Annotated in this window: 35 protein-coding genes; 27 read left to right on the plus strand and 8 right to left on the minus strand. The window is 35.9% G+C overall.

What is annotated here, in order from left to right; translation table 11 throughout:
* Positions 1–537 precede the first annotated feature (537 nt).
* From D0T85_RS17680 to D0T85_RS17690, 3 genes are all read left to right on the plus strand, one after another.
* Positions 538–1,632 (plus strand): Nif3-like dinuclear metal center hexameric protein, encoded by a 1,095-nt coding sequence (locus tag D0T85_RS17680; RefSeq protein ID WP_163214856.1) that lies wholly within the window; start codon positions 538–540, stop codon positions 1,630–1,632.
* 4 nt (positions 1,633–1,636) lie between these two features.
* The gene (locus tag D0T85_RS17685; RefSeq protein WP_163214857.1) at positions 1,637–2,437 is read left to right on the plus strand and encodes a zinc ribbon domain-containing protein; all 801 of its coding nucleotides are present in this window, start codon (positions 1,637–1,639) and stop codon (positions 2,435–2,437) included.
* 121 nt (positions 2,438–2,558) lie between these two features.
* Positions 2,559–3,125 (plus strand): hypothetical protein, encoded by a 567-nt coding sequence (locus tag D0T85_RS17690; RefSeq protein WP_163214858.1) that lies wholly within the window; start codon positions 2,559–2,561, stop codon positions 3,123–3,125.
* Between the two features lie 84 nt (positions 3,126–3,209).
* Here the strand turns inward: D0T85_RS17690 and D0T85_RS17695 are convergent, their stop codons facing one another.
* A complete protein-coding gene (locus D0T85_RS17695) occupies positions 3,210–7,589 on the minus strand; it encodes a translocation/assembly module TamB domain-containing protein (protein ID WP_163214888.1) in 4,380 nt (1,459 codons plus the stop codon).
* Positions 7,590–7,816: 227 nt separating this feature from the next.
* Here D0T85_RS17695 and tsaD point away from each other — a divergent pair, with 227 nt between their 5' ends.
* From tsaD to D0T85_RS17790, 19 genes are all read left to right on the plus strand, one after another.
* Positions 7,817–8,836 (plus strand): tRNA (adenosine(37)-N6)-threonylcarbamoyltransferase complex transferase subunit TsaD, encoded by a 1,020-nt coding sequence (gene tsaD / locus D0T85_RS17700; protein WP_163214859.1) that lies wholly within the window; start codon positions 7,817–7,819, stop codon positions 8,834–8,836.
* 5 nt (positions 8,837–8,841) lie between these two features.
* The gene (locus tag D0T85_RS17705; RefSeq protein ID WP_163214860.1) at positions 8,842–10,074 is read left to right on the plus strand and encodes a CinA family nicotinamide mononucleotide deamidase-related protein; all 1,233 of its coding nucleotides are present in this window, start codon (positions 8,842–8,844) and stop codon (positions 10,072–10,074) included.
* A gap of 122 nt (positions 10,075–10,196) precedes the next feature.
* Positions 10,197–10,457, plus strand: a complete 261-nt coding sequence (gene rpmB, locus D0T85_RS17710) for a 50S ribosomal protein L28 (RefSeq protein ID WP_163214861.1) — start codon at positions 10,197–10,199, stop codon at positions 10,455–10,457.
* Positions 10,458–10,478: 21 nt separating this feature from the next.
* Positions 10,479–10,667 carry a 50S ribosomal protein L33 gene (gene rpmG, locus D0T85_RS17715; RefSeq protein WP_008761579.1) on the plus strand — a complete coding sequence of 63 codons (189 nt, stop codon included), beginning with the start codon at positions 10,479–10,481 and terminating at the stop codon, positions 10,665–10,667.
* An 8-nt stretch (positions 10,668–10,675) separates the two neighbouring features.
* Positions 10,676–10,834 carry a DUF4295 domain-containing protein gene (locus tag D0T85_RS17720; protein ID WP_163176343.1) on the plus strand — a complete coding sequence of 53 codons (159 nt, stop codon included), beginning with the start codon at positions 10,676–10,678 and terminating at the stop codon, positions 10,832–10,834.
* 143 nt (positions 10,835–10,977) lie between these two features.
* Positions 10,978–11,937: a signal recognition particle-docking protein FtsY gene (gene ftsY, locus D0T85_RS17725; protein WP_163214862.1), complete on the plus strand. Its 960-nt coding sequence runs from the start codon at positions 10,978–10,980 to the stop codon at positions 11,935–11,937.
* Positions 11,934–13,229, plus strand: a complete 1,296-nt coding sequence (gene rimO / locus D0T85_RS17730) for a 30S ribosomal protein S12 methylthiotransferase RimO (RefSeq protein ID WP_163214863.1) — start codon at positions 11,934–11,936, stop codon at positions 13,227–13,229. Before ftsY ends, rimO begins: the two co-directional genes overlap by 4 nt.
* A gap of 64 nt (positions 13,230–13,293) precedes the next feature.
* On the plus strand, positions 13,294–13,566 hold the full coding sequence (locus D0T85_RS17735; protein ID WP_163214864.1) for an HU family DNA-binding protein: 273 nt from the start codon (positions 13,294–13,296) through the stop codon (positions 13,564–13,566).
* A gap of 8 nt (positions 13,567–13,574) precedes the next feature.
* The gene (locus D0T85_RS17740; protein ID WP_163214865.1) at positions 13,575–14,720 is read left to right on the plus strand and encodes an HU family DNA-binding protein; all 1,146 of its coding nucleotides are present in this window, start codon (positions 13,575–13,577) and stop codon (positions 14,718–14,720) included.
* Between the two features lie 210 nt (positions 14,721–14,930).
* Entirely contained in the window at positions 14,931–15,926 is a 996-nt protein-coding gene (locus D0T85_RS17745) for a MoxR family ATPase (RefSeq protein ID WP_163214866.1), read from the plus strand.
* An 89-nt stretch (positions 15,927–16,015) separates the two neighbouring features.
* Positions 16,016–16,885: a DUF58 domain-containing protein gene (locus D0T85_RS17750; RefSeq protein ID WP_163214867.1), complete on the plus strand. Its 870-nt coding sequence runs from the start codon at positions 16,016–16,018 to the stop codon at positions 16,883–16,885.
* An 8-nt stretch (positions 16,886–16,893) separates the two neighbouring features.
* A complete protein-coding gene (locus D0T85_RS17755) occupies positions 16,894–17,964 on the plus strand; it encodes a BatD family protein (protein WP_163214868.1) in 1,071 nt (356 codons plus the stop codon).
* A 68-nt stretch (positions 17,965–18,032) separates the two neighbouring features.
* Positions 18,033–19,016 (plus strand): VWA domain-containing protein, encoded by a 984-nt coding sequence (locus D0T85_RS17760; protein WP_163214869.1) that lies wholly within the window; start codon positions 18,033–18,035, stop codon positions 19,014–19,016.
* 11 nt (positions 19,017–19,027) lie between these two features.
* Positions 19,028–20,053 carry a VWA domain-containing protein gene (locus tag D0T85_RS17765; RefSeq protein ID WP_163214870.1) on the plus strand — a complete coding sequence of 342 codons (1,026 nt, stop codon included), beginning with the start codon at positions 19,028–19,030 and terminating at the stop codon, positions 20,051–20,053.
* Positions 20,054–20,057: 4 nt separating this feature from the next.
* The gene (locus D0T85_RS17770) at positions 20,058–20,813 is read left to right on the plus strand and encodes a tetratricopeptide repeat protein (RefSeq protein WP_163214871.1); all 756 of its coding nucleotides are present in this window, start codon (positions 20,058–20,060) and stop codon (positions 20,811–20,813) included.
* A gap of 27 nt (positions 20,814–20,840) precedes the next feature.
* Positions 20,841–22,694, plus strand: a complete 1,854-nt coding sequence (locus tag D0T85_RS17775) for a BatD family protein (RefSeq protein ID WP_163214872.1) — start codon at positions 20,841–20,843, stop codon at positions 22,692–22,694.
* A 13-nt stretch (positions 22,695–22,707) separates the two neighbouring features.
* Entirely contained in the window at positions 22,708–23,523 is an 816-nt protein-coding gene (locus D0T85_RS17780) for a tetratricopeptide repeat protein (protein ID WP_163214873.1), read from the plus strand.
* 112 nt (positions 23,524–23,635) lie between these two features.
* Positions 23,636–23,926: a DNA-binding protein gene (locus D0T85_RS17785; protein ID WP_163214874.1), complete on the plus strand. Its 291-nt coding sequence runs from the start codon at positions 23,636–23,638 to the stop codon at positions 23,924–23,926.
* An 84-nt stretch (positions 23,927–24,010) separates the two neighbouring features.
* Positions 24,011–25,141 carry a universal stress protein gene (locus D0T85_RS17790; RefSeq protein WP_163214875.1) on the plus strand — a complete coding sequence of 377 codons (1,131 nt, stop codon included), beginning with the start codon at positions 24,011–24,013 and terminating at the stop codon, positions 25,139–25,141.
* Positions 25,142–25,371: 230 nt separating this feature from the next.
* Here D0T85_RS17790 and D0T85_RS17795 read toward each other — a convergent pair whose 3' ends face one another.
* Together D0T85_RS17795 and gyrA are read right to left on the minus strand one after the other, a co-directional pair.
* The gene (locus tag D0T85_RS17795; RefSeq protein WP_163214876.1) at positions 25,372–26,589 is read right to left on the minus strand and encodes a tetratricopeptide repeat protein; all 1,218 of its coding nucleotides are present in this window, start codon (positions 26,587–26,589) and stop codon (positions 25,372–25,374) included.
* A 33-nt stretch (positions 26,590–26,622) separates the two neighbouring features.
* Positions 26,623–29,175 (minus strand): DNA gyrase subunit A, encoded by a 2,553-nt coding sequence (gene gyrA, locus D0T85_RS17800; RefSeq protein ID WP_163214877.1) that lies wholly within the window; start codon positions 29,173–29,175, stop codon positions 26,623–26,625.
* A gap of 508 nt (positions 29,176–29,683) precedes the next feature.
* Here gyrA and D0T85_RS17805 point away from each other — a divergent pair.
* The gene (locus D0T85_RS17805; RefSeq protein ID WP_163214878.1) at positions 29,684–32,206 is read left to right on the plus strand and encodes an ATP-dependent Clp protease ATP-binding subunit; all 2,523 of its coding nucleotides are present in this window, start codon (positions 29,684–29,686) and stop codon (positions 32,204–32,206) included.
* A 111-nt stretch (positions 32,207–32,317) separates the two neighbouring features.
* Positions 32,318–34,366 carry a molecular chaperone HtpG gene (gene htpG / locus D0T85_RS17810; protein ID WP_163214879.1) on the plus strand — a complete coding sequence of 683 codons (2,049 nt, stop codon included), beginning with the start codon at positions 32,318–32,320 and terminating at the stop codon, positions 34,364–34,366.
* A 61-nt stretch (positions 34,367–34,427) separates the two neighbouring features.
* On the opposite strand, the gene D0T85_RS17815 is transcribed toward htpG, so the two are convergent.
* The 5 genes from D0T85_RS17815 to D0T85_RS17835 form a co-directional block, all read right to left on the minus strand.
* Positions 34,428–35,339, minus strand: a complete 912-nt coding sequence (locus D0T85_RS17815) for a dihydroorotate dehydrogenase (RefSeq protein ID WP_163214880.1) — start codon at positions 35,337–35,339, stop codon at positions 34,428–34,430.
* Positions 35,327–36,103 carry a dihydroorotate dehydrogenase electron transfer subunit gene (locus D0T85_RS17820; RefSeq protein WP_163214881.1) on the minus strand — a complete coding sequence of 259 codons (777 nt, stop codon included), beginning with the start codon at positions 36,101–36,103 and terminating at the stop codon, positions 35,327–35,329. The genes D0T85_RS17815 and D0T85_RS17820 overlap by 13 nt, the downstream gene beginning before the upstream one ends.
* A 61-nt stretch (positions 36,104–36,164) precedes the next feature.
* Positions 36,165–36,617 (minus strand): helix-turn-helix domain-containing protein, encoded by a 453-nt coding sequence (locus D0T85_RS17825; RefSeq protein ID WP_163214882.1) that lies wholly within the window; start codon positions 36,615–36,617, stop codon positions 36,165–36,167.
* Positions 36,618–37,933: 1,316 nt separating this feature from the next.
* A complete protein-coding gene (gene holA, locus D0T85_RS17830; RefSeq protein WP_163214883.1) occupies positions 37,934–38,953 on the minus strand; it encodes a DNA polymerase III subunit delta in 1,020 nt (339 codons plus the stop codon).
* Positions 38,954–38,970: 17 nt separating this feature from the next.
* Positions 38,971–39,747 carry an AMP nucleosidase gene (locus D0T85_RS17835; protein ID WP_163214884.1) on the minus strand — a complete coding sequence of 259 codons (777 nt, stop codon included), beginning with the start codon at positions 39,745–39,747 and terminating at the stop codon, positions 38,971–38,973.
* A gap of 59 nt (positions 39,748–39,806) precedes the next feature.
* On the opposite strand from D0T85_RS17835, the gene D0T85_RS17840 reads away from it, so the two are divergent.
* From D0T85_RS17840 to D0T85_RS17850, 3 genes are all read left to right on the plus strand, one after another.
* The gene (locus D0T85_RS17840; protein WP_163214885.1) at positions 39,807–40,256 is read left to right on the plus strand and encodes a type I restriction enzyme HsdR N-terminal domain-containing protein; all 450 of its coding nucleotides are present in this window, start codon (positions 39,807–39,809) and stop codon (positions 40,254–40,256) included.
* Between the two features lie 33 nt (positions 40,257–40,289).
* The gene (locus tag D0T85_RS17845) at positions 40,290–41,627 is read left to right on the plus strand and encodes an MATE family efflux transporter (protein ID WP_163214886.1); all 1,338 of its coding nucleotides are present in this window, start codon (positions 40,290–40,292) and stop codon (positions 41,625–41,627) included.
* Positions 41,628–42,032: 405 nt separating this feature from the next.
* Positions 42,033–42,707, plus strand: coding sequence for an OmpA family protein (locus tag D0T85_RS17850; RefSeq protein ID WP_163214887.1), 675 nt, complete (start codon positions 42,033–42,035; stop codon positions 42,705–42,707).
* The last annotated feature ends 921 nt before the right edge of the window (positions 42,708–43,628 follow it).

Genomic DNA, 43,628 nt, shown 5'->3' on the forward strand with positions numbered 1-43,628 from the left:
TTCTTAAGAAATCCCTTTGAATTTTAAAAAATCAGTCATTCCTTGACCAAGAACAAACAAGAAATACAATATAGGCGACAAAGCGGAGACGCTTACCTTCAAATGGTACTTATGTTTTACTTTTTGGGGAACTGTCATAATGTATTATATTGAAACACAGGTAAATAAGTGCGTTATGATACTTATGATGGTTTTTGGGGCATAAACTTCCTGAGCTGAATTCAACTCGAAAAGCGAAATAAAGAATATGAATCCCCTATGGGGATTAAGAATTTTGTTATGATATTATTTCTATTGATATGAATGCCCTACGGGCAACTGCATACAATATGGGCTTGTGGCTAATGCCCAGAGGGCATTCATATCAATAGAAAAACAAAACACGCAAACACAAATCCCCATGGGGGATTCATAAAACACTCCCTTTAACTCCTTCCATTCTGGAATATAAATAATTCAGGCTAAAATTATAGAAGCATGAATAGTGCCATAATTCAAAATTATTTTGTATATTTGCCCCGAATTTCTCTTTTAAAAATGAAAATAAAGGAAGTAGTAAGCGCCCTTGAACGATTTGCGCCTCTGCCCTTGCAAGACGGATTTGATAATGCCGGATTGCAAATCGGATTAACAGATGCGGAAACAGCAGGGGCTTTGTTGTGTCTTGACGTTACCGAAGCAGTTCTGGATGAAGCAATTTCATTGGGTTGTAATCTTGTAATTTCGCATCATCCTTTAATATTTAAAGGATATAAATCCATTACCGGAAAGGATTATGTAGAAAGATGTATTCTTAAAGCCATTAAGAATGATATTGTTATATATTCAGCACACACCAATTTGGATAATGCTACCGGAGGTGTGAACTTTAAGATTGCCCATAAAATTGGTCTTAAAAATATCCAGTTCCTAAGCGAAAAGGAAAACTCTCTTTTAAAGCTTGTTACATTTGTACCGGTTTCTCATACCGAAAAGGTACGAGAAGCGATTTTTATGGCTGGATGTGGCTATATAGGTAATTACGACTCATGTAGTTACAATCTTAAGGGAACAGGAACATTCAGAGCATTAGAAGGAAGTAATCCTTTTGTTGGAAAACAAGGAGAGTTACATAAGGAAGAAGAAATCCGTATTGAAACGGTATTGCCAGCTTTCAAGAAAGGAGCTGTACTACGGGCGTTATTAGGGAGTCATCCATACGAAGAACCAGTTTTCGATTTTTATGAATTAAAGAATTCATGGTCGCAAGCCGGGTCGGGAGTAATAGGAGAACTTGAAACGCCTGAAACTGAAACAGAATTTTTAAAACGGATAAAGAAAACATTCGAAGTAGGCTGTATAAAGCATAATAAGATGTCGGGACGATTAATTCATAAAGTTGCTCTTTGTGGTGGATCGGGAGCATTTTTACTACCTGATGCAATAAGGAAAAAAGCTGATGTCTTTATTACTGGTGAAATGAAATACCATGATTACTTTGGGCACGAATCGGATTTGTTAATAGCCGAAATTGGTCATTACGAAAGCGAACAATACACCAAAGAAATTTTTGACGATATTCTGAAAGAAATGCTTCCTGATTTTAAGTTTTATCAAAGTAAAGTAAATACGAATCCTATTAAATATTTATAATAAAATGGCAAAAGAAACCAAAAACACAGAGTCTAAAGAACTAACTGTAGAGCAAAAACTTACAGCTTTGTTCCAGCTCCAAACTATGTTGTCGGATATCGATAAAATCAAAACATTGAGAGGAGAACTTCCGTTAGAGGTACAAGACCTGGAAGATGAAATAGAAGGTTTGAGTACACGTATTGATAAAATTAAAGCCGAAGTAGCCGAATTAAAATCGTCAATAGCTGCAAAGAAAATTGAAATTGAAACGGCAAAAGCTACAATTGCAAAATATCAAACTCAACAAGAGAATGTACGTAACAACCGTGAATATGATTTCCTAAGCAAGGAAATTGAATTCCAGAATTTGGAAGTAGAACTTTGCGAAAAACGTATCAAAGAATTTACTGCCGAAGAAAAAAACAAGTCGGAAGAAATTGTTACCAGTACTGCTGCTTTGGTTGAAAGACAGAAAGACCTTGATCAGAAGAGGGGAGAATTGGACGAAATTATTTCCGAAACAAAACAAGAAGAAGAAAAACTGAGAGAAAAGGCTAAAAACTTAGAAACAACTATAGAACCACGTTTATTACAATCATTTAAAAGAATCCGTAAAAATTCACGTAACGGATTAGGATTGGTTTATGTACAGCGTGATGCTTGTGGTGGTTGTTTTAATAAGATTCCACCACAGAGACAGTTAGACATACGTTCGCGTAAAAAAATCATTGTTTGTGAATATTGCGGACGTATTATGATTGACCCGGAATTGGCTGGTATCACTCCAGAGGTGAAACCAGAAAAACCAACAAGAGGAAAATAAACCTCATTTTCAATAAGCCACAGATTACCAGATTACACAGATTCTTAATTTTCAGATTACTGGTAGTTTGTTAATCTGTGGCAACACTAGACTTTTAACACATTTACCTTATATTCAAACTATGCAACGAAGTATCTTTTTAATTTTATTTATTAGCGTTTTTAATTCGTTATTTTCACAAGATCTGGGAACTTATCAAAAAGTAGAAGCTGGAATAAATGGCTTTGCAATATCTTTAGAAACACCTATTTCATCCAAAATGACCTTTGAGGGAGCCATTGGAGTGGGCCCAAGTTATGATTTGTACGATGGAGATGGTCTTCTCGACAATATGGATTGGCACTGGGCATTGCTGGAACCTAGCTTTCATGCGTCTGTATATGGAAAGTACTTTTATAATAGAGATAAAAGGGCTGCAAAGGGAAAATCTTTACTTCTTAATTCCGGCAATTTTTTTGGAGTTAAAGTGAAATATGTTTCTAAATCGTTGTCTGATCCACAATATTATTCGAATACTCTTCTTATTAATTTGAATTGGGGAGGACAGCGGAATATTGGCAAGCATTGGATGTATAGCTATTCTGTTGGATTGGGTTATGGTTATAATATGGACTATCCTTCTTACAGTTTGTTCTATCCTGCTTTTGACTTTAAGATAGCTTATGTTCTGCCCTTCTTTAGCAAATAAAAATCCCTTTGTCATCCCGAATGTAATGAGAGATCTGCTATGTTACAGATCCTTCGCTATGCTCAGGATGACTTATCACTTTCATTATTGATCCGAATTATCCATAGATTCTGTTTCACTAGCCTGTTCCGATTCTTTTGATTCTTCTGCTTTTTTCTTTTGCTTATTACGCCAGTTCAAAAACAAATCTCCCCATCTATCGAAGTCTTTTTTAAATAATATGCCAATTCCCTGTGTAGTGAGATTAGAGCGGGTAAAATACCGGTCGTTTGTTTGGTTATAAGCTTTTAATCGAAGATCGCCCGATGGAATCAATAGCCATTGCGCATCAAAGTCGCCAACAAAATTAGTTTCGCTTAATGGGTTTTCTCTATAACCAAAGTTACCATTAATAAGAAGTCGGTTGTTTAACAATTGAGCCGATAGAACTCCTTCTAGTTCAATATCAGTCCACCCACGTTCGCCAGTGCTTAAATTTGTTCCGAAGTTCCAGTTTTTGTTTTCCAGAAACTGAGATAATACATTATTAAGTTGTCCTGATAGGGTAGAGGATAATACGGAAGTCATTACATTAGAGTTTTGTGTAGAAGCAATATTGCTAGGAGTATAGAATTTACCTATTCCCAACAAATAAAGTATTTGCATATTAACTTCTTCATCTGTACTTACATAGTTGTGTACAAGTTCTTGAATCTCTTCGCGTTCATTGGGCAATTCAATCCCCAATTTTATAGTTGGTCGATACAGAACTCCGGTCAGATTCATCAAACAATTAACACGAACATTGTTTCGTTTAATCAGTTCTCCGGTTCCTCTTTCAGGAATCAAATCGGATAAAGATGCTGAGTTTACTGTATAAATGGCTTGAATGTCCATTGTAGCATCACCAGGGTTTCCATTAAAAATGATATTGCTTCCTTGGTTAATAATAAAATCTTTACGGATAACTTCCTGCAAGCTGAATTTATATACTCCCTGGCTGATATAATAATTGCCGAACATCCGGATATCCCCTTTATTATAATATTCTGCTCTTAAGTTACCCGATCCTTTTCCACTTATATAATCACCCGAAATAGGGTCCATTATAATACGTACATTGGCCTCGGGATTAGCATCAACAACAATATTCAGTTTAATATCCATTTCTCCTTTTTTTTCTTCACTTTTCTTTTTCTTTTGTTGTGCCAATTCAAAACCGGATAATTGTTTTTCGTAATCAATATTTCGCCCAGGAGTTTTATCTACAAATTTTATAAATTGATTGCTTACTGCCGAAGCCGATTCGGCCAGTGTATATACAAAAGTAGTATTTCTGTTGGTTGTTATACCAGCATCTACCGTTAACGCATCCATATTGCCTCTTAAAGTAGCATTTCCTGTTCCATAAATTTTTCCATAAAACGGCATGTCAGGAGTTTCATGTGTATTCATAACCAACATATTATTGGCGTTTACTTGAAAACGGTAATTCATGTTTTTGAAATTCTTATGCCTTAAATAACCATTAACACTTCCTTTGTGCCCTTCCAAGTCGGAAAACGATGCATTATTGAACGATATTTCTTCTTTCAACATTTGAATACTGTCGTTTAATGTAAAATAAGTATCTAAAACATCAACCTTAAATGTAGCATTGGCTTTTGCTTTTCCAACAATATTCAGAGACGAGAAACCACCGTATAAACGAACATTTCCACTGCCACGGCCATTTATATCAGGAGTTATTCCGTTCAGGTATTCTCTCATAAAAGCCAAATTGATATTCTTTGCATGTATGTCCAGATCGATTCCTGATTTGGGTTTCAAAGGAAAGATGTATCCACTCACTTTATTTTCTGCTATATCTTTCTCATTTATAACAGCATCGAGATAGATACCCATTTCATCGCCATCCCACCTGCCTGTGATGTCCATCTCGCCCAGATAAGTGTCATTAAAACAAAAGCGGCGAACGGATAAACTTGTATTCATTACAGGATTTTTTAATAAGCTATGTGCTGTTGCAGTACCCGAAGCCATTCCCTGGAAATCAATACTGCGCAGATTAAATATATCGAAAACATAACTAATATTAATATCCTGTAGCTTTACATTCAGCAAACTGTTCATGTCATCCGATGCATATCCATCAATCAATAAGAATTGGCCTTCTTTAGAAAAAAGGAAATTATCAACATGTATCTTTTTATCTTCCAAACTGATTTTTGACTGATGAACATTCCAGATGGTATCATTCAAAATGATTTCAGTTGGTTTAATATCTATTTGGGTGTTGAAAGAAGGTGCGTTTTCATTCAGTCTGTTAAATTTTGCAGTTGCTTCAAGATGACCACTATATGTTACTGCTGAATTGTTACCCCAATTAATACTGGCTGTTAATTTATCATCTTTTATTTCTGTGTCAAGAGCAATGCTAACCGATCCGTTTTTTCGATGACTTGTAACTCTTATCTCTCCATTTAATACATTAAGAGCATTGTCACATGAAATCAAGCCAGATTCCAAAAGATAGTTTCCATATTCTATTTGTGGAACATTGACATCTATTTTAAAACGATTTGCATAATCATTGTAGTACCCTTTAATCTCAGCATTACTATATATAGTTATGGGGATATTGAAAATTTCCCGTAAAACATCTACATTATATATATCTATATCGAAATTAAAGTCATTCTTGTTTTTAACAGTGTTTTTTTTAGGTGGAAATACTGATGGAAGATACTGACTAACCAGAGTCATGATGCTATTTGGTAAAGTAAGATATGAATATTTACCTTCGACCTTGACATCTAATATTTCGGAATGTAAAGTGAGTATATTTTTGTTGTTATAATTATTGGCACTCACATTTATGTTATCAATAAAATAGGAATTATTTGGTGAGGTATACGAAACGCTATCTACATTAATACTTCCTATCATTTCGTCAATATTACCCCCTGTGAAGTTTGCATTTATCTTTAAAGCAATTTCAGAATCTTGATAATTAGGAGTTATTTTTAAATTATGTGGCCGGAAATGATCAATATTAGCATAGAAGTTGAATACTGGTATTTTTTCATTCATATTTATGTGGCCATTTATAAATACGAAACCGTTTTCATCGTCCAGTTTAAAGGCTCCATCAAAACCGCCATTTTTATATTCACCATCCAGAACAATATTATTATACTCATAACCACTATACTCAACAGATTGTATATCTCCTTTTAATGCTAGATTAGGATAAGCATTGTGCGAAGAATTACTTTTAATATCCATTTTATAAGAAATTTCTCCCCACTTTTCGTTGTTGAGCCATTTCCCTAATTCAAATTTCTCACTAACTATAGTTCCTGAATAAGAAAATAAATTGTTTTGCTTGTCTGAAGTGAATTTAACATCTCCTTTTACAGATCCCAGATCGGTATTTAAAGTACCATAAGTAACCAAGTCGGTAAAATAGCCGGTAATTTCTCCATTAAAGGCTGTATTTCCTAATCTGCTGAATATTGGAGGTGTTTCAGAATAGTGCTTACTAAAATTTCTTACCAGAAAATCAATCCCTTCTCTGTTTGCTGATAAGTTAGATAGCTTACCATAAATAAATGCGTTTTCCGGATCGGACAAATCCTGAAAATCTACTTTACCACTAATCCGTAACTGATTACCCGATCTAACAAAGAGGCGTGGACATTTGAGTTGATTAACTGTACCATGAGCGTCTAGTTCCAGATGTAGCTTTTCTTTAAAATTATTAAATACTGGTACAAATGGAGCAATATCCTGTAAGGTTACATAAGAAGGTAGCATTCTGAAAGAAAAGTTCACATCAGTAACAAAATGGTTGAAAGAACCTAAGCTATCATAATCCATCCTGAGAGTGTCCATTTTTAGTAAAGTACCAGGTAAACCAACTTCAAAATTCTCAATAGTCATATTAGTTTCGCTACCTAGAACCTTCATACTTAGTTTGCGTAATTCTAATCCGGATTGTTCGTCAACACTGAAACGCTTTATCTGTGCATTTATGGTATCATTACGGAACGCCTTTAAAGAAATATTGCCAAGTATATTGTATAATTTGATGTGTTGAGGATTGAACTTCCCTGGAGTCTCCTTTATGGAATTAACGTCGTAAGCTAAACTACCACGTCGGATGATAAGAGAATTTATACGCAAATCAATATTGGGCGCTTTTTTTATTGAGTCGTTAGATGCAAAAGCATCTAGTATGAATTTAAAATTCAAATCAGCTTCGGAAGAAGCTTTGTTTAACTGAATGTTAAAGCCAAAAAGCTGTACGCTACTGATTGAAATCTTTTTCTGTAATAGAGGTAGTATCTCATATTTAGCTGATAAACGGCTAACTTTTAGCATTTCTTTTCCGGATTGATCTTCTACTAAAAGATCATCAATAATAATTCGATTTAATAAGCCTGCATTTATCCGGCTAATCTCTACCTTTGTATCAAGCATAGAGGAAAGTTCATTGGCCACCAAAACAGTTATCTTTTGTTGAATATAAGGAATATTCAACAAAACAAAGGCACTTATAAATAAGAAAAAGAAAGTGCCAAATACATAACCTAAAAATTTCCTTACCTTTTTAATCAATGATTGCGTTTTATTAGCGAACAAAAGTATAAAATATAACCGTATAAAACTATTTAATCATTACTTTTGCATCGTAAAATATCTAAAATATGAGTGTTATTATATTGGGAATTGAGTCATCGTGCGATGATACTTCAGCTGCTGTAATAAAGGATGGTGTATTATTATCGAATGTAATTGCCAATCAGGCTGTACACGAATCTTATGGTGGTGTTGTACCTGAATTGGCATCACGTGCACATCAACAAAACATATTACCTGTAGTACATGAAGCTTTGAAAAGGGCAGGAGTGAAAAAAGAGGAACTAAGTGCTATCGCTTTTACGCGTGGCCCCGGACTAATGGGATCTTTATTGGTAGGGGTTTCATTTGCAAAAGGATTTGCCCGCTCTCTGAATATCCCAATGATAGATGTAAATCATCTTGCTGCCCATGTTTTGGCACATTATATCAAAGAAGAAGGAGAGGAGAGTGTTCAACCCCAATATCCGTTTCTATGCCTTCTGGTTTCTGGTGGAAACTCACAAATTATCCTTGTAAAATCATATAAAGAAATGGAAGTACTTGGGCAAACTATTGATGATGCTGCCGGCGAAGCCATTGATAAATGTTCCAAGGTTATGGGGCTAGGCTATCCAGGGGGGCCGATTATTGATCGGTTGGCGCGGCAGGGAAATCCCAAGGCATATTCTTTTAATAAACCTCATATTCCCGGATTGGATTACAGTTTTAGCGGATTAAAAACATCTTTCTTATATTCTTTAAGAGATTGGATTAAAGATGATCCCGATTTCATCGAAAATCATAAAAATGATCTTGCAGCTTCATTAGAGGCTACAGTTGTTGACATATTGATGGATAAACTTCGCAAAGCTGCAAAACAATATAACATAAACCAGGTAGCTGTGGCAGGAGGAGTTTCTGCAAATACAGGATTAAGAAACGCCTTTCACGATCATGCTAAACGGTATGGCTGGAAAATATTTATTCCTAAATTTGGATATACTACAGATAATGCAGCTATGGTAGCTATAGTTGGATATTTAAAATTTCAGGATAAGGATTTTGCATCTATCGAATTGCCTCCTTATTCAAGAGTAACAATCTAAAGATTATGTTTGCTGAAATTATAACTATTGGCGATGAACTACTCATTGGGCAGGTCATTGATACCAATTCTGCATGGATTGGCAAAGAACTTAATAAAATAGGTATTGAGGTAATAAGGAAAATTGCTGTTCGCGATAGAAAAGAAGAAATTCTGGAGGCAGTGGACAATGCGATGAAAAGGTGTGATATTATTCTTGTAACTGGAGGGCTAGGCCCAACCAAAGATGATATAACCTTGGGAACGCTTGCCGAATACTTCAACAGCCAACTGGTTTTTAGTGAAGTAACATTTGAAAATATTCAGAGACTTCTTTCCGGAAGGGTACCTATGAACGAACTAAATAGAAATCAGGCATATGTACCCGAAAAAGCTGTAATCATACAGAATAGAGTTGGAACAGCTCCAATAACATGGTTTGAAGAAAATGGCAAAATACTAGTGTCAATGCCGGGAGTACCTCATGAAATGAGTACAGTGATGAGCGAACAAATTATTCCTCGGCTACAGCAAAAGGTTGGGAGTGATTACATATTGCATAGAACATATATGGTTCGGAATAACCCAGAATCTGTGTTGGCAGAAAAACTGGAAAATTGGGAAACTAATCTTCCGGAAAGCATCAAGCTGGCTTATCTGCCTAATTTAGGGATTATTCGTCTGCGACTTACTGCACGCGGAAAGAATCAGGAAGAATTAGTAGAACTACTTAATGCAGAAAGTACTAAGTTAAAAGATATTCTACAGGACAATCTGTCCGATGAAAACAACACCTCGCCAGAAGCTTTAGTATCTAACTTATTATTGGCTAAAAAACTAACAGTATCAAGTGCCGAAAGTTGTACCGGAGGAAGAATTGCTGCTCAATTAACTGCATTAGCTGGCAGTTCGGCCTATTTCAAAGGAAGTATTATAGCTTATGATAATGAAGTAAAAATGTCACTTTTGCATGTTTCTTCCCAAACACTGGCAAAACATGGAGCAGTAAGCGAAGAAACTGTTATAGAAATGGTAAAAGGAGCGATGAAATCATTGAATACCGACTGTGCTGTGGCAACATCGGGAATTGCAGGCCCTTCCGGTGGAACCGCAGAAAAACCTGTAGGCACAATTTGGATTGCTGCTGGATACAAAGACAAAGTTATTACTATGAAGCAGGAAGGCGATAGAGGGCGTACTGCAAACATGGAGAGGGCTGTAAATAATGCCTTATTATTACTTTATGATGTGGCAAAATAAAGAAAAATTGCTATTACACAGTGAATTAATGAATAAATTATTTGTTTTGTATCAATAAAAGTGCTTACTTTGCGCTCTGTTTGAAGAAAACATAGATTGAAACTATAAAAAACGAGATAGAAATGTCGAAGATTTGTCAAATTACAGGAAAAAAAGCCATGATTGGCAACAATGTTTCACACTCAAAGAGAAGAACTAAAAGAACTTTTGAGTTGAACTTGTTTAAGAAAAAATTCTACTATGTAGAACAAGATTGTTGGATCAGCCTTAGCATTTGTGCTTCTGGTCTGCGTACTATTAATAAAAAAGGTTTAGATGCTGCATTGAAAGATGCTGTAACTAAAGGCTTTTGTGATTGGAAAAGCATTAAAGTTATCGGCTAAGAAAGAGGAGAAATAAGAATTATGGCAAAGAAGGCTAAAGGCAACAGAGTACAAGTAATTCTGGAATGCACTGAACACAAAGAAAGTGGTATGCCGGGTACATCTCGTTACATCACTACAAAAAACAGAAAAAATACAACTGAAAGACTTGAGTTGAAAAAATACAACCCAATTCTGAAAAGAGTAACAGTACATAAAGAAATAAAATAAGATAGACCATGGCAAAGAAAACTGTAGCAAGCTTACAGGACGGCACTAAAGAAGGTCGTTCATATACAAAGGTTATCAAAATGGTTAAATCACCTAAAACAGGTGCTTATATTTTTGACGAACAAATGGTTCCTAACGATAAAGTTCAGGACTTTTTCAAGAAGTAATTATACTTACTATATAGATTAAATCCCCTCAGTGAATAAATTGAGGGGATTTTTTATGTAATAAATATGCTGGATATTTATTATAAACCTTAAAAATAATTATCTTTGTAAAATAATGTTTTTCACAATAACAACTAGGTATTATGGGATTTTTTAATTTCTTCTCTAAGGAAAAAAAGGAAACCTTAGATAAAGGTCTATCAAAAACAAAAGAGAGTGTTTTTGGTAAATTAGCCCGTGCTGTGGCTGGTAAGTCCAAAGTTGATGACGAAGTTCTTGATGACCTGGAGGAGATTCTGATAACTTCGGATGTAGGGGTTGAAACTACTCTTAATATCATTAAAAGAATAGAAAAAAGAGTTGCTTCGGATAAATACATTAATACACAGGAATTAAATACAATTCTTCGTGAGGAGATAGCTGCTTTATTAACCGAAAATCACTCGGATGATGTTGATGATTTCGATATACCATTAGAAAAGAAACCTTATGTAATTATGGTAGTAGGGGTTAATGGGGTTGGTAAAACTACAACAATAGGAAAGCTGGCTTATCAGTTTAAAAAAGCTGGGAAATCAGTGTATCTGGGCGCAGCCGATACTTTTCGTGCAGCAGCTGTTGAACAGTTGGTTATTTGGGGCGAGCGTGTAGGGGTGCCGGTAGTAAAGCAAAAAATGGGTGCAGATCCGGCTTCAGTTACCTTTGATACATTAAATTCGGCTGTAGCAAACAAAGCAGATGTGGTTATAATTGACACAGCTGGTAGGTTACATAACAAGGTTGGCTTAATGAATGAGTTGACCAAGATTAAAAATGTAATGAAAAAAGTTGTTCCGGATGCTCCCAATGAAGTGTTGCTTGTTTTAGATGGATCGACAGGACAAAATGCCTTCGAACAAGCCAAGCAATTTACGTTGGCAACAGAAGTTACTGCTCTGGCAATAACAAAACTCGATGGAACCGCTAAAGGAGGTGTTGTAATTGGAATCTCCGATCAGTTTAAAATACCTGTTAAATACATTGGTCTAGGTGAAGGTATGGAAGACTTGCAGGTTTTCCGTAAAAAAGAATTTGTAGAATCTTTGTTTGGAGAAAACGAATGAAGAAAACAATAGATATTATTACGCTTGGATGCTCTAAAAATCTTGTTGATTCAGAACAACTGATAAGACAACTAGAAGAAGTAGGCTACAATGTTACACACGATCCTGAAAGACCTCAGGGAGAAATTGCTGTAATTAATACTTGTGGATTCATTGGTGATGCAAAAGAAGAATCGATTAATATGATTCTTGAATTTGCACAGGCCAAAGAAGAAGGAGAGCTCGAACAACTATTTGTAATGGGCTGTTTATCCGAAAGATACCTAAAGGAATTGTCAATTGAGATTCCACAGGTAGACAAGTATTATGGAAAATTTAACTGGAAAGAATTACTCAATGATCTGGGAAAATCTTATCATCAGGAATTAGAACCGGAGCGTACATTAACTACCCCCAAACATTATGCTTATCTGAAAATATCAGAGGGGTGCGACAGAACATGTTCGTATTGTGCTATTCCCATAATAACCGGAAAGCATGTATCCCGGCCAATAGAGGAAATATTGGAAGAGGTTGAATATCTTGTGTCAACAGGCGTTAAAGAATTTCAAGTAATTGCACAAGAACTTACTTACTACGGAATTGATTTATATAAGAAACAAATGCTGCCTGAATTAGTTGAAAGAATAGCAGATATTTCTGGAGTGGAATGGATTAGATTACATTATGCTTATCCAGCCCATTTTCCAACTGACTTGTTCCGGGTAATGCGTGAAAAAAATAATGTATGTAAATACATGGACATAGCTTTGCAACATATCAGTGATAACATGTTGAGTATGATGCGTAGGCAAGTGACAAAAGTCGAGACATACAATTTGATAGAACAATTCCGAAAAGAAGTTCCCGGAATCCATTTACGTACAACTTTAATGGTTGGGCATCCAGGCGAAACAGAAAAGGATTTTGAAGAATTAAAAGAATTTGTACGCAAAGTCCGGTTCGAACGGATGGGTGCTTTTGCTTATTCTGAAGAAGAAGGAACATACTCTGCCCGAAAGTACAAAGACTCTATAACAGAAGATGTTAAACAGCAGCGGTTAGATGAATTAATGAGCATTCAGCAAGAAATTTCTACCGAACTTTGTGCTGCGAAAATAGGGCAGAAGTTGAAAGTAATAATTGATCGCATAGAAGGTGATTATTATATTGGAAGGTCTGAATTTGATTCTCCAGAAGTTGATCCTGAAATATTAATAAAACAAGATGAAAAGGAGTTGGAAATAGGTCAGTTCTATAAGATACAAGTGATAGGTTCGGATGAATTCGATCTTTATGGAACGGTTATTTGATGAAAAATTTGCATTTCTCCTTAATTATCACTAATATAGCAGCTTTCTACAAATATATATAACATTGAAAACGAAAGAATTTATATCAGAACTTGCTTCCCGGTTGAATAAATCACAGCAGGAAACGACACAAATGATTGAAGTTTTTGTTTCGGAGGTTGTTAAAGAGCTGGAGGACGGAAAATCAATAAACATCCAGGAATTTGGCACATTCGAAATTAAGAAGAAGGCTGAACGCATATCTGTGAATCCTACTACTCAACAACGTATGTTGGTACCGCCAAAACTAGTTTTAGCATTCAAGCCACATACAAAACTTAAAGAAAAGTTTAAATAAGAAACAAAATGGCAGAAGATAGGTTAAACAGCCAGAACCTGATTGATATTCTGGTCAGCAAACATGGTTTTAAGAAAGAGAATGCGGAAACCTTTCTCAAAGAATTCTTCCTTTTGATCGAAGAAGGACTTGAACAAGACAAAATTGTAAAGGTGAAAGGTTTAGGTACATTTAAACTTATTGACGTAAAAAGTCGTGAAAGTATCAATGTAAATACAGGTGAACGTTTTGAAATACAAGGACATACCAAAGTGTCTTTTACACCAGAAGCTTCTTTGCGTGATGCTGTTAATAAACCTTTTGCTCATTTTGAGACTATTATATTAAAAGATGGAGTTACATTTGGTGAGGATTTGGCAAATGAAGATGATGAACCGGAATTAAACAATGAAACTGATTCAGATGATATATCTCCTGTTATACCGGTAATAAATCAAAGCGATAACATACCTGAACTTGAACCTGTTATTGAATCGACAACAATTGAAACAGAAGATATAAAACCAATCGAAACAGAAGAAGTTGAAACTCCGTTGGTTTCGGACGAAACAGAAACTGTTGATGAAGAAATAAGCGAATCAGAAGAAAAAAAAGTAGTAGAAGAGGAAATTCCGGAAGAGACTTTCGTTTCTGCACAGCAGCCTAAAGATTCCAGTGTTAAAGCAGTTATTGCTGCTATTCTCATAACTTTGATAATTTGTGGTGCTGCAATTATTTTTATTTTCTTCCCAAACCTTATGGGAGATTTAATTAGTTCAAAGAAATTGCCAACAGAAACTGTTAGTACAGAAAAGGTACTTCCTATAGAAAATACAGATAGCATAATGGCTGCAAAGAATGCTGCAATTCAGGATTCCATTGTGCAGGCAAGCCAAAAGAAAACAACTTTGAATAAGCCTGAGAGAACAACTTCGTCGAATTTATCAAAAAATGTAATTCCAGTGAATCCGGATTCAACAAGTTATGATATTGTGGGTACAAAAACATCTCATAAAATACAATCAGGAGAAACATTAACGCGAATAGCACTTCGTTACTATGGAACAAAAGATCTATGGCCTTATTTGGTAAAGCATAACAAAAGTAAAATACCAAATCCGGATCGGGTTCCAGTAGGTACAACTATTCAGATACCTGAATTGAAAAAGAAATAAGCTAATGTGCCAATAGGGCAATATGCCAATGTGCCAATTACTGTGCAGACTTCCTATCCGCATGGTAATTGGCACATTGGCATTATGCTATTGGCACATTAGCAATTTAATCACTTTTTTAATAAAATTTAGTTGCTATGGTTAATTATAAACTGTAATTTTGGAATCATTTTTTATTTAAGGACATAAAACAATAAAACAATACTATTTATGGCTGAATCAATTGATATCCGCGAATTAAATGAGAGGATTGAAAAGCAGAGTGCTTTCGTCACCAACCTAACCAAGGGAATGGACCAAATAATAGTTGGACAGAAACATTTGGTTGAATCTCTTTTAATAGGACTTTTATCCGATGGACATGTTCTTTTGGAAGGTGTACCCGGTTTGGCGAAAACATTGGCGATAAAAACGTTAGCATCTCTTATTGATGCAAAATACAGTCGCATTCAGTTTACTCCGGACTTGCTTCCTGCCGACGTTATCGGTACAATGATTTACAGTCAGAAAGACGAAGAATTCCTAGTAAACAAAGGGCCTGTATTTGCCAACTTTGTGTTGGCCGATGAAATTAACCGTGCACCAGCAAAAGTGCAAAGTGCTTTACTGGAAGCTATGCAGGAGCGACAGGTAACTATCAGTAAACAAACATTTAAACTTCCTGACCCTTTCCTTGTATTGGCCACTCAAAATCCAATAGAACAGGAAGGAACCTATCCATTACCAGAGGCACAAGTAGACCGTTTCATGCTGAAAGTAGTTATTGACTATCCTAAACATGAAGAAGAAAAACTAATTATTCGCCAGAATATTTCCGGCGAGAAGTTCGAGGTAAAACCAATTTTAAAAGCACAGGAAATACTTGATGCCCGCAAGGTTGTACGTGAAGTATATCTGGATGAAAAGATAGAGCGTTACATTGTAGATATTGTTTTCGCAACCAGATACCCGGATAAATACGGTTTGAAGGAATTACAGGATATGATTGGCTTTGGTGGATCACCACGTGCTTCAATCAATCTTGCTTTGGCTGCCCGTGCTTATGCATTCATCAAACGGAGAGGTTATGTAATTCCAGAAGATGTGCGTGCTATTGCTCATGATGTACTTCGCCATCGTATTGGTTTGACTTATGAAGCAGAAGCTAGCAACATGAACTCTGATGAAATTGTAAGTAAGATCCTGAATAAGGTAGAAGTACCTTAATTAAGTTATGAGTTATGAGTTTTGAGTTATAGGTTGCATAGTGCATGGAATAACTCAAAACTTAAAACTCGAAACTCAAAACTTAAAATATGGAAACATCTGAAATATTAAAGAAAGTCCGCCAAATCGAGATAAAGACCAGAGGATTGTCCAATAACATCTTTGCCGGACAATACCATTCGGCCTTTAAAGGGCGTGGTATGGCTTTTTCCGAAGTCCGTGAATATCAGTTTGGTGATGATATCCGGGACATTGACTGGAACGTTACTGCTCGGTTCAACAAACCATATATTAAGGTTTTCGAAGAAGAACGGGAACTCACAGTGATGCTTATGGTTGATGTTTCAGGTAGTTTGGAGTTTGGTACAATTAAGCAATTCAAGAAAGATATGGTTACCGAGATAGCTGCAACACTTGCTTTTTCGGCCATACAGAATAATGATAAGATCGGGGTTATTTTCTTTTCAGACAGAATTGAAAAATTCATTCCTCCAAAGAAAGGTCGCAAACATATTCTGTATATTATCCGTGAGTTGATTGATTTTAAAGCAGAAAGTCGTCGGACAAATATTCGTTTGGGGATAGAATATCTGACAAATGTGATGAAGAGACGCTGTACTGCTTTTATTCTGTCTGATTTTATCGACCAGGAAAGTTTCAAAAATGCGCTGACTATTGCTAATAGGAAACATGATGTTGTAGCCATTCAGGTATACGATAAACGTGTTTCTGACTTACCAAATATTGGTCTGATGAAAATTAAGGATGCAGAAACCGGACACGAACAATGGATTGATACATCTTCAAAAGCTTTGCGAAACGCACATCATCAGTGGTGGAAGACCAAACAAGCCGAATTGAACGATACATTTACAAAAAGTAATGTTGATTCTGTATCTGTACGTACAGATCAGGATTATGTAAAAGCCTTACTTAATTTGTTTGCTAAACGAAATTAATAACAATAATGAATAAGAAAATATTTCTGCTACTACTTGCTGCGTGTGCCGTTTTAAATGCGGCAGCACAATCGGTAACAGTAGAAGCCAGGATTGATTCATTGCAAATACTAATAGGTGAACAAGCCAAGATCGAATTAGAAGTAGCTGTTGACAGTAAGCAAAAAGTTGTTTTTCCTCTTTTTACTGATACTATAGTAAAAGGAGTTGAGATAATTGAAGCATCTAAAATAGATACTCAATACATCAACAACAACCAACGGATGCTGTTAACACAGGAGTATATCATAACTTCTTTTGATTCAGCACTTTATTTTATCCCTCCTATGCCTATATTGGTGGATAATCAGGAATATAAATCAAATGCGTTGGCTTTGAAAGTATATACCGTACCTGTTGATGTATCCCAGCCGGATATGTTTGCAGGTCCGAAGGATATAATGAAAGTTCCATTTACATGGGAAGACTGGAAAGGTTTGATAGTTCTGACACTTCTGACAATTCCATTATTGATTTTATTGATTTATTTCATTATTCGAATCAGAGATAATAAGCCAATTATTCGTAAGGTTAAAATTGAACCTAAAATCCCTCCTCATATTCTTGCTATACAGGAAATAGAAAAGGTAAAAAGCGAAAAGGCAGCCCATAACCGTGATCCAAAAGAATATTATACCGAATTAACCGATATTATTCGTAATTACATTTATGGTCGTTTTGGTTTTAATGCCCTCGAAATGACATCTTCCGAAATCATTGAGAAGCTGTTGGATATCAATGAGAAAGAGGACATGAAAGAATTGAAAGAGCTTTTTCAAACAGCAGATCTGGTTAAGTTTGCCAAACATGATCCATTAATAAACGAAAAAGATGCTAATCTTATTAGCGCTATCGACTTTATCAATGAGACCAAATCAGGTGAGGAGGAATTTAAACCGCAACCAACCGAAATAACAATTATTGAGAAACGATCATTACGTTCCAAGATTTTATTGGGCTGTGGTATAGCAATATTATTTGCTACTATAATTGGAATTATAACCTATATATGCATTCAGTTGTATAATCTGCTTGCATAAATGTATATTAATTATGAATTACAATGTAACTTCAATCGTAAATTGTAAATCCGTAAATCGTAAATATTATGGTATTTGCTAACATTGAATATTTGTTTTTACTGCTTTTACTTATACCTTATATAGTATGGTATATTATGAGACGAAAGAAATATGAGGCAACCCTTCAAATTTCAGATGCTCGGGTATATGCCCATACTCCAAAAAGCTTTCGGATTTATCTACTACATGTTCCTTTCATTTTGAGATTGGGAGCATTAGTTATGATAATTCTGGTTCTTGCACGGCCACAAAGTACCAATAGCTGGCAGAACAGCGAGATTGAAGGTATTGATATTATGCTTGCCATTGACATATCGACCAGTATGTTGGCAGAAGATTTAAAACCCAACCGATTAGAGGCAGCAAAAGATGTTGCTGCAGAGTTTATTAATGGACGTCCGACTGATAACATAGGTATTACTCTTTTCGCTGGAGAAAGTTTTACTCAATGTCCTTTAACAACCGACCATGGAGTTTTGCTGAACTTTGTACACAATATCCAAACAGGTATTATTGAAGATGGCACTGCTGTAGGTATGGGGGTTGCTAATGCTGTAACACGTCTGAAAGACAGTATGGCTAAATCAAAGGTTATAATTCTTCTTACCGACGGTACAAACAACAGGGGAGATATATCGCCACTTACTGCTGCCGAAATAGCAAAAAGTTTTGGAATCCGTATTTATACTATTGGTGTAGGTACAAATGGTACAGCGCCTTATCCATACCCAACACCTATGGGAGTTCAATATACAAATATTCCAGTAGAAATAGATGAAAAGGCACTAACACAAATTGCTGGAATTACCGAAGGTGAATATTTCCGGGCTACCAGCAATTCCAAACTTAAAGAAGTATATCAAGAAATTGATAAACTTGAAAAAACAAAACTGAATGTAAAAGAATATAGCAAACGCCAAGAAGAATATCGTTTGTTTGCTTTAATAGCCTTTTTGTGCATATTATTAGAAGTATTATTACGTAATTCTATATTAAAGAAAATACCTTAATACATATTGAGATGTTTCGATTTGAAGAACCTGCATATTTGTATCTTTTATTTGTTTTGCCTTTTCTGGCAGCTTTTTATCTGTATTCAAATTACAGACGTAGAAAAGCACTCCGGAGTTTTGGAGATCCAGTGCTTATGGCTCCGCTTATGCCCAATGTTTCCAAATATCGCCCAGATGTAAAATTCTGGTTAATATTTGCTGCCATAGCTCTGTTCGCTGTTTTGTTAGCTCGTCCGCAATTCGGATCAAAAACGGAAACCGTTAAACGGAGTGGGGTAGAAGTTATCATTGCATTAGATATATCTAATTCAATGTTAGCACAAGATGCACAACCCAGCCGCTTAGACAGAGCCAAGAGATTAATATCCAGATTAGTAGATCAGTTGAATAATGATAAGATCGGATTAATAGTATTTGCTGGGGATGCTTTTACACAATTACCTATTACAAGTGATTATATTTCGGCTAAAATGTTCTTGGAATCCATCAATCCTTCGCTTATCTCTAAACAAGGTACTGCAATAGGTGCAGCTATTAATCTGGCAAACAGAAGTTTCACACCTCAGGAGGGAGTTGGCAGAACTATCATTGTAATTACTGATGGTGAAAATCATGAAGGAGGAACGATAGAAGCAGTAAAAGCCGCCCGTGAAAAAGGTATTCAGGTAAGTGTAGTAGGGGTAGGTACACCAGAAGGTGCTCCAATACCGATTGCCGGAACGAATGATTTTCAAAAAGACAATGAAGGCAATGTTGTTGTTACCCGCCTGAATGAAACAATGTGTCAGGAAATAGCCCAAGAAGGGCAAGGCGTATATGCTTTCCTTGACAACTCAAATTCAGCTCAACGGGCCATAACAGGTCAGATTGATAACCTCGCTAAATCGGATGTAGAAACTACAATATACACTGATTATAATGAACAGTTTCAGGCTGTTGCCTGGTTGATACTTTTATTATTACTGATTGAATTATTGATTTTAGAGTGCAAAAATCCACTCTTTAAGAATATTCGGTTATTTACTAATAAATAATTGTATGTTAAGGAAAAGATATATCATATTAACTTCGTTCCTTCTGGTATTTGCCGGATTGTCGGCTCAGAAAGCAGAACGTGACAATATTCGTAAGGGTAATCGTGCATATAGAGATAGCCTTTTTATCAATGCCGAGGTAAATTATAGAAAGGCTTTGGAAGAGAATCCAGGCTCAGCTGTATCAATGTATAATTTGGGAAATACTCTAATTAATCAACAGAAGTATCAGGAGGCCATGGAACAATATCAGATGGCTGCTAAGGTAGAAAAAGATAAAATGAAATTATCGCAAATCTATCATAATTCGGGTGTACTTTTGCAAGCCTCCAAAGATTATGCAAAGGCAATTGAAGCATATAAACAATCTTTGCGTAATAATCCAAAAGATGATGAAACCCGTTATAATCTTGCTTTATGCCAGAAACTACTTGAAGATCAAGAGCAAAAAGAAGATCAAAACGACGACAATCAGGAAAATCAAGATAATCAGGATCAACAAGATCAGCAAGAAAAACAAGATCAGGATAAGCAAGACCAACAAAATAAAGATCAACAAGATCAACAACAGCAAGACCAGCAACAACAGGATCAACAGCAGCAAGACTCTCAGCAGCAGGAACAAAAAGAAAACGAAATGTCAAAAGAGAATGCTGAACAGATGTTGAATTCAGTAATGCAGGATGAAAAAGATGTTCAAGAGAAAGTGCAAAAACAGCAACAGATTCTTCAAGGTGGTAAACTGGAAAAGAACTGGTAATAATTTGTTGAATAAAATATAACTGGAATGAGAAAAATTGTTTTCTTATTAATGGTAATTGCCGGGATATGCAATACCTATGCTGATAATATAACTTTTACAGCTAGTGCACCTGATGCAGTAGTTGTAGGAGATCAATTCAGACTTACTTATGTTGTTAATACACAGGATGTAAAAGACCTTAGGGTGTCTTCTTCCATGGATGGTTTTGATGTTTTAATGGGACCTAGCAGATCAATCCAAAGTAGCACCCAGATAATTAATGGTAAAGTATCATCAACTAATAGCATTACATATACTTATATTCTGAAGGCGAATAAAGAAGGAAATTATTCAATACCAGCAGCATCGATTGTTGCAGAAGGAAAACAGATTATTTCGAATGCTGTACAGATAAAGGTTTTACCTCCTGATCAACAAACATCTGCTAATTCAGGCAATAGTGGAAGAAGTAATTCAAATAGCAACAACAGCCGCCCATCAAGTTCTTCATCAGGAAATTCTGTATCTAATGATGATCTATTTATAACAGCTACAGCTAGTAAAACGAATGTATATGAACAGGAAGCATTTTTGCTAACTTTTAAAATATATACACTTGTTGATTTAAGAGGTTTTGATAATGTGAAACTACCTGATTTTAAGGGTTTCCACTCTCAGGAAATAGAACAAGCTAATAATCAAACCTGGAATCTGGAACATTATAAAGGAAGGAATTATCATACAACAGTTTATAGACAATTTGTATTATTTCCACAACAATTCGGTGAGTTAACTATTGAACCGGCTCGTTTTGATGCTTCGATAGCTAAAGCAGTACGTTCAGCAGACCCATTTGATGCTTTCTTTAATGGGGGGAGTAACTTTGTAGAAGTAAAGAAAACAATTAATACACCTAAAATAACCATTAATGTAAATGCATTACCATCTGGTAAACCATCTGGATTTGCTGGTGGAGTGGGGGATTTCAACATAACATCATCCATAAGCACTCAGCAGGTTAAAACAAATGACGCTATTACCATAAAACTTGTTATTTCGGGTACTGGTAATATGAGACTTATTTCTAATCCGGAAATAGAATTCCCAAGTGATTTTGAAATATACGATCCCAAGGTTGAAAATAAGGTGCGCTTAACGCGTGAAGGACTTACTGGAAATCGTGTAATTGAATATTTGGCTATCCCAAGACATCCTGGAACATTTACTATTCCTTCGGTTAATTTTGGCTATTTTGATTTAAAGTCAAAAACCTATAAGACTCTCAAAACCGAAGAATATACAATAAATGTAGAAAGGGGAGAAGGGAACGCCGAACAAGTGATTGCTAACTTTACCAATAAAGAAGAACTAAAAGTTCTTGGAGAAGATATTCGGTTTATTAAGCTGAATAACGTTAAACTCAATCCAAAAGGACAATTCTTCTTTAATTCAATGACATACTGGCTGTTCTATATAATTCCAGTACTGGCATTTATTATATTCTTTATAGTATATCGTAAACAGGCTGTAGAAAGTGCAAATATAGCCAAAGTACGAACTAAAAAAGCAAATAAAATAGCTACTCGTCGTCTAAAATTAGCTGGTAAGTTACTAGCAGAAAATAAGAAAGATGCTTTCTATGATGAAGTATTAAAAGCTTTATGGGGCTACATCAGTGATAAACTGAACATTCCGGTATCTAAATTATCCAAAGATAATATTGAAGGAAAATTGATTAATTATGGCGTAGATGATGAATTGATTAAAGAATTTATCAATGCGTTACACGAATGCGAGTTTGCACGCTTTGCTCCGGGGGATGAAGCTTCAACTATGGACAAAGTGTATTCTACAGCTTTGGAGGTAATCAGTAAGATTGAAAATTCAATCAAACGCTAAAACAGAAATGAAGATGAAAAAAATATTCTTTATAGTATTAAGCTTTATAGCTGTCAATACAATAGCACAGGATTCTTTGAATGTTGAAGGGCAAATAATTGAGGAAATACCACTCAATTTGGCTTCCGGTTATGACTCTTCAATCACAAAATCCGAAGCTGATAGCGCATACATGAATAATGATTTTGCAACTGCCATTGAGATGTATGGGAAACTCTTAATGGAAGGAGAAGCAGCAGAGATATATTATAATCTGGGAAATAGTTATTATAAATCCGGCGATATAGCCAGAGCTATTCTGAATTACGAACGAGCTTTGCTATTAAAACCAGGTAATGACGATATCAAATTTAATCTGGAAATAGCAAGAAGTAAAACAGTAGATAAAGTAGAAGAAGTTCCTGATATATTCTTTATTGGCTGGATTAAGTCTCTGATTAACAGCACTAGCGTGGATGTTTGGGCCAAGTGGGGGATTGCTTTCTTCATACTTTTCCTTGTAGGGCTTTATTTCCTGTTCTTCTCTAACAAAGCACTGTTCAAGAAGATTGGTTTTATTGCTGCTATAGCTTTTTTATTTTTTTCAATATGTACTAATGGGTTTGCATTCTATCAGAAAGGTATTCTTACCAACAGAAATACTGCTATTGTTGTAAGTCCAAGTGTTACCGTAAGAAGTACACCCAATGATAATGGAACAAGTTTATTTATTCTTCACGAAGGCCGTAAGGTTATAGTTAAAGATAACTCAATGAAGAATTGGAAAGAAATAAGTCTTGAAGACGGAAAAGTGGGCTGGATTTCCGCATCCGATATTGAAATAATTTAGTATACTAACAAAAATATCCATAATTCATTTTGAATTGTCTTTTCTTTTTCTTAAGTTTATAGCGTGATAGTAAAAAATATAACATTTATTATTAACCCCAAAATTTAGGAACATGAGAACAATAACATTCAATGAACTTCGTAGAATAAAAGATTCACTGCCTACCGGTAGCATGCATAGAATAGCAGATGAATTGGGACTTAATGTAAGTACAGTAAGGAATTTCTTTGGTGGTCATAACTTTAAGGAGGGAAAAAGTGTCGGAATTCATTTAGAGCCCGGTCCTGATGGAGGATTGGTGATGTTAGATGACACAACAGTTCTGGATCGGGCTTTAAAGATATTAGACGAGGAAAACACTAAGATGCAAAAAGAAGAAGCTACCGAAACTGCGCAAGTTTAAAAAATGCACAATATACCAAATCCCAATTGTACCGAACAATTGGGATTTATTATATGTTCTTTATTTAAAATAAAATATTGAATTATGGAAGACAAATTAGTAACCCTAGCTATCCTTACTTACTCGAAAGCGCAAATCCTTAAAAATGTGTTGGAAAATGAAGGTATTGAAGCCTACATCCATAACGTGAATCAAATACAACCGGTAGTGTCTTCCGGAGTACGTTTAAGAATTAAAGAGAGTGATTTACCTCGCGCATTGAAAATTACCGAAAGTTCTGCCTGGCTAGCTGAAGATGTAGTAGGGGAGAAAGAGTCCGAAAAGGAAGAACAGAAAAAAAAGAATAATATAATTCTTGTACCTATTGACTTTTCCGATTATTCTATAAAAGCTTGTGAATTGGGATTTAAGTTAGCTAAAACATATAATTCGGAAGTAATTCTTCTACATGCATATTACACACCGATATATGCATCATCTTTGCCATACGGGGATGTATTCAACTATCAGATTATTGACGATGAAAGTGTAAAGACTATACTTCAAAAGGTTAATTCTGATGTTACAAAGCTTTCGGAAAACATAAAAAAGAAAATAGATTCAGGAGAATTCCCTGATGTGAAATATACCTGTATTCTTAGAGAAGGTATTCCTGAAGAAGAAATCATACGCTATTCCAAAGAGTATGAACCAGTATTGATTGTAATGGGTACTCGTGGAAAAAATCAGAAAGATATTGATTTGATTGGAAGCGTTACCGCAGAGGTTATTGACAGAAGCAGGATGCCTGTTCTTACAATACCTGAAAATGTTGCACTTCATGATTTGGAAACCATTAAGCGTTTTGCCTTTATAACCAATTTTGATCAAAGGGATTTGATCACTTTTGATATCTTTATCAGTGCACTTAAACCTTTTCAGGCTGAAATATTCCTAATACACTTAACTGATTCGAAAGATTCATGGGATGAAGTAAAACTGGCAGGAATAAAAGAATATTTCAAAAAACAATATCCGGCATTGCTAAATATTCGTTATGACATAGTTATGAATGATGATTTATTAGACAGCTTGGATAAGTATATTAAATCAAATAATATTGATTTAATTACATTGCCATCATACAAACGGAATATTTTTTCACGCTTATTTAATCCGGGTATAGCTAAAAAAATGATTTTCCATTCCGACACACCATTATTAATCATGAAATAAATAGCCCACTAGTTTATTAAAAACTTTTTCAAGCCTTTCATTCTGATATTCATAGAGTGAGGGCTTTTTTCTATGGCTAATTTTAAACTCCTATTTACAATTAAACATAATCACAATTAGTGCATTATTAAACTCTCTTTATAAAGATAGTATTTTTTCCTTCCTTATAAAATTAAAAAGGCTGCCAAAACTTACTTTGACAGCCTTTTTATATCTTGAACCAAATTTATTTAGATTCCCATCAGTTCTTCAATTTCTTTAAACTCAGGTCCCATATTTAAGTTATAATAAATACGATACAAACCTTGAAGCCAAAGATCTGGTTGATCTGGTTTTAATTGACGAGTTTTTTCGTAATATGGTCTAGCCAGTTCATTTAGTTCGCGGATTTTTTCCTGATCTTGGGCATATTTAGGATCATTTAAATCAGCTGTAGCATTATCAGCAAATTCTTGTGCTTGCTGGCTATATACTAAACCAATATTAGAATACGCTTCTGCATAATTAGGATCAGCATCAATTGTTTTTTTGTAGAATTCAATTGCTTTATCATAATCCTTCATGTTATGATAAAGATATCCTTTCACATATAAGAAGAAAGTATTGCCTGGATCTCTAGCCAACATATCATCAGCAAAAACCATTGCTTCGTCAAACTTGTTGTTATTGCTATAATAATCAATCAGATGACCAAAGAAGAATGGATAATCCGGATATTTTTGAATACCATCTTGAAGAGATTTAATCCATTGTACAGTATCGCCTTCTGCTTTGTAAGCTGTAGAAATGAACTCCATAGCATATGCACCAACTTCTTTGTTGTCAACTGCATAAGGAGCATATTTCAATACTTTTGGATAATCTTCCATTTTCGCTGCTGCCAAAGCTGCATAATAAGCAATTTGTGGTACTAATGTGTCGTTTTTAAGAAGATTTTCTTTTTCGAACATTGAATGTTTAGCTGCGTCAATGTACATTGCAAAAAACTTAAATGCTTCTGCATTGTTATTTTCATTGAAATACTGAATACCACCATTAATCAGATTAGGACGCTCTATCATCATAGTAGCAACGTTATTTTTTCTGAATCTGTTTTTAATCTTTCCTTTTTCATCAGGAACTTCGGCTAATTCATCAGTTTTCATCCAGTAGTTATACATATTCAAGACACTGTTATATGCTTTCAATGTGTCATAAGGTTGTCTCAAATATGCTTTTTCCATTTCTTTTTCATTTATTCTTTTCTGAATAAATCCTGCTACATCCCAATTAGCAGCGTCATTTTTAAATTCGGGATTTTGCAAATCAGCATTAATAAGCTGTTCGGCTTTAGCAAAGTCAGGGTTAGTCCCACTGGCTATTTTCTTGGCTTCTTTTGCATCTTTAGATTGTGCAAAAGTTACACAAGCTGCCATAACCAAAACCATTGAAAATAATACTCTCTTCATGATTGTTGTTGAATTAATAAATTAATACTATGTCTATTCTTCATTTTTCTCAATTTGGTTAGTATCAGCATCTCCTTCCTGAATATCTTTTTCCAAAATATCACCTTCTTGGATTTCTTCTTCAGTTTCTTCCTCCAGAGCTTCCGAGCTAACTTTACAAACCGAACCAATCTGGTCGTTGCGTTTTTCCAGATTTATTAAACGTACACCTTGAGTAGCACGTCCCATAATCCTCACATCAGCAACTTTTAACCGGATGGTAATACCCGATTTATTGATGATCATCAAATCGTTTTCATCTGTTACTGATTTGATGGCCACCAGTTTACCGGTTTTTTCAGTGATATTCATGGTTTTTACCCCTTTACCACCGCGATTTGTTTTACGGTAATCTTCTAATTCAGAACGTTTTCCATATCCTTGTTCAGAAACAACCATTATTGACTCTGTTTCAGGATCTTTAATGCAAATCATTCCAACAACTTCATCTTTTTCATCTTCATCTAAAATCATACCGCGAACACCTGTGGCTGTACGACCCATAACACGCACTGCACTTTCATGGAAACGAATGGCACGTCCGTTACGGTTAGCAATAATTATTTCATTGTTTCCGTTTGTCATCCGTACTTCAATAACCTGATCGTCTTCACGAAGTGAAATTCCAATAACTCCGTTTTGGCGTGGACGAGAATATTGTTCGAGTAAGGTTTTCTTAATTACACCATTTTTTGTACAGAACAGAACATAATGACTGTTAATGAATTCTGTATCTCCCAAATTCTTAACACGAAGATAAGCATTAACTACATCATCTGAATCTATGTTTAACAAATTTTGTATTGCACGCCCCTTAGAATTCTTAGTTCCTTCTGGAATTTCATATACTTTAAGCCAATAGCACTTACCTTTTTGTGTAAAGAACAGCATGGTATTGTGCATTGTAGCTGGATAGATGTGCTCAATAAAGTCCTCATCACGTGTATCGGTACCCTTCGATCCTACTCCACCACGGTTTTGCGAACGGAATTCGCTAAGTGGAGTACGCTTGATATATCCCATGTGCGAGATGGTAATAATCATCTGATCATCGGCATAAAAGTCTTCCGGGTTGAACTCTTCTGATGAATAAACGATTTCAGAACGACGTTTGTCACCGTATTTGCCTTTTACTTCCAACAATTCTTCTTTAATAACTTCTTTGCAGCGTTCTTCGTTATTCAGGATTTCTTCGTATCCTTCGATTTGCTTCATAACCTCTTCATATTCAGCATGCAATTGTTCTTGCATCAGACCAGTTAACTGGCGTAAACGCATTTCAACAATAGCACGAGACTGAATTTCAGTAAGTTCAAAACGCTCCATCAGGTTGGTTATTGCCTCGTTTGGAGTTTTAGCAGCACGAATAATTCTGATTACTTCGTCAATATTGTCAGAGGCAATGATTAAGCCTTCAAGAATATGAGCACGTTCTCTTGCTTTACGCAAGTCGTATTGAGTACGACGAATTACAACTTCATGACGATGGTCAACAAAGTTAGAAATCATATCCAGAAGATTCAACGTTCTTGGTCTTCCGTTTACTAACGCAACATTATTTACACCAAACGACGTTTGCAAAGCAGTCATCTTATACAATTTGTTTAAAACAACATTTGCATTTGCATCACGTTTAATGTCAATTACGATACGCATACCTTCACGGTCGGATTCGTCGTTGGCATTAGAAATACCTTCTATTCTTTTGTCGTTAACAAGATCAGCAATATATTTAATTAATTCTGCCTTATTGACATTGTACGGAATTTCTGTCACAACAATCTTGTCGTGGTTTTGCCCTGCTTCAATTTCGGCACGGGCACGCATAATAACACGGCCACGACCAGTAAGGTATGACTCGCGTACGCCACTAACACCATATATAAAACCTCCGGTTGGAAAATCGGGAGCTTTAACATGTTCCATTAACCCTTCAACGGTAATTTCCGGATTTTCTATGTAGGCTACACATGCATCAATAACCTCACTTAAATTATGAGGTGGCATATTGGTAGCCATACCAACTGCAATACCCGAAGCTCCATTTATTAATAAATTAGGAATACGGGTAGGCATTACCTTAGGTTCGGAAAGTGTATTGTCAAAGTTAGGCTCAAAATCAACAGTTTCTTTATAAAGATCCTGCATCATTTCTTCACCCATCTTATTTAAACGAGCCTCGGTGTAACGCATAGCCGCAGGGCTGTCACCATCTACCGAACCAAAGTTTCCCTGGCCATCCACTAAAGGATAACGCATAGCCCACTCCTGAGCCATACGAACCATGGCAAAATACACAGAAGAGTCACCATGAGGGTGATATTTACCGAGTACTTCACCAACTATTCTTGCTGATTTTTTATAAGGTTTGTCTGAAGTATTTCCCAGTTCCATCATTCCATAAAGAATTCGGCGATGAACCGGTTTAAAGCCGTCTCTAACATCCGGGAGGGCTCGAGAAACAATCACCGACATTGAATAGTCAATGTACGAAGACTTCATTTCCTCCTCAATGTTAATCTTTATAATTCTGTCTTGTTCAAGCATTTAAAAAGATTATTAATTATACATATTTCGGTCTATGAAAAACCTCGCTAAAGTACTGCTTTTTGGCGATATACGAAAGTGTTTAAAGGAAAACTTTTGTCGGTACGTTAACGAATGGAAAAGATATTGTTCATTGTAGTTTCCTTTGGAAAAGTACAGATTTCAGGTTACAAAAGTCTGTATTTCAACTTTAGGGAGATGCGCATCTCGCATAGGGGGAGATGCACATCTCCTATACACCGAGATGCACGTCTCCCATATACCGAGATGCGCATCTCCCTAAACCAAAACTCTGAAGTTCAATCTGGAGAGATACGGAGTTTCATTTCAAGAACAACAGCTTTTTATAACTGCAAAACATTAGGAATAAACAATTTTAAATTGTGGCACGTTATTTGTTTAATACTAATCAAGCAAAGAAATCTAAAAAGAATAACGAACTAAAATAATTAATCGCTATATTTGTATTAACCAAACCTTATTATTATATTATAAAAGGAGCATTTATATGAATAATCAATTTTCAAGAAGAGTTTCCGACATCATAGGATACAGCAAAGAAGAAGCAAACAGGCTCAAAAACTCATATATTGGACCAGAGCATCTCTTGTTGGGACTTATCCGCGATGGAGAGGGCAAAGCTATCGAAGTGTTATCCAGACTTAATATAAACCTCACCACTGTAAAACAGCGCATCGAGGCTATTTTAAAGAAATATCAGGATGAGATGTTACTGCCTAATGCTGATGTACCTTTATCAACAGAGTCTGCGAAAATACTAAAAATGTGCATATTAGAAGCACGTTTAATGAAAAGTACTACTGCCGACGCAGAACACATGTTATTGGCAATATTAAAAGATAAAAATAACATAGCTGCCAATGTTTTGGAAGAAAGTGATGTAAACTACAAAAAAGTATTCGAACAAATTTCTTATCAACCGGATATAACTTCTGGAATGGGCTTTAGTGAAGACGATGATGAAGATGATGACGAAATGGAATCATCGCACACTGAAAGTCGCCAACAAGCCAAAACTTCAAGAAAACCGACTAATGATACACCTGTACTGGATAATTTCGGTACGGATATGACCAAAGCGGCAGAAGAAGGTAAACTGGACCCTGTTGTTGGGCGTGAGAAAGAAATTGAACGGCTAGCCCAAATTTTAAGCCGTAGAAAGAAGAATAATCCAGTACTTATTGGTGAGCCAGGTGTAGGTAAATCGGCTATTGTCGAGGGACTTGCATTGCGTATTGTTCAGAAAAAGGTGTCGCGTATATTATTCGATAAACGAGTGGTGGCCTTAGATATGACATCGGTTGTTGCCGGTACTAAATATCGTGGCCAGTTCGAAGAACGTATCCGCTCTATATTAAACGAATTACAGAAGAACCCCAATGTGATTCTGTTTATCGACGAAATTCATACTATTGTAGGTGCAGGTTCGGCAGCTGGATCAATGGATGCTGCAAACATGCTTAAACCGGCTCTTGCCCGTGGCGAAATACAGTGCATCGGTGCAACTACGTTGGACGAATACCGCAAGAACATTGAAAAAGATGGGGCTTTGGAACGTCGTTTCCAGAAAGTTATGGTTGAGCCAACTACTCCGGAAGAGACATTACAGATTCTACAAAATATCAAAGAGAAGTATGAAGACCATCATAATGTGAATTATACTGACGCTGCACTTGAAGCGTGTGTCAAACTGACAGATAGATATATCACCGATCGTAATTTCCCGGATAAAGCTATTGATGCTTTAGACGAAGCTGGCTCGCGCGTACATTTAACCAATGTGAGTGTGCCAAAGGAAATTGAAGATCAGGAGAAGTTTATTGAAGAAGCTAAAAAACAGAAGAATGATGCTGTAAAGTCACAGAATTATGAGTTGGCAGCTAGCTTCCGTGATAAAGAAAAGGAACTTACCATCCAATTGGAAACAATGAAAAAGGAATGGGAAGCTCGTTTAAAAGATCATCGGCAAACTGTTGATGAAGAAGAGATTGCCAATGTAATATCTATGATGTCGGGTGTTCCTGTTCAAAGAATGGCTCAGGCCGAAGGTATGAAGCTGGCAAGCATGAAAGATGTTCTTCAATCTAAAGTAATAGCTCAGGACCCTGCCATCGAAAAGCTTGTTAAAGCTATTTTAAGAAGCCGTGTAGGACTTAAAGATCCCAACAAGCCAATTGGTACCTTTATGTTCCTGGGACCTACCGGAGTTGGTAAAACTCATTTAGCCAAGGAGTTAGCTAAGTACATGTTTGGCTCTACTGATGCTTTGATTCGCATAGATATGAGCGAATTTATGGAGAAATTCACAGTTTCGCGTCTGGTTGGAGCACCTCCGGGATATGTTGGTTATGAAGAAGGTGGACAATTAACAGAAAAAGTTCGCCGCAAACCATATTCTATCATATTATTAGATGAGATTGAAAAAGCGCATCCCGATGTATTTAATCTTTTGTTACAGGTAATGGACGAGGGTCGTTTAACTGACAGTTATGGCAGAACAATTGACTTTAAGAATACGGTAATCATCATGACATCTAACATTGGTACACGCCAGTTGAAAGATTTTGGTCGTGGTATCGGTTTCTCCACACAATCTCGTGTAGATGATAAAGAATTCTCAAGAGGTGTAATACAAAAAGCATTGAATAAATCGTTTGCACCAGAGTTTATTAACCGTGTGGATGAGATAATTACATTCGATCAGCTTTCTTTGGATGCAATCAAACAAATTATAGATATTGAACTGAAAGGATTGCTTGAAAGAATTGAAAACCTTGGGTACAAGCTTGTATTAGATGATAAAGCCAAAGAATTCATTGCTACCAAAGGATACGATGTACAATTTGGTGCCCGTCCATTGAAGCGTGCTATCCAGACATATTTGGAAGATGGATTATCAGAATTGATTGTTTCATCAAATCTTAAGGAAGGAGATAATATTCTTGTTACTCTGAATCAAGAAAAGAATGAGATAGAGATGAAACGCCAATCTCAGAAAGTTAAACAATAAGATTTATAAAATTCTTATACGTCAAAATGTCAGACCAGTTTGGTCTGGCATTTTTTTTGCAAAATAAAGTTGAAACACTAAATTATAATAACCAATAAAAAATAATTCATTATGCAGAAAGGTCATATTGGGGTAACTACGGATAATATTTTCCCCATTATTAAAAAGTTTCTTTACAGTGATCATGAAATATTCCTACGGGAATTAGTTTCTAATGCTGTTGATGCCACACAAAAGCTCAAGACATTATCTTCTATGGGCGATTTTAAAGGCGAGTTAGGTGATTTAACTGTGCATGTTTCATTAGGAAAGAAAACAATTACTATTTCCGATCGTGGAATCGGCTTAACTGCTGAAGAAATTGATAAATATATCAATCAGATCGCTTTTTCGGGAGCAAACGATTTCCTTGAAAAGTATAAAAAGGATGCAAATGCAATTATCGGCCATTTTGGATTAGGTTTCTACTCCTCATTTATGGTTTCGAAGAAAGTTGAAATCATTTCTAAATCTTATAAAGAAGATGCTCCGGCTGTAAAATGGACTTGCGATGGCAGTCCTGAATATACATTGGAAGAAACCAAGAAGAAAACAGATCGTGGAACCGATATTATTCTTTATATTGATGATGAGTCTAAAGAATTCCTGGATGAATCGCGTATATCTTCATTGTTAACTAAATATTGCAAATATCTTCCTGTTTCTATTGCTTTCGGAAAGAAAAAAGAATGGAAAGATGGCAAACAGGTTGAAACAGAAGAAGATAACATCATCAACGAAACAAACCCACTGTGGCTTCGCAAACCTAGTGAGTTGACTGATGAAGATTATAAAAACTTCTATCGCGAACTTTACCCTATGTCTGATGAACCGTTGTTCTGGATTCATCTGAATGTGGATTATCCATTCCATTTAACAGGTATTCTGTATTTCCCAAAAGTAAAGAGTAATCTTGATTTAAGCAAAAACAAAATTCAGCTTTACAGCAACCAGGTATATGTTACAGATTCAGTAGAAGGTATCGTACCCGACTTCCTGACACTTCTTCATGGTGTTATCGACTCTCCGGATATCCCATTGAATGTATCTCGTTCATATTTGCAGAGTGATTCGAATGTTAAGAAAATCTCAACCTATATCACTAAAAAAGTATCCGACCGTTTACAGTCTATTTTCAAAAACGACCGGAAACAGTTCGAAGAAAAATGGAGTGATTTAAAACTATTCATCAATTATGGAATGCTTACTCAGGAAGATTTCTACGAGAAAGCACAAAAATTTGCTCTTCTGGGCGATACAGACAACAAGTTCTATACTTTCGATGAATATAAAAAGCTTATTAAAGATAGCCAGACTGATAAAGACGGTTCATTGGTATATCTTTACACCAGCAACAAAGAAGAGCAATACAGCTATATTGAAGCTGCAACCAATAAAGGATATAATGTTCTTTTGATGGATGGTCAATTGGACGTTGCTTTAATCAGTATGTTGGAGCAGAAGTTTGAAAAATCACGTTTCACCCGTGTTGACAGCGACATTGTAGACAATCTGATTATTAAAGATGATAAAAAAGAGGATATTCTGCCTGCCAATCAGCAGGATGCTTTGTCGGAAACCTTTAAGAGCCAGCTGCCAAAAGTAGAAAAAGTAGAGTTCCATGTTATGACTCAGGCATTAGGCGAAAACAACAGTCCGGTAATGATAACTCAAAGCGAATATATGCGCCGTATGAAAGAAATGGCTAATATTCAGGCAGGTATGAGTTTCTATGGAGAAATGCCGGATATGTTTAACCTAGTACTCAACTCTGACCACCGTTTGGTGAAAGATGTACTTAGCAATGAGGAAAAAGAATGCGGTGCCGCCATTGCACCTATACAAACTGAAATAGATGAAACAACTACCCGTCGGGATGAACTCAAAAAGACTCATGAAGGAAAGAAAGACGAAGAAATTCCTACTACCGAGAAAGATGAGTTAAATGATCTCGATAAGAAACTTGAGGATTTAAAAGATAAGAAGAATGCTGTATATACTCAATATGGCAACAATAACAAGGTGGTACGTCAATTAATAGATCTTGCTTTGTTACAAAATAACATGCTGAAAGGAGAAGCTCTAAGCAACTTTGTGAAGAGAAGTATTGATTTGATTTAAGCCTATTAATCAAAAAATAGTGTGTTAGGTGTCCCTGGTTTGGGGACACCTTTTTTAATTGTTACACCTCAAGTGCACCAATAATTTCTGATACCGATTTATATCCTTTTCTATCCAGGTAATCGTTAATACCTTCGGATACTCTTTGTGTAGTGATAGGATCAATGAAGTTTGCGGTACCAATCTGAATGGCAGTAGCCCCGGCAAGCATAAACTCAACGGCATCTTTCCAATTCATGATACCACCTAGTCCTACGACCGGAATTTTTACTGAATTATAAACCTGCCAAACCATCCGGAGAGCTATGGGTTTAACAGCCGGACCAGATAAACCACCTGTTATAGTGGATAATAATGGACGTCTGGTTTCGGCATCAATAGCCATGCCTAATAATGTATTAATTAATGAAACACTGTCGGCTCCTTGTTCCTCAACAGCACGGGCTATTTCTGTTACATCTGTAACATTGGGAGACAATTTTACAATGAGTGTTTTTTTATAGGCTGCACGTACTTGCTTAACAACTTCTGCTGCACCTTTGGCAGTAACTCCAAAAGCCATTCCGCCTTGTTTTACATTTGGACATGAAATGTTTAATTCGATAGCAGGAATATGCTCTAATTCGTTTATAATCTCTGCTGTCTGCACATAATCATCAATACAGGAACCTGATACATTTACAATTATATTTGTATTAATATCTTTTAGCCCCGGATATATAGAATTGACAAAATAATGTACCCCTTTGTTTTGTAATCCCACCGCATTCAACATTCCTGAAGGAGTTTCTGCCATACGAGGGTAAGGATTTCCTTCGCGTGGGTTAAGTGTAGTTCCTTTTACAATAATACCGCCTATCTGCGATATATCCATAAAATCAGCAAACTCTTCTCCATATCCAAATGTACCCGAAGCGGTCATAACCGGGTTCTTCAAGTTCAATGAACCGATTTTTATATTTAGATCTGCCATAGTAGTTCATTTATATTAAAAACAGGACCCTCAGTGCAAACACATTTATGCCCTTCAACTGTATTTTCTACACAACACAAGCAAGCACCTACGCCACAGGCCATTTTATTTTCCAAAGATACTTCACATGTAATATTATGTATTTTGGCATACTTGGCAACAGCCATCATCATAGGTTTAGGGCCACAGGTATAGATTCTATCAAATTTAACAGCTGGCAATATGGAATGGTGGGTAACATATCCCTGTTCTCCATGTGTTCCATCTTCGGTAGTAGTATAAACATCTCCGTATTGCGAAAACTGATCCAACATTACAAGATCTTTTGCTTTGCGGGCACCTAATAAAAAAGTAGGATTATATCCCATACTCTTTAATTCTGCACCCAGAAAGAGCATCGGCGCAATTCCCACACCGCCACCAATCAGTAATAGTTTATCGGATTGATTTACGGGAAGGCTGAAACTGTTTCCGAGCGGCAATACAACATTAATAATGTTACCTTTGGCAGTTTTTGCTAACTGTTTGGTACCATCGCCTATGGTTTGAACCAGGAACCAGACCTCATTAGCTGCTTTATCTACAAAATTAATGGAAATTGGGCGACGCAGAAAAGTTGTTGGTGAACCGTCTACCCGAAGTTCTGCAAATTGTCCGGGTTTCATTTCCGGTAGTGGTGCGGACGAAGTCATTTTCAATAATACATTCGTATCATTTAATCTGATATTCTCACTGACTACCAAATCTAAAATAAATTTTTTCATGTAACAGTAGAAGTGTATTTTGTATTCGGCTACAAAGATACATGATTAATTCTTAATCTGCCTATTTTTCACTTTTAAAGGTTTCATAGGTATTGTCATCAAAGAAAATTCTTATTTCGGTGATTTTCTTTGTAGGCTTATCTACATACCTAATTTCCTGAATAACAGTTTCTTTAGGGGTGTTTACAGGGGTTTCTAAAGGCATTTCCTTGCGTTTTTCCGGAGCGTCCTGTACATTCACCGGTTTTGTAGGATTCTCATCGAACAATGAACGGTTAAAATCTTGCTGTGGCAACTTTTCTGATACCATTGTACCAGTACCATATAATAACCATTCAAGATTTACATAGGTGTACTTTTGGTGAATCTTCATTATCACATCTAAACTAGGATTATTCCTCCCGTTTAATATATGCGAAAGAGTAGATTGTTGAACTCCAATTGTTTCAGCAAACACACCAGAAGGAACTTTTTCCTTTTCAATAACTAATTTGATTCTATCCTTAATATCCATATTACATTTCTATTATATAGGATTGTATTTAGGTGAATTACAATAATAAAACACGATAATGTCAGAGATTACAAAAGTAACAAAATAAAATCATATATCAAAATTACAAAAATAATGTACTACAGATGTGTGAAGTACACAAACGTAAACGTTGTTATAACAAACCAATAATACATTAATAATATTGCAATTATAGTGTTGAATTAACCATGGAGATATTATCGGTAATTCTCTCATAATTAATAATATATACATGTTTAAAGAGGGATATTTCAGTGAATTCACATAAATCCACTCATAAGATTAGCTGCTTTAGGGTTTAAGTCTAATGCTAGACTATTATAGTACAGAGAAACAGCTATTTAGATGGTAGCGAAACGAAAGTTAATATTGGCAGTATTAACTTTCTAATATTTACATTTATAGATAATACAATTGTGACTGAGTATCTGGGATACGGTTTGATATTATACAAGAATAATATACTATGGTGTTATCAGTTGTTTTACACCATATACATTTGTATACTATTGTAAAATTACAGATGTATATAAAGCTGGGGGTACTCCTATCCTACCCTTTTTACAGATCTACATATAGTAGTAATATTTGGGGTTTTACATTTTGAATATTGAATAGAAATATATAGAACTGCACGTTTATTGGCTGCACATATTCAGAAAGATACCATTCATTAATAAACGGTACACGCTGTAGGGGCATCCCTTGTGGGTGCCCTGATTATTATTTGCAATGTATCCTATGTATATTAACCATGCGCTATACATCAGGGCACCCACAAGGGATGCCCCTACAGCGTTATCGTTTTAGCTCAGCCAAACCGAAATTGTAAGATATCAATCTATACTATCATTATACATTTGTAATAACAATATGCTATAGCATTAATATTAGTGTATTTTACCTGTCGGTTAGGCATTACATTTAGTATTACATCTGTAATAACACTGTTTATTCGAAGCATTTCACTCTTCTTTCTCTCACTTAAATCATATTCACAAATGTAATTTGTTGGCAAGATGCAGAACATTAATAAACGATACACGCTGTAGGGGCATCCCTATATTCCATGCGGCATACATCAGAGGATGCCCCAAACAATAAACAATAAAGGGGATTTTTCTTTAGAATTTCCGGTCAACAGTTCAGCTTCTCAGAAAAAACAAATTCTGAAAGATTGCCAAATTGCATAACCTAATTATAATCAGTAAGTTATTTCGTTTTTTAGTAAACCTTTTTCAGTTCATTCTAGCACAGAATACGCTTTATTTGCTATTTTGCGTTGAATAAAAGAATTAATGTAGAATTTTAAATACTAGTTCGCGTAATATATCTCCTGTGCTGGCAGATGAATTATCTACACCTTTAGATTTTGCATCAGCATATCGTATTTCACCAATAATTTCCATGGTCTTTACTCCGTTAAATTTTCTCATCGCTACAAGATATTCACGTGCTTGCCAAGGTGTTCTTAATCCTAACATGGTTGCTACGCCTTGTTCTGTTTTTTCTGGTGCATAATATGCAAGCATCAAATTAGAGAAAAAACCAAATAAAAGAGAAAGAGTCATCTGAATTGGATTCGTCTTTGGATTCTCCTCAAAATACTTTATTATTTTATTTGCACGCAGAACATCTTTTTCTACAATGGCGCTTCGCAACTCAAAATTATTATAGTCTTTACTGATTCCTATATTTTTTTCAATCAGATCCGGTGTTACTCGGGATTGTCCTACTGGAAGTGTAATAATCAACTTATCTAACTCGCCTGTTAGTCTGCTTAAATCTGTTCCAACAAAATCTGCAATCATGGCAACAGATTTAGAATCTATGTCTACATCCTTTTGCTTTAAATAAGAAGTTATGAATTGCGGCAATTGAGCTTCTTTTATTTTCTTCGAGTCAAACAGAATTCCTCTTTTTTCTATTTCGGCAGCCAGTTTTTTCCGACGGTCCAAAACTCCATGTTTATGGCATAATACAAGTATGGTAGATTCGAGCGGTTTTTGCAGATAAAAAGAAAGTTCGTCCATGTTTCGCATAGATTGTGCTTCTTTTACTACCACAACCTGAAACCTGGACATCATAGGATAACGTTTGGCCGAATTGATAACTGTAGAAATATTCGTATCCATACCGTATAGCAAAGTTAAGTTGAATTCTTTTTCTTCTTCAGTTAGAATATTATCTGTAATATAGTCTGCAATTTTATCTATGTAATAAGATTCCTCGCCCATCAAATAATAAACCGGATAGTACTTACCAGCTTTCAGTTCCTTGAAAATCTCATCGAATGTTATTTCTTTCTTTGCCATAAAAAATAAGTTTTGAGTTACCAATCAAATTTCAGATGCTTAACTGTTTTTTGTTCATCAATAATCATTCGCAGAGAATTAATTCCCATTTTCACATGCTCTTTCACATACATTTGTGTAACTTGATTGTCGCTCTTGTCGGTTTTTACACCCTCCGGAATCATGGGCTGATCAGACACTAATAGCAGTGCACCTGTAGGAATGTGATTAGCAAATCCTACACTGAATAATGTTGCAGTTTCCATATCTACAGCCATAGCGCGGGTTGTTCGCAGATAAGTTTTGAAATTCTCGTCGTGTTCCCAGATCCTGCGGTTTGTTGTGTATACAGTCCCCGTCCAATAATCGAGACCGTAATCTCGGATGGCTGATGAAACTGCACGTTGTAACATAAATGCCGGGAGCGACGGAACTTCGGGTGGGAAATAGTCGTTAGAAGTACCTTCTCCACGAATTGCAGCAATGGGTAAAATTAAATCTCCGAGATGTAATTTCGAATCGATTCCACCACATTTACCCAGGAATAAACAGGCCTTGGGTTTTATAGCACCAAGAAGATCCATTATAATTGCAGCATTAGGACTACCCATTCCAAAATTAATAATAGTCATGCCATTGGCGCTGGCCGAAATCATATTGGCATCTCTCCCCATAACAGGAACACCAAATTCTTCTGCAAATATTTCTACATAATTGGTAAAGTTGGTAAGTAGTATGTATTTCTCAAAATCCTCCAGACTTCGTTTGGTATAACGCGGTAGCCAGTTTGCTACTATTTCCTTCTTTGTTTTCATGATAAACTATTAAATTTGCGTTTCTTTTTCGAAACTTATTTAATCTACAAAAATAGTAAATGTTATCATTAAACCTGCCTGCTTTTGAAAGTAAAATAGTGAGTAAAGATGGTAAAAGAGTTATCTTCGATATTATCCGTAAACGATATGTTGCCTTGACACCAGAGGAATGGGTTCGGCAACACTTTGTACATTACCTGATTAATCATAAAGGATATCCGGCAAGTTTAATGGCAAACGAAGTAAACCTGAAATTAAATGCAACAGCCAAACGTTGCGATACCGTACTCTATAACCGTGATCTGTCGGCTAAACTAATATTGGAATACAAGGCTCCGCATATTGAAATCACACAAGCGGTTTTCGATCAGATAACCCGTTACAATATGGTATTGCGTGTTGATTATCTTATTGTAAGTAATGGTATACAGCATTATTGCTGCAAAATGAATTATGTAGACCAATCTTATATTTTTCTTCAGGACATCCCCGAATATTCAAAGTTATAAAATCGTGTAATTTTAGTTACCTTTGTCGGCATTATGCAAGGTATTAGAAATCTAACAACAGGCCCCATCCGCAAACAGTTGTTTAAACTGGCAATGCCAATAATGGCAACTTCATTTATTCAGATGGCATATAGTTTAACTGATATGGCTTGGGTGGGTCGTATAGGTAGCGAAGCTGTAGCAGCAATTGGTTCCGTTGGAATTTTAACATGGATGTCGGCCTCTATTTCTTTACTCAACAAAATCGGTTCGGAAGTAAGCGTGGCACAATCCATAGGTGCACAAAATAATGAAGATGCTAAATGCTTTGCCTCCCACAACATTACAATAGCCTTGATTATTTCGGTGTGCTGGGGAAGTATCCTTTTTTGCTTAGCTAATGAAATTATAGGAATCTATAAACTGAATGCCGATATTAGCAGAGATGCAGTAAGCTATCTGCGAATTATAGCTACTGCATTACCTTTTGTGTTTATGTCGGCCGCATTTACCGGAATTTACAACGCCTCAGGCCGAAGCACGATTCCTTTTTTTATAAGTGGTACGGGGTTGATTTTTAACATGATACTTGACCCCCTCTTTATCTTTGGTTTAAATCTTGGAGTACAGGGAGCAGCATATGCTACCTGGCTTTCGCAAGCAACGGTTTTCTTGTTGTTTGTTTATCAACTGAAAATTAAAAATGCCCTCTTAGGAGGTTTTCCCTTTATTACTAAACTAAAAAAGCGATATTCTCAACGGATTTTCAAACTAGGTCTTCCAGTAGCTGCATTTAATACATTATTCGCCTTTGTTAATATGTTCTTGGGGCGTACAGCAACCGAGCAAGGCGGACATATCGGTTTAATGTCTTTAACTACCGGCGGACAAATTGAAGCCATCACCTGGAATACCTCTCAAGGTTTCTCAACGGCTTTGGGTGCATTCATTGCACAAAATTATGCTGCCCGAAAAACAACTCGGGTAATCAAAGCCTGGCAAACAACACTCTGGATGACATTTACTTTCGGAGTTTTTTGTACGCTCCTTTTTGTTTTTATGGGAAACGAAATATTCTCTCTTTTTGTACCCGAGCCCGAAGCCTACATTGCCGGAGGGATATATTTGCGGATAATGGGTTATTCGCAGTTGTTCATGATGCTCGAAATCACTACTCAAGGCGTATTTTACGGAATTGGCCGTACGCTTCCGCCAGCAATAATAAGTGTTGTTTGCAATTATTCCAGAATTCCACTGGCCATATACTTTGCTCATCGGGGAATGGGTGTCGAGGGTATTTGGTGGGCCATTAGTTTAACCAGTATTGCAAAGGGAATAATTCTGGCTTCCTGGTTTGCTATCATAAAAAACAAAGTGCTTCCACAAGAGTAATTAATCACTGCTTAACCCGAATTATTCATACTCGTTCAAATCAGAGGAGGAAATGAAGGAATTGTACGATTTCACCACAGAGTTCACAGAGTTACACAGAGTTCTAAATACGATGCCGCATGGAAGTTTAAAACTCTGTGTAATTCTGTGAACTCTGTGGTGAAATACTAACCGAACCAGACGAGTATGATAAAGCTTTAACTCCTAGCAAAGCGATAACTCCTTCCATTCTATAGTATGAATAATGTAGGTTAAAACAATTTTCGCTTGGGATTATAAACATTAAACGAATATTTAGCATTTTTTTATGTTAAAATTTCAATTCTTGTTAACCAAAATGTACCTTTGTATTGTTATATCGACGACTAATTTATTATTTACTTAAAGAATTAAAATTTGTAAGAGATGAAAAAGATTAAATTTATGGCTTTATTTTTAAGCCTAACCTTAATTATGGCAGGATGTAATTCCAGCAATACTGTAAAGGGTGGCGCAATTGGCGCAGGATCGGGTGCAGCAATTGGAGCTGGCTTGGGTGCAATTTTTGGTAAAGGTAAAGGTGCTGCAATTGGTGCAGCTATTGGTACTGCCGTTGGTGGAACTGCCGGAGCTATTATCGGTAACAAAATGGATAAGAAAGCAGCCGAAGCTGCTAAGATAAAAGGTGCAGAGGTAGAAAAAATCAAGGATGCAAACAATCTTGATGCAGTAAAAGTAACATTTAACTCTGGTATTTTATTTGGTTTCAACTCATCTGCTTTGAGCGAAAGTTCAAAAACCTCACTTCGCGATTTTGCTAATGTATTGAAAGAAGATCCTACTCTCGACATTACTATTGTTGGCCATACTGATAAAGTAGGTACTTATGATGCAAACCAAAAGGTTTCTAATCAACGTGCACAGTCTGTTAGTAACTATTTAATTTCTAATGGTGTATTGCCAGCTCAGTTAAAAGCAGTTACAGGTGTAGGATACGATCAGTATGACGAATCAGTATCTGCCGAACAAAACAGACGTGTAGAAGTTTTCATGTATGCTAGCGAACAAATGATTAGAGATGCAGAAGCTTCTGCACAATAAAAGTTCAAATTATACTCTATACAAAAAGCTCCATTTGCAAAACAGATGGGGCTTTTTAGTTTCTATCACTTCGATGCCTTCTCCTTGTTTGTTTTGAACAATAAAAAAACTTGCTAAAACAACACCGTATGTTTAGTAGTTTTACGACCCCCAAAAACAACAAAAATGGAAATTCAACCTCTTTACCACCCTCCATACGTGCTGTAGGGCCGATTTTATTGTCAATTTTCAAAATGCTGCATTTCGCATTGATGAAATGCTGCATTTCGTTTAATCAAAATGCTGCATTTTGAAAGTGTGAAATGCAGCATTTTGAAATAGCGTTTTGCTGCATGTAAAATAGTAACTATTTCCGAATAAAGGAAACTTTACATTTAAACAATAAAAACGTTGTGCCTGCGGAACCGAAAGAGAAACTTAAGTTTTTCTGAAGAGAAAGTTAAGTTCCTCTTCTGGAAAAAGTTAAGTTTTTGTAGTAAAGAAACTTAAGATATACTTTAGAAAAACTTAAGATACTCTTTAGAATAACTTAACTTACTATAGAATGGCAGGAGTTATCGCTTCGCTAGGAGTTAAAGGAGTTAAAGTTTTAGCCTGAATTATTCATACTTCATCAATTTGTTTCAAATCAGATTGGAGTTGAATAAAAACACGGAGACACAGAAACACGGAGCTTTTCCTTGTGCTGAATACGGAGGGCCACAACCAAGACCCCGTGCTTCCGCACGGGGCTACGAACAGGAAGCCGCTATGCGGCAAAGAGAACTTTTGTCATACAATAACTCTGTGTTCAGCACAAGGAAAAGCTCAGTGTTTCTGTGACTCGTATATTTGCATCATTAATGATCCGTTATTTCTCCGAGTGTTGTATATTCGTAGTTAATACGGAAAAGAATAGTCTCTCAATTGTGCCTAGATACG

It is taken from the genome of Bacteroides sp. 519 (genome assembly GCF_010500955.1).
In the GTDB taxonomy this organism is placed as follows: Bacteria; Bacteroidota; Bacteroidia; order Bacteroidales; family Bacteroidaceae; genus Bacteroides.

Bases quoted from the DNA above. Each gene is read 5' to 3' on its own strand.
- D0T85_RS17680 (WP_163214856.1), top strand. From the start codon at position 538: ATGAAAATAAAGGAAGTAGTAAGCGCCCTTGAACGATTTGCGCCTCTG.
- D0T85_RS17685 (WP_163214857.1), top strand. From the start codon at position 1,637: ATGGCAAAAGAAACCAAAAACACAGAGTCTAAAGAACTAACTGTAGAG.
- D0T85_RS17690 (WP_163214858.1), top strand. From the start codon at position 2,559: ATGCAACGAAGTATCTTTTTAATTTTATTTATTAGCGTTTTTAATTCG.
- D0T85_RS17695 (WP_163214888.1), bottom strand. From the start codon at position 7,589: ATGCTTGATACAAAGGTAGAGATTAGCCGGATAAATGCAGGCTTATTA.
- tsaD (WP_163214859.1), top strand. From the start codon at position 7,817: ATGAGTGTTATTATATTGGGAATTGAGTCATCGTGCGATGATACTTCA.
- D0T85_RS17705 (WP_163214860.1), top strand. From the start codon at position 8,842: ATGTTTGCTGAAATTATAACTATTGGCGATGAACTACTCATTGGGCAG.
- rpmB (WP_163214861.1), top strand. From the start codon at position 10,197: ATGTCGAAGATTTGTCAAATTACAGGAAAAAAAGCCATGATTGGCAAC.
- rpmG (WP_008761579.1), top strand. From the start codon at position 10,479: ATGGCAAAGAAGGCTAAAGGCAACAGAGTACAAGTAATTCTGGAATGC.
- D0T85_RS17720 (WP_163176343.1), top strand. From the start codon at position 10,676: ATGGCAAAGAAAACTGTAGCAAGCTTACAGGACGGCACTAAAGAAGGT.
- ftsY (WP_163214862.1), top strand. From the start codon at position 10,978: ATGGGATTTTTTAATTTCTTCTCTAAGGAAAAAAAGGAAACCTTAGAT.
- rimO (WP_163214863.1), top strand. From the start codon at position 11,934: ATGAAGAAAACAATAGATATTATTACGCTTGGATGCTCTAAAAATCTT.
- D0T85_RS17740 (WP_163214865.1), top strand. From the start codon at position 13,575: ATGGCAGAAGATAGGTTAAACAGCCAGAACCTGATTGATATTCTGGTC.
- D0T85_RS17745 (WP_163214866.1), top strand. From the start codon at position 14,931: ATGGCTGAATCAATTGATATCCGCGAATTAAATGAGAGGATTGAAAAG.
- D0T85_RS17750 (WP_163214867.1), top strand. From the start codon at position 16,016: ATGGAAACATCTGAAATATTAAAGAAAGTCCGCCAAATCGAGATAAAG.
- D0T85_RS17755 (WP_163214868.1), top strand. From the start codon at position 16,894: ATGAATAAGAAAATATTTCTGCTACTACTTGCTGCGTGTGCCGTTTTA.
- D0T85_RS17760 (WP_163214869.1), top strand. From the start codon at position 18,033: ATGGTATTTGCTAACATTGAATATTTGTTTTTACTGCTTTTACTTATA.
- D0T85_RS17765 (WP_163214870.1), top strand. From the start codon at position 19,028: ATGTTTCGATTTGAAGAACCTGCATATTTGTATCTTTTATTTGTTTTG.
- D0T85_RS17770 (WP_163214871.1), top strand. From the start codon at position 20,058: ATGTTAAGGAAAAGATATATCATATTAACTTCGTTCCTTCTGGTATTT.
- D0T85_RS17775 (WP_163214872.1), top strand. From the start codon at position 20,841: ATGAGAAAAATTGTTTTCTTATTAATGGTAATTGCCGGGATATGCAAT.
- D0T85_RS17780 (WP_163214873.1), top strand. From the start codon at position 22,708: ATGAAAAAAATATTCTTTATAGTATTAAGCTTTATAGCTGTCAATACA.
- D0T85_RS17785 (WP_163214874.1), top strand. From the start codon at position 23,636: ATGAGAACAATAACATTCAATGAACTTCGTAGAATAAAAGATTCACTG.
- D0T85_RS17790 (WP_163214875.1), top strand. From the start codon at position 24,011: ATGGAAGACAAATTAGTAACCCTAGCTATCCTTACTTACTCGAAAGCG.
- D0T85_RS17795 (WP_163214876.1), bottom strand. From the start codon at position 26,589: ATGAAGAGAGTATTATTTTCAATGGTTTTGGTTATGGCAGCTTGTGTA.
- gyrA (WP_163214877.1), bottom strand. From the start codon at position 29,175: ATGCTTGAACAAGACAGAATTATAAAGATTAACATTGAGGAGGAAATG.
- D0T85_RS17805 (WP_163214878.1), top strand. From the start codon at position 29,684: ATGAATAATCAATTTTCAAGAAGAGTTTCCGACATCATAGGATACAGC.
- htpG (WP_163214879.1), top strand. From the start codon at position 32,318: ATGCAGAAAGGTCATATTGGGGTAACTACGGATAATATTTTCCCCATT.
- D0T85_RS17815 (WP_163214880.1), bottom strand. From the start codon at position 35,339: ATGGCAGATCTAAATATAAAAATCGGTTCATTGAACTTGAAGAACCCG.
- D0T85_RS17820 (WP_163214881.1), bottom strand. From the start codon at position 36,103: ATGAAAAAATTTATTTTAGATTTGGTAGTCAGTGAGAATATCAGATTA.
- D0T85_RS17825 (WP_163214882.1), bottom strand. From the start codon at position 36,617: ATGGATATTAAGGATAGAATCAAATTAGTTATTGAAAAGGAAAAAGTT.
- holA (WP_163214883.1), bottom strand. From the start codon at position 38,953: ATGGCAAAGAAAGAAATAACATTCGATGAGATTTTCAAGGAACTGAAA.
- D0T85_RS17835 (WP_163214884.1), bottom strand. From the start codon at position 39,747: ATGAAAACAAAGAAGGAAATAGTAGCAAACTGGCTACCGCGTTATACC.
- D0T85_RS17840 (WP_163214885.1), top strand. From the start codon at position 39,807: ATGTTATCATTAAACCTGCCTGCTTTTGAAAGTAAAATAGTGAGTAAA.
- D0T85_RS17845 (WP_163214886.1), top strand. From the start codon at position 40,290: ATGCAAGGTATTAGAAATCTAACAACAGGCCCCATCCGCAAACAGTTG.
- D0T85_RS17850 (WP_163214887.1), top strand. From the start codon at position 42,033: ATGAAAAAGATTAAATTTATGGCTTTATTTTTAAGCCTAACCTTAATT.